Origin of the sequence: Streptomyces sp. NPDC002793, assembly GCF_040295485.1 — a bacterium.
In the GTDB taxonomy this organism is placed as follows: Bacteria; Actinomycetota; Actinomycetes; order Streptomycetales; family Streptomycetaceae; genus Streptomyces.
Map to the genome: position 1 here is coordinate 1 of NZ_JBEOVL010000031.1, position 56678 is coordinate 56678.

Genomic DNA, 56678 nt, shown 5'->3' on the forward strand with positions numbered 1-56678 from the left:
TTTTCTCCACCCCTCCCCCCGGCGGGGGGGCGGTCCCTTCGTGCCCCCCGTTCGCCCCCGCCGCGCGGCCCTTCTTACCGCTAACCCCCCCCCCGCGGCCGTCTCCGGAGCACCATCGGAGCATGCTGTGGTCCGACCCCGAGAACAAGCCGCCGAAGGAACTGCGCGACGCCCAGGACATGATGCGTCGCGCGGGGCTGCTGCTCGCGCTGGCCATGGTCGTGGCGATGTTCGTCCTGGGCACCCGCTGAGGGTTTCCGCGTCCCGACCCGCCCTACGATGGGCGGTATGACTGCTCAGCGCCGCCTCGTGCTCGCCTCCGCCTCCCCCGCCCGTCTCGGTCTGCTGCGCCAGGCGGGTTTCGCCCCCGAGGTGATCGTCAGCGGTGTGGACGAGGACGCGCTCACCGCGCCGACCCCGGGTGAGCTGGCGCTCGTCCTGGCGGAGGCGAAGGCCGCCGCGGTGGCGGCCCGCCCCGAGGCCGCGGGCGCGCTCGTCATCGGCTGCGACTCCGTGCTGGAGCTGGACGGCGAGGCGCTCGGCAAGCCCGCGGACAGCGAGGAGGCCACCGCCCGCTGGAAGTCCATGCGCGGCCGGTCGGGCATCCTGCAGACGGGGCACAGCGTCATCGACACGGCCACCGGCCGTACGGCGTCGGCGACGGCATCCACCGTCGTCAGGTTCGGCGAGCCGACGGACGCCGAGGTGGCGGCCTACGTCGCCTCGGGGGAGCCGCTGCACGTCGCGGGGGCGTTCACCCTGGACGGCCGCTCGGCGCCGTTCGTCGAGTCGATCGAGGGCAGCCACGGCAACGTCATCGGGCTCTCACTGCCGCTGCTGCGCCGGCTCCTCGGCGAACTGGGCCTCTCCGTCACCGACTTGTGGGTCCGCTGAGCACGGTCACACCGGCGTCGGCGCCTGTTCGGCGACGGCCTCCCCCGCTTCCGGTTCACGCGGGTCGTACGCCACGAGAGTCAGCACGATCAGGGCCAGGACGACCATCAGGAACGCGAAGGCCGTCCAGCCGAGCAACCCCACCGCCACCGCGCCCAGCACCCCGTGGACGACCGCGCACCCGATGAGGGCGATCCTGGCGAAACGGCCGGGGGCGCGGTCGCGTATGCCGGCCAACAGCGGGATCAGGGCGCAGAGCACCAGCAGGACCCCTGACACGGCGCCCATCACCCACGTACCGGTGACCATGGCGTCCGGATCCAGCCCGGCCAGGGACATGCTCTGGTTCCCGGCGACCGTCGCGAGGACGCCGTTCACGACGACGATGCCCACGGCTTCCACCAACAGAACGACCGCGGTCACGAAGGCCATCGGTCTGCGCACCACCACGGCGCCACCCCCTGTTACCTGTAGTACATGCGAGCAACGCGGACCCTACTAAGGGGTAACAGGGGGGACAAGGGGTTGCGCCCGGACGGAGCCGCCCTCACTGCGCGGCAAAGATTCCCTCGACCGTTCGTAGGGACTCCACAAAGAAACGCCGCGCGGCGTTGACCGTCCGAACAGAGACTTGGGCCACACTTCGTGGCTACTGTGCGGTTGAGGAACCCGACGTACCGTGGTGCGACAAGGGATTTCGCGACTCGAGCAAGCCTCGGATCACACTCCGTGTGGGCAAGTTCACTATTGGGGACGGGTCGTACGGCCGTGTCGGTAGTCCCTAAACTCAGCTTGTTCTCAAGGAGGGAGTCATCGTGCGCAAGGTGCTCATCGCCAACCGTGGCGAAATCGCTGTCCGTGTTGCTCGGGCTTGCCGGGATGCCGGAATCGGGAGCGTAGCCGTCTACGCCGATCCGGACCGGGATGCCCTGCATGTGCGCGCGGCAGACGAGGCGTTCGCTCTGGGCGGTGACACTCCGGCCGCCAGCTACCTCGACATGGCCAAGGTGCTCCAGGCCGCGAAGGACTCGGGGGCGGACGCGATCCACCCCGGCTACGGCTTCCTGTCGGAGAACGCGGAGTTCGCCCAGGCCGTGCTCGACGCCGGTCTGACGTGGATCGGGCCGCCGCCGCAGGCGATCCGCGACCTCGGTGACAAGGTCGCCGCCCGGCACATCGCGCAGCGCGCGGGTGCCCCGCTGGTGGCCGGCACGCCGGACCCGGTGTCGGGGTCGGCCGAGGTCGTGGAGTTCGCCGAGAAGAACGGTCTGCCGATCGCCATCAAGGCGGCCTTCGGCGGTGGCGGGCGCGGGCTGAAGGTGGCCCGCACGCTGGAGGAGATCCCCGAGCTGTACGACTCGGCGGTCCGTGAGGCCGTGGCGGCGTTCGGCCGTGGCGAGTGCTTCGTGGAGCGCTACCTCGACAAGCCCCGGCACGTGGAGACCCAGTGCCTGGCCGACACCCACGGCAACGTCGTGGTCGTGTCCACCCGTGACTGCTCGCTGCAGCGCCGGCACCAGAAGCTGGTCGAGGAAGCCCCCGCACCGTTCCTGTCCGAGGCCCAGAACGCGGAGCTGTACGCCGCGTCGAAGGCGATCCTGAAGGAGGCCGGCTACGTCGGCGCCGGCACGGTCGAGTTCCTCGTCGGCGTGGACGGCACGATCTCCTTCCTGGAGGTCAACACCCGTCTCCAGGTCGAGCACCCGGTCACCGAGGAGGTCACCGGACTCGACCTCGTCCGCGAGATGTTCCGCATCGCCGACGGTGAGGAGCTCGGCTACGGCGACCCGGCCGTGCGCGGGCACTCCTTCGAGTTCCGGATCAACGGCGAGGACCCGGGCCGGGGCTTCCTGCCCGCCCCCGGCACCGTCACCCTCTTCGCCCCGCCGACCGGCCCCGGTGTCCGTCTCGACGCGGGTGTCGAGTCCGGCAGTGTCATCGGCCCGGCGTGGGACTCGCTGCTCGCCAAGCTGATCGTGACCGGTGCGACCCGTGAGCAGGCCCTCCAGCGCGCCGCGCGTGCGCTCGCCGAGTTCCAGGTCGAGGGCATGGCGACCGCCATCCCGTTCCACCGCGCGGTCGTGGCCGATCCGGCGTTCACCGAGGACCCGTTCCGGATCCACACCCGGTGGATCGAGACGGAGTTCGTCAACGAGATCAAGCCGTTCGCGGCACCCGCGGACACGGAGGCCGACGAGGAGTCCGGCCGCGAGACCGTCGTCGTCGAGGTCGGCGGCAAGCGCCTGGAGGTCTCGCTGCCCTCCTCGCTCGGCATGAGCCTGGCCCGCACGGGCCTGGCGGCCGGCGCGAAGCCGAAGCGCCGCGCGGCGAAGAAGAGCGGCTCCGCCGCATCCGGCGACACCCTCGCCTCGCCCATGCAGGGCACGATCGTCAAGATCGCGGTCGAGGAGGGCCAGGAGGTCAAGGAAGGCGACCTCATCGTCGTCCTCGAAGCCATGAAGATGGAACAGCCGCTCAACGCCCACCGCTCCGGCACCGTCAAGGGCCTGGCGGCAGAGGTCGGCACCTCGGTGTCGTCCGGTGCCGCGATCTGCGAGATCAAGGACTGAGCACCCGTCCCTTCCCGCACTGGGGGCCCGGCGCCAGCCGGGCCCCCAGTGGCATCCTGGGAACCGGAACGGACATCAGGAGGACAGGGCGATGGCGATGAGCACGGCACTGACACCGGCCCGGCCGATGCGCGCCGACGCGCGCCGCAACTACGACCGGCTGGTCGGCGAGGCCCGCACGGCGTTCGCCGCACAGGGCACGGACGCCTCCCTGGAGGACATCGCCCGGCGGGCCGGCGTGGGCATCGGCACGCTCTACCGGCACTTCCCGAACCGCCAGGCCCTGATGAACGCGGTGTTCCAGGAGGCCCTCACCGCCCTGCTCGCCCGCTCCCGCGAGCTGGCCCAGGCCGAACAGCCGTGTACCGCACTGGTGGAGTGGCTGGGGGCGATCGTCACTCATGCGGGTGAGTACCGCGGGCTGGCGCAGGCGCTCATGTCGGCGTGCGGGGACGAGACTTCGGCGCTGACCTCATGTCATGTGCCGCTGCGTCAGGCGGGTGCGCGACTGCTGACACGAGCGCAGTCGAGCGGCTCGGTGCGGGCGGACGTCTCGATCGACGACCTGCTGCAGCTGACGAACGCGATCGCGCTGGCCGCGGAGCAGACCCCGGCCGATCCCGCCCTGGCCGACCGCCTGCTGCGGCTGACGCTGCGCGGCGTGCAGGCCGGGCCCGCCACCTGAGGGACCGGGGCTCCCTGACCGGCACCCCCGACCGGCTCCGCGCGGGCGCTGCGCACGCCTATCGGCGTCGCAGGTCCGCGACCCGCCCCACCGTCCCGTCAGCCAGCGCGGCGGCGCTCCTCAGCTGTGGGCCGATCCCTCCCGGCCCGCCGCCGTGGCCGCCCTGGGTGCGGCGCTGGCCCGGCAACGGCATCTCCTGCCTGGCCTGCCGTCCGGGCGGCAGGGCGTCACCGGCCCCGGCATCCGCGCCGGACCCCGTGACACTGATCTCCACCCCTTGGTCGGCCAGGGCCTGCAGTTCCGTCGCCGCCCGCTCGTCGTGGGGCGGCGGCTCGTCCGTCACCAGACGGGTGATCAGCTCCGTGGGCACCGTCTGGAACATCGTGTCCGAACCGAGCTTCGTGTGGTCCGCCAGGACCACCACCTCGGCAGCGGCCTGCACCAGCGCCCGGTCCACGCTCGCGGAGAGCATGTTGGAAGTGGACAGTCCGCGCTCCGCGGTCAGCCCGCTCCCGGAGAGGAAGGCCCGGCTCACCCGCAGCCCCTGGAGGGACTGCTCGGCACCACTGCCGACGAGTGCGTAGTTGCTCCCGCGCAGGGTGCCGCCCGTCATCACCACTTCGACCCGGTTGGCATGGGCCAACGCCTGGGCGACCAGCAGCGAGTTGGTGACCACGGTCAGACCCGGAACCCGTGCGAGCCGGCGGGCCAGCTCCTGTGTGGTCGTCCCCGCGCCGACCACGATGGCCTCGCCCTCACCGACCAGCCCGGCCGCCAGGTCGGCGATGGCCGTCTTCTCCGCGGTGGCGAGATGGGATTTCTGCGGAAAGCCGGACTCCCGCGTGAAACCGCCCGGCAAGACCGCACCGCCGTGCCGGCGGTCGAGGAGTCCTTCTGCCTCCAGAGCCCGCACGTCCCGCCGTACGGTCACTTCGGAGGTCTGGACGACGCGGGCGAGCTCACGGAGCGATACCGCCCCGTTGGCACGCACCATTTCGAGGATCAATTGACGACGTTCTGCAGCGAACACGGAACTGACAGTAACCTGGTCACCGGTTGCTTTTCAGCAGTTTGCGCCGAATAAGGGAAGTTGCGCACAGCTAGGGCCCCCTAGTGATATAGAGGGCCCTGTCGTCGTACTGAACCGTCGGTGCTACGCCTCGTCAGCCGTCTTACGGGTGTGCAACTGCCGGGCCACTTCCGCGATCGAGCCGGACAGCGACGGGTACACGGTGAACGCGTTGGCGATCTGCTCCACCGTCAGGTTGTTGTCGACGGCGAGCGAGATCGGGTGAATGAGCTCGCTGGCACGCGGCGCGACGACACAGCCGCCGACCACGATGCCGGTCCCGGGCCGGCAGAGGATCTTGACGAAGCCGTCCCGGATGCCCTGCATCTTGGCGCGCGGGTTGCGCAGCAGCGGCAGCTTCACGACACGGGCGTCGATCCTGCCGGAGTCGACGTCGCTCTGGCTGTAACCGACGGTGGCGATCTCGGGGTCGGTGAAGACGTTCGCGGAGACCGTCTTCAGATTCAGCGGGGCCACCGCGTCGCCGAGGAAGTGGTACATCGCGATCCGGCCCTGCATCGCCGCGACGGAGGCCAGGGCGAAGACCCCGGTGACGTCTCCGGCCGCGTACACACCGGGGGCGCTGGTGCGGGAGACCCGGTCGGTCCGGATGTGCCCGGACTCCTTGAGCTGCACCCCGGACTCCTCCAGGCCCATGCCCGCGGTGTTGGGGATCGCGCCGACCGCCATCAGGCAGTGCGTGCCGGAGATGACGCGGCCGTCGGCCAGCGTGACCTCGACCCGGTCCCCGACGCGCTTGGCGGACTGGGCGCGGGAGCGGGCCATGACGTTCATGCCGCGGCGCCGGAAGACGTCCTCCAGGACGGCGGCCGCGTCCGGGTCCTCACCGGGGAGCACCCGGTCACGGGAGGAGACGAGGGTCACGCGCGAGCCGAGCGCCTGGTAGGCACCGGCGAACTCGGCGCCGGTGACACCGGAGCCGACCACGATGAGCTCCTCGGGGAGCTCGTCCAGGTCGTAGACCTGGGTCCAGTTCAGGATGCGCTCACCGTCGGGCAGGGCGTCCGGGATCTCCCGGGGGTGGCCACCGGTGGCGATCAGCACGGCGTCGGCCGTGAGCCGCTCCTCGGTGCCGTCCGCGACGGTCACCACGACCTGGCGGGAGCCGTCGGCGGCCTGGAGGCCCTCCAGCCGGCCGCGGCCACGCATGACCCTGGCACCCGCGCGGGTGACGGAGGCGGTGATGTCGTGCGACTGGGCGAGCGCGAGGCGCTTGACGCGTCGGTTGACCTTGCCGAGGTCGACCCCGACGACCCGGGCGGCCTGCTCGACGTGCGGGGTGTCGTCCGCGACGATGATGCCGAGTTCCTCGTAGGAGGAGTCGAAGGTGGTCATCACCTCGGCCGTCGCGATCAGGGTCTTGGAGGGCACGCAGTCGGTGAGGACCGACGCGCCGCCGAGGCCGTCGCAGTCGACGACGGTCACCTCCGCGCCGAGCTGGGCGCCGACCAGTGCCGCTTCATAGCCGCCGGGGCCGCCGCCGATGATCACGATCCGGGTCACGAAAAGTCCGCCTCGCGTGGTGTCATCCCACGGCCGTCTGCCGCCCCGGCCGGGGGTCCGGGGGATCGCCCCGGCGTATGCAGTACGTAATTCATTGTCCCGCACCCGCCGAGCCGCTTCGCCCCGGGGCCCTCCATACGGGAACGGCCCGGGCCGGGGCCGGGCGGCCGGCCTTCCCACACCCCCACGACCGGGGACCTTCCTCGCCGGAACCGCCACGCCCGCCGCCACCTCCCGTACCCTCGACCCCATGTCGCTCTACGCCGCGTACGCCGGCAACCTCGACGCGCGGCTGATGACGCGCCGCGCACCGCACTCCCCGTTGCGCGGCACGGGCTGGCTCAACGGCTGGCGGCTGACGTTCGGCGGGGAGCAGATGGGCTGGGAGGGCGCGCTGGCCACGGTGGTGGAGGCTCCCCGGTCGCAGGTTTTCGTCGCGTTGTACGACCTGGCTCCGATGGACGAGGACTCCATGGACCGCTGGGAGGGCGTCGGCCTCGACATCTACCGGCGCATGCGGGTGCGGGTGCACACGCTGGACGGCGAGGAACCGGCCTGGATGTACGTGCTCAACGGCTACGAGGGCGGGCTGCCCTCGGCCCGCTACCTGGGCGAGGTGGCGGACGCCGCCGAGTCCGCGGGCGCACCTCACGACTACGTGATGAACCTCCGCAAGCGCCCCTGCTGAGCCGGGGTCCGGGCTGCTTCCGTAGGAAAGTACGAACACGACCGGCCACGCTCTCCGGGGTCGCATCTACGCGCGTAGGGATTCAGCGGTTACCCTCGTCCGCGTGAACGCATCTGTTATTCCGGACCACATCCAGGGCGACCCGTACGTCGCCGCCGCCGACGCCGCCGCCCGCCTGCGCGAGCTGACCGGCGCCGAGACCCACGACGTCGCTCTCGTGATGGGCTCCGGGTGGGCCCCCGCCGGCGATGCGCTCGGCGTTCCGGAGGCCGAGTTCCCGGTCACCGAACTGCCCGGCTTCCCGGCCCCGGCCGTCGAGGGCCACGGCGGCACGGTCCGCTCGTACAGGATCGGCGAGAAGCGCGTTCTGGTCTTCCTGGGCCGCACGCACCACTACGAGGGCCGCGGGGTCGCCGCTGTCGCGCACGGGGTCCGTACGGCCGCCGCGGCGGGCTGCGGGACGGTCATCCTGACGAACGGCTGCGGAGGCCTGCGCGAAGGCATGCGCCCCGGCCAGCCGGTCCTCATCAGCGATCACATCAACCTCACGGCGACGTCGCCGATCGTGGGCGCGAACTTCATCGACCTGACCGACCTGTACTCGCCGCGTCTGCGCGCCCTGTGCAAGGAGATCGACGGGACGCTCGAAGAGGGCGTGTACGTGCAGTTCCCCGGCCCGCACTACGAGACCCCGGCCGAGATCAACATGGTCCGCGTCATGGGCGGCGACCTCGTCGGCATGTCCACCGTCCTGGAGGCCATCGCGGCGCGCGAGGCGGGCGCGGAGGTGCTGGGCATCTCCCTGGTCACGAACCTCGCGGCGGGCCTGAGCGGCGAGCCGCTCAACCACGAGGAGGTCCTCCAGGCCGGCCGCGACTCGGCGACCCGGATGGGCGCACTGCTGGCCCGGGTCCTGGACCGGATCTGAGCACCACCGACCCGGCGTGCTCGGCCCGGTAGGCCGATGTTCAGCCCCACCGGCGTTCGAGGCGCGGGCGTCCGGGGGCAGAGCCCCCGGCAGCCCCGCGCGACGGCCCACCCCGGCCCCACCGACCCGCACCCGCACCCGCACCCGCAGAAAGGCGGCCACCGTGCAGCAGGACCTCATCACGCAGGCCAGGACCTGGCTCGCCGAGGACCCGGACCCCGAGACCCGCGCGGAGCTCGCCGAGCTCATCGACGCCGGGAACCTCGCCGAGCTGGAGAACCGCTTCGCGGGCACCCTCCAGTTCGGCACGGCGGGTCTGCGCGGGGAGATCGGCGCCGGGCCGATGCGGATGAACCGCTCCGTCGTCATCCGCGCGGCGGCCGGACTGGCGGCCTACCTGAAGGCGCAGGGCCGGACCGGCGGCCTCGTCGTCATCGGCTACGACGCCCGCTACAGGTCGGCCGACTTCGCCCGCGACACCGCAGCCGTGATGACCGGCGCGGGCCTGCGGGCAGCCGTGCTCCCCCGCCCGCTGCCGACCCCCGTCCTCGCGTACGCCATACGGCACCTGGGGGCCGTCGCGGGCGTGGAGGTCACGGCCAGCCACAACCCGCCGCGCGACAACGGCTACAAGGTCTACCTCGGCGACGGCTCACAGATCGTGCCCCCGGCCGACACGGAGATCGCCGCCGCGATCGCGGCGGTCGGCCCGCTCGCCGGCGTACCGCGCCCGGAGTCCGGCTGGCAGACCCTCGGCGACGAGGTCCTGGCCGCCTACCTCGCCCGTACGGACGCGGTCCTCAGCCCCGGCTCCCCCCGGACCGCGCGCACCGTGTACACCGCCATGCACGGCGTCGGCACCTCCGTCCTCACGGCCGCCTTCGCCCGGGCCGGCTTCCCCGATCCCGTACTCGTCGCCGAACAGGCGGAGCCCGACCCCGCGTTCCCCACCGTCGCCTTCCCCAACCCGGAAGAGCCCGGTGCGATGGATCTCGCGTTCGCCACCGCGCGCCGGGCCCGCCCGGACCTCGTCATCGCCAACGACCCGGACGCCGACCGCTGCGCCGTCGCCGTGCCGGACCCCTCGGCCGAGGGCGGCTGGCGGATGCTGCGCGGCGACGAGGTCGGCGCACTGCTCGCCGCCCACCTGGTGGACCGGGGCGTCAGCGGCGTGTTCGCCGCGTCGATCGTGTCGTCGTCCCTGCTGGGCCGGATCGCCGAGAAGGCGGGGCTGGGCCACGAGGAGACGCTGACGGGCTTCAAGTGGATCGCCCGCGTCGACGGCCTGCGCTACGGCTACGAGGAGGCGCTGGGGTACTGCGTGGACCCTGAGGGCGTCCGCGACAAGGACGGCATCACGGCCGCGCTGCTGATCGCCGAACTCGCCTCCGTACTCAAGGAGAAGGGCCGCACCCTCCTCGACCTGCTCGACGACCTCGCGGTCGCACACGGTCTGCACGCCACGGACCAGCTGTCGGTCCGGGTCGAGGACCTGACGGTCATCGCGAACGCCATGCGGCGCCTGCGCGAGACGCCTCCGACCACCCTGGCGGGGCTCCCCGTCACCTCGGCGGAGGACCTCTCACAGGGCACGGAGTCCCTGCCGCCCACGGACGGCCTGCGCTACCACCTGACGGGCGCCCGGGTGATCGTCCGCCCGAGCGGCACCGAGCCGAAGCTGAAGTGCTACCTGGAGGTCGTGGTCCCGGTCGCCGCGGCGGACGGACTGCCCACGGCCCGGACGAAGGCCGCGGAACTACTGGCGGGCATCAAGCGGGACCTGGCGGCGGCCGCCGGCATCTGACGCGGTCTTGGACCAGGGCTCCGACGCCGACCTGGCGAAGACGCCTGGAGACCGTCTCCGGGTGCCCGCGCCGTGTCTGATGCAGGCGGAAGCGGATGACGCCGACGCGGGCAGGGCGGCCTGACCTTCTCCTCAGTCGGCGTCGACACACTCGACACCGTCGCACCGGTGACGGTCGGCACCCTGGTACGGGACGGCTTCGGCGGCCCGGACGCCTGCCACGCGCTGTACTGCGCTTCGCCCCGAACCGGGTTCGCGGGAATGTCGATCCCGCTCACCGCGCGCACATCTCCGCCCGCCGGCGTCATGACCGTGGGTATCGACTCTCCGGGAACACCCGGCCACTACTGAGTACTCAGCGCCTGCCGGACGAGAGCTACTTCGACCTCGACGCCGTCATCCAGACCTCCGCCCCGGTCGGGATCGCGCCCTCCATCTCCCACACAAGCTCACCGCACGTCACGTCAAGGGGAGGGCCTGACCATGATCGCGTCATGAGCTCCACAGGGGCATCTTCCGGCCAATATCGCCGGCGCGGGAAACGGGGCCTCACCTGTCGCACCGCACCGAGCCTGATCCCATTCACCCGGAATGCCAAGCCTGCACACACGACCACCGGCTCACCTGCCCCACAGCCACCGCGCCCCCTCCACGGAGGCACCGCCTTCCCAACAGCGTGTGACCACTGAGCAGTTCGAGCCAAAATCTCGCGACCACGCGCACCGTGTGCAATGGATCACAGACTTGCTGACACCTCGCCCATAACTTGTGACCTTCGTTCGCAAGATTCGTGAAGGTTTCGAGGTCCCCACCCGTGCGCCAGTGGCAATGCCCCATGTCCACACACCCATAACTCATGGCACATCGCCCCTTCAACGGCCACGGAACCGACAAGCCTGCTTGCGCTGCACTTGAAGCGAAACCCTCACCACATCAGGGTTACCCGACTGCCCCAAGGGGACACAATGAAGACGATTGTGCGTTATTCGGGCATTTGCGCCCTCGTGTTGGCTGCGACAATGACTGGCCCCGCCGCGTCGGCGGCCGACCAGGCCGAGCCGAAGGGCAACACGTCGATCGCAACCGTCGACGTCAAGGGCGTCCACGTCGCCGAGCAGGCATCGGACGAAACTCGGCAGGTCATCGCGTCCGACCCGAAGGTCGCTGCGGCTGCTGCCAATGTGTGCGGATCCGGCTACACCATCTCCGTCTCGGCCGTCCGCTACAGCACTCACGGCACCACCTACGCCTGGACCAACGGCAAGACAACAGGTGACAGCTACAACGACAAGCCGATCTGTGCTGTGTTCTTCAACGACACCGGCGTCGCGCGGTCCATGGGCATCCGCCTGAAGGACAACTACACCTCCACGCCTGATGTCGAGGACTTCGGAACGTACAGCTCCTACGCGGGACCCGTCTACCAGAACAAGGGCTACTGCGGCCAGGCCTACTCCTACATGAAGGCCGGAAGCACGGTGGTAGTCGACAACTACCTCCACATAGGCGCCTGCAACTAAAGGGCTGTCCCGCAATTCCCGGCGGGCGCAACTCACTGTCGCGCCGCCCACCGGATGCTCGAACAGCGAAGGTTGTCTCGCTCGGCGAACACCGAGACACGGGCCACTCGTAGCGCGCTCGGAATCAATGTCGCCCGCAACACAGCCGACACCGCCGACTCGGATCGCAACATCAGAGCCGCAGTCGGCGTCGACAACCGGGCCGACTCGGTACAAGTCATCAATTCTGTATTGCCGAAGTAGCGCCAGGTCCTCCCACTGGCACGTGCTGAGCGGCTCACCATGTCGACCATGGTGACGAGCGATCATTATTTCACTCAACGTTAGGGAAGGCGGGTTCTCGTGGCTGATGCGAAGGTCCTCGAGGGTCAGAAGTGGGTCAATGCCACCTATGCCGGCGTGTCCGGGTACGTGAAGTGCCCAGAAAACGGTCAGACCAGCTGGGCCACCATGAACTCACTGATCATGGGCCTACAGCACGAGCTGGGAATCAGTCCTGTCGTCGCCTCTTTCGGAGCGACGACGATGAGTAAGCTCGAGGCACTCAAAGGCATCACTGACGGAGAGAACCAGCCCAACAAGAACATTCCCTACATCGTTCGCTACGGCTTGTTCTGCAAGGGCTACTGGGGCGAGGCCGGGGATACGTTCAACGCCGACGCAGTAGAGTCCATGAAGAAAAACATGGGCATATGGCAAGAGGGTCAGGAGGGATGGAACCGCATGGTGCAGGCCAAGGTTTTCAAAGCCCTTCTCACCATGGATGCCTATGTCGTGGTCGCTGGCGGTACCGACAAGATCCGCGGGATTCAGCAATGGCTGAACGGCCTGTACTGGGAAAAGTCTGCCTACTCGATCGGGCCGTGTGACGGCCTCTATTCGCGAGATGTACAGAAATCCCTGGTGATCGCCCTCCAATACGAGATGGGCATCGCGTCACCGAATGGAAACTTCGGGCCCGGTACCCAGGCAGCACTGAAAAACCACACGCTCGCCCAGGGCGCCACCGGCATCATGGTGCGACTGTTCACCGCCGCATGCGTGTTCAATGAACCAGTGCCGGTCGGGGAGTACGCAGAACGCACCAACTTCACCTCCACCTTCGACGCGGACATCACCAGGTACGTGAAGTTGTTCCAGAGCTTCTCCTACCTACCGGATTCCGGAAATGGCGACTACGACACCTGGTGTCAACTGCTCGTTTCCATGGGGAATCCCGACCGCAAGGTGTTCGGCTCCGACACTCGGTTCGTCATCAATGCCGACCGCGCCGCGTGGCTGAAGAACCACGACTACCAGATCGTCGGCCGGTATCTGTACAGTTCGGACCCCAATTACGAGAAGGAGATCAAGCCCGGCGAGCTCGAAGTCATCCTCGATGCCGGCTTGAGATTCTTCCCGATTATGCAGGTTCACGGCCGGGACGTGACCGAGTACCAGTACACCACCGGTTTCCAGCACGCCCTGATAGCTCACGAGAAGGCGACGACGTTCGGCATCCCACGTGGGTCGGTCATCTACTTCGCGGTCGACTACGATGCCACCCAGGACCAGATGGACTACATCGTAAAATATTTTAACGGCGTGGTCGCCGGCCTCGCAGATCGCGGCAAGAAGTACGTCCATGGCGTGTACGGGTCGAGAAACGTGTGTATCAACGCCACCAACAAGACCTACGCTCGGTATTCGTTCGTCTCAGGCATGTCCTGGGGCTTCTCCGGGAACCTCGGCTTCCCTCTCCCGGCGAACTGGTCGCTGAACCAGATCAAGGAGATCTCCGGCATCGAGATCGGCGGAGCCGGAGGAAAAATCGACCTGGACAACACCGTGTGGCGGCCGCGCGAAGACGGCGGAGACCCCGGCGTGTCCTCCCTGGCCGGCGTTGCCTCCCCCGCGGCGGACTTCATATCCTATATCGACCAGCTTTATGCCACCGCTCAGGACTACAAGGCCGCCCACTCCACCCACCGCAGCGCATCCCAGTTGGTGATGGAGTACGTCCGCCACGAAGATTACGGCGGTTTGAACTGGGGCATCCTGATCGGCCCTTACGACCGGGACTGGGTCGCCTACGCCAATAGCAAGGGCCACAAAGTGAAGGAGGAGTTCATCGACCCTTCCTCGGGTTACGAAATGGGCCCCGAGCACTTGCTGGCCACCGCCAACGGCCACCTACTCTTCACCCAGCCCACGAACAACAAGTCCGTGAACGCCGGGGACATCGCCGGGTGGGCCGGCGACCTCATGACCTTCTATGCCAACTGGCGCAACGACGAGCAGCAGTACGCATCGGGCAAGGCGTACTGCGACGCAAAGCTCGCCAAGCCGGGCGTATCCTCTTCATTCTCCTTCAAGGACCTACTCGAAGACGCCGACGGCTACCTGATTGCCAGGGCCTGCGCCGCCGGGACTCCGATCAACCAGATCGTGCGGGAGCACTACGGCAACGGCGGCGGCCACCTCACCCGGTTCACCCAGTATTTCAACAAGCGGTTCTTCACCGCAGCAGACTGCAGGGACCAGGCGTACAACGCCCTGACGATGGAGAACGAAACGTACAACGTGGCGCGCACCGCGCTGATCCTGGCAACGGGGGCGCAGTCGCCGACAGTACTGGCGAACCTTCCTGGCGGGTTCGACAAGCTGCAGAACTTCTGCCAGGGGTTCGCCGACACGATCGTCGCAAGGGCCGGTGCCGAGTCCTGATGTTCCTTCTCACGCCCTCGCCCCGGCCATCTCGGCAGGGCTGCTGATGCTGCGCCACGGTGTCGGACCACGATGGTACGAGCGGCTCACGGTGCTCGTCGGTGTCGCTCTGATCGCCGGCGGCTGCACGGTCGCTGTATGGGGGTTCGGCGTCTTCGCGGGAGGTCTGGACGTTCGGGAGACCTGCGAGCTCAACCATCACACCGACTACGACCAGGCGTGGCGTGACCGCACGGGATCGGACGGCACCTCCTACTTCCCGTTGGCCAACGCATGCAACGAACACGTCAGCCTGGTGCCCGCATGGGTGAACCCCACGATCGTCGTACTCGCTGTCCTCACCGTCAGCGCTCTTGTCCTTGCTCTGTTCCGAATCGTTTACGCGATTTCCCACAGAAAGGAGCTGGTCTCCTCATGAGCGGTACAACCAGCCGTAGGCGTTTGCTCGGAGCAGGCGCGGCTACCGCTGCCGGCCTCGCTCTCGCCACCACCGGAGGACCGGCGCAGGCTTCTGCCCGGCCGAAGCCGCTGCCGAAGGCCGAGCAGGCAGAGCTACCAGAAGGCAAGGAATGGATCGGGCGGAAATCCGAAAACGGCTGGGATGTTCTGACTGAGACCACCACATACCAGGTGCAGGGAGCGTCGAAGCTCACCGTCGGCCTCGCGACGGGCCCCGCTGCGACCGTGCTGCTGTACGTAGTCCGCCGCTACGTCTACGAGATCGACATGCTCCGGCCCGAGGAGCTGGCAGGGCACACCACCGACCGTACAGTGGGGGCGGCTTTCGAATCGAATTACCTGTCGGGGACAGCCGTAGCGATCCAGCCGATGCTCTACCCGCTGGGCGGTACGGCCGCCAACGGCATGAGTGAGCTTGCGGTGACTGTGGTGGAGGACATCCTTGCCGACGTGGGCGAAGTCGTAGCGTGGGGCGGAGAGCGCGACCCGCTCAAGCAGTCCCACTTCCATATAGCCACTCCCCCAGGGGATCGGCGCCTTGAAGCGATGGCTGACCGCGTCGACAACTGGAACAGCCGCCCCGGAAAGGGCGCGGGCTGCATCGACGCTTTCACGCCGTCTCGGATCTCTCGCTCTCGAGCGGCACGGAACACACGCTGAACACTGCGTGAGGTCTTGGTCTCGATCTTTCGTGACGGCCCGTCGGTTTCTTCGGCGGGCCGTTTCGGTTGCTCTGGGTGTCGTGTGATGCCCGGTTTGTCGTCGGCGTGGCTGCGTCTCGACAACCGCCGCTCGCGTGACTGCACCCTCGACGGCAGCGGCGAGATCACCACCTCCGCCGGGCAGAAGGCGGAACCGCGCGGAGTCCCTCGCTGAGGTGTGGTCGGCCCGGCCGGGAGCGGCAGCGCCTCGACGACCGCCTATGCCGTACGCGTCAGATACGTGAACCCGGTGTCCTGGCCCACGCACGACTGGAGCGTCAGGTCACCCCAGTACAGGCCGTGGGCGAGGGCGCCGCGGCCCGGGGTGAGGTACTGGGTGTAGACGCGGTAGCGCAGGGTTTCGCTCGGTGTCTCGACGGTGACGACCGTGCCGACGGGGAGCGTCGCGAACTGCTGGAAGCCGCAGTGGTCGTGGCCGACGACGACGATGGTGCGCATCGCGTAGCCGTTCTCGCCGCCGAAGGACGGGCCTGCCCACTGCACGGCGTCCTGGCAGGCGTCCACCTCCTCCTGTCCTCCTCGGACGACTCGCGCGGACCACTCACCGATGCGCAGGGTGGTCGACCTGGAGCGGGCAGCCTCCGGTGTGGCCGGGGCCCCGGGCGCCGTGGTCCGCGCCGGGTCGTCCGTGGGTGCTGTGCCGCTCGGGGTCGCGCGGCCCGGCGGGCGGGGTGAGCCGTCCGTACGGGAGAGGTCGGGGCCGGTGATCTCGGTGGCCGGGACCGGCGGCCGCGGGGCGGTGGACGCGGTCGCCGGGGACGCGGGCGGTGCGGAGGAGGGCGGGGGCGCGGTCGTGGGGGTCGGTGGGCCCGTCGGTGCGCCGGACGGGCCCGGCCGGGCGGAGGGCGGTGCGGCTGCCTGCCCCGCCTCCGCTCCCCCGGGTCCACACCCGGTGCCGCAGGCCGCGACGAGCGCGAGCAGCAGGGCCGTGGCGGCGTGCGCGGCGGACCGCCGGGGCGTCATCCGAAGCGGCCGTTGACGTAGTCGGAGGTCCGGGGGTCCTGGGGCGCGTTGAACATGTCGTCGGTCGGCCCGTGTTCGACGATGACGCCAGGGGTTCCCTGTTCCGCGAGGAAGAAGGCGCAGCCGTCGGAGACACGGGCGGCCTGCTGCATGTTGTGCGTGACGATGACGATGGTGACCTCGTCCTTGAGGTCGTGGATGGTCTCCTCGATGCGCCGGGTGGAGGTCGGGTCGAGCGCGGAGCACGGCTCGTCCATCAGCAGCACCCGGGGGCGTACGGCCAGTGAGCGGGCGATGCAGAGGCGTTGCTGCTGGCCGCCGGAGAGCGCGCCGCCTGGCTGGCGGAGCCGGTCCTTGACCTCCTTCCAGAGGCCGGCCTTGGTGAGGCACTCCTCGACGAGGTCGTCGCGGCCGTCCTTGGACGCCTTGACGCCGTTCAGCTTCAGGCCGGCCAGGACGTTGTCGTACAGGGACATCGCGGGGAAGGGGTTGGGCTTCTGGAAGACCATGCCGATCTCGCGGCGGGCGTGGGTGAGGCGGCGGCCCCGGTCGTAGATGTCCTGGCCGTCCAGGAGGACCCGGCCCGCGAGGGAGGCGGAGCCGATCAGCTCGTGCATCCGGTTGAGGATGCGCAGGAACGTCGACTTGCCGCAGCCGGACGGGCCGATGAGGGCGGTGACCTGGCGGGCGGGCATGGTGAGCGAGACCCGGTCGAGGACCTTGTGGTCGCCGAACCAGGCGGATATCGCCTCGGCTTCGAGCGAGGCGGGGGCGGACAGGGCCGTGGGCCGTACGGGCGTCCGGGGCTGCGCGACGGTGTCGGTCATGGGGTGGGGTACTCCTCGTTCAGAGCAGGTTGGGCAGGAGCCGGGTGGCGGCACCGGCGAGGGCGACGCCGAGGGCGCCGAGTACGGGGACGGCGGTGATCCAGGTCTGCCACCTCCCCCGGACCCGCAGGGCCCAGGTGGCGAGCAGGGCGGCGGCGAGCAGGGCCTGTGCCCAGAGGAAGACGGCGAGCCAGGCACCGCTCTCCCCGGCCAGGGGCTCCTCGGCGGGGCTGATCCAGCCGGGGCGCATCTCGCGGGGAGGGTTGGGCTGCACGGGCGTGGTCAGTTCGGCGTCGACGCGCAGGAGGTCGGAGGGGGTGTACGGGCCTCCGGTGGCGGTCATCAGCGTGAGGCGGCCCTGGCCTTCGGCGCGCCGCTCGGGCAGCTCGTCCCCGGGGTGGCGGACGCCGGTGACCCGGTAGACGGCCTTGGTCTGGCCGGTGGTGATCTGGATCTCCGCGCCGGCGGGGAGCTTGTGCAGGGCCTGGAAGGGGCTGCCGTACCCCCACTGACGGCCCATGATCACGGAGGTGCCGGACTGGCCGGGGAGCGGGGTGTCACGGCGGTGGCCGGGGCCCGACATCAGCACCTCGGACGTGGTGCCCTCGCCGACGACCTCGCGCAGGCCGAGCGCGGGGATGCGCAGGAGTGCGACGGGTGCGCCCATCGCCAGCTGCTCGTTGTCGAAGGTGCGCTGGCCCACCGGGGCGGTTCCCAGCGCGAACTGCTTGCGCAGCTCGTCGTAGGCGGTCTGCTGGTCGCGGGAGTGCTGGAGGTGGCCGAAGAGGGTGAGGTTCGCGGCGAAGCCGAGCAGCACCGCCGCGAGCACGCACAGCGCTGCCCCGGCCAGGGCGAGGCCGGGGCGTGCGGGTGGGGGCACGGGGACCTTCGTCGCCGGTGGTCCGGGGTCGGGGGCCTTCGCCCGCGCCTCGGGGGCGGGCTGGGGCGGGCTCAGGACGGTCACGGTCGCTGCGCTCCTGACTGCTCGTGGGTGGGGCACGGGGTGGGGCCGGGCTCCCGGGGTGGCTGCGTGGCGCCGCCCCGGAGCCCGGCGGGTCAGTGACCCGTCGGCGTACCGAACGCCAGCAGGCCCTTGCGGCGTACGTGGATCACGAGGGCCGCGCCGAGGCTGAGCAGCGCGAGGGAGCCGAGGCCGATGGCCGCGATCCGGCTGCCGGTGGAGGCGAGGGGGTCGTTGGCCGTGGCGCCGGAGCCTCCCGTGCCGCCGCCGGTGGTTCCACCGGTTCCGCCGGCCGTGTTGCCGCCGGTGGTGCCACCGCTGTCGGTGCCTGCGGTGTCGCTCGGGTCCGGGGTGGGGCTCGTCCGTTCGCCGGTGACGAAGGCGAACGCGACGCTGTGGCCGCCGGTCCTGTCCTCGGTCAGGGTGAGGGTGTGGTCGCCGTCCGCGATGTCCTCGGGGACGGTGAACGCGTAGGCCTTGACGGTGCCTTCCGCGTCGGCGGTGGCGTCGGGGAGCGCGGCCTCGCTGTCGGCGAGGACGGCCTTGACCGTGGCGTTCTCGGTGTAGCCGCGGGCGGTGACGAGGACCTTCTGCCCGGCTTCGAGGACGGGGTCGGCGCCCAGGACGTTGCCTTCTTCGTCGGTGACGTCGAGGTCGGCGGGCTCGGTGGGTTCGCCGGTGGGGTCGTCCGTGGGGTCGTCCGTCGGCTCGCCCGTGGGTGTGCCGGTCGTGGGCGTATCGGACGGGGAGGCCGTCAGGGTCGGGACCGGGGCGGTCACGGTGTACGTGGTCCAGGTGGTCGAGGGCTCGTTGGCCACACGGTCGGCCGGGTTGAACATGACCTCCACCGGGACGTCGGCGCCGGTGGCGTACCGCTCCTCCGAGACGGCCTCCGCCTTGCCCGCGGTGACCGGCACCTGGACGGCCTGGCCACCGATGTGGAAGCGGGCCGTTCCGTCCAGCGTGGCCGGTGTGACGGTGACGGTGGCCTTGATCCTCATCTCCCCGCTGTCGGGTACGGCGACGGACTCGGCGGCCACCTGGACGTCCGTCGCCGCTCCGGGGGCGGCGACGGTCCAGCCGTCGGTGCTGACGTCGATCGGTACGCGGTAGTCCTGACCGCGCAGGTTGTTGCTCGTGCTCTTCGCGCAGCGCACGACGATCGCGTATCTGCCCTGCGGGTGGGCGGGCGACAGACGTGCGCCGACGGGGAAGTTGAGACCTCCCTCCATCGAGAACCTCTGCTTCGCCCCGTCCTGCGTGAGGTCCCTGATCTTCGAACCCAGGGTGGTGGTGGATCCGTCCGGGGCCTCCAGCACCGGGTGGACGGCGAACGGCTTCCCCTCACCGGGCCGGTACGCCTCCGGGCACGATCCGGTGAACTCGCCTGCGGTGAAGGCCGGTCTCGTGACGAGGTCTCCGGCGGCGGGCGTGATCGTGAGGGCGCCCCCTTCGGCGGCGTGTGCCGGCGGGGCGAGGACGGCCACCGCGGTGGCCGACAGCGCGCAGGTCAGCGCGAAGGCGCTGAGCAGCGCCACGGGTGAGCGGAGTGGTGCGAGGCCGTTCATGTGCGTGTCCCCCTGGGGGTGGTCGGGTTACTCGGATACGCCGTGGGGCCGGGCACCCACAGGGGTGCCCGGCTGTCGTGGTTACGGGGTCGCGGTGATCAGCTCTCGCCCTTGAGCGTGGTCGAGCCGCAGTCGTCGATGAGGGTGAAGCCGAAGTCCTCGATGGTTCCGGTCTCGGAGCAGACCTTGGAGCCGGCGCCGACGAACGTCGAGGCGATCACCGGGTCGGTGAGCTCGGCGGTGGGCACGACGTTGTAGACGTCGCGGCTGATCACGTCGCCGCCGATCAGACCGAGCACCGTGTCACCGTGCCGGTCGGGGACGGCGCCGCCGACCTGGGCGTTGTACTGGGCGACGGAGTAGGGGGCGATGTCGCCCGCGGTGTTCAGCTCGACACCGTTGTGCTCCTGCATCGTGCCGACGCAGGAACCCGGTGTGGGGTTGCCGATCGAGCTGAGGAAGAAGCTGCGGGTACCGGAGCCGGCCTGGGGCAGCAGCGGGGTGAGGGCGACGCCGTTCAGGGACGTCAGGGTGCACTCGTAGATGCTCTTGAGCTGGGCCGCTGTGAAGTCCGGGTCCGCGGTCAGCGCACTGTCGTCACGGACCGCGACGGTGACCTGGTCCTCGGCGAAGGGGATGAAGGTCAGGTCCGTGCCGTCGGCGGCCGGGCCACGCGAGGAGCGGGCGAAGTCGACGCAGCCGGTGGAGTTGTCGGCGGCGTTGTTCAGCGCGGTGATACCGGCCGACGAGCCGTTCGGACGGGTGATCTGACAGCCGGTGGCACGGGTCTTGACGGTGGCGCTGCCGGTCGCGTTGTACGAGGCGATCAGCGTGCCGTTGTCGACGGCCAGGCCGAGGGCGTTGGTCACGTCCTGGGTGGTGTCCGAACCGACACCGGCGAGGACCCGGTAGTCGGTGGGGCTGACCGGGTCGGCCGAGGCGACGGGCGCCATGATGCCCAGGCCCAGGGCCACAGCACCCGCGACAGCACCGATACGAACACTGGTCTTGACGTTCATTTCTGTTCTCCTCCATCAAGGACGAAACGCAAGCAATGGACGCACACACACGATTTGAATTTCCGCACCACCGGCGGTCGACCGGCCACCGCAAACACTTCCGTAGCCGTCTCGCACTGACCACTACATCCAGTTTCTGATCAGGTTACGAAAGCATTCCCTAGGTGACACCAAGGGGATTTCCGGAACGTCGCGCGAATCCCCCGGACTTCCGGCCGGGAAGTCCGGGGGGGGATCACCGCGGTGCCGGTCAGCCGGCCGCAGCCGCCGCCTTACGGGCCGACAGGCGCAGCATCACGGGGCCGGCGAGGGCGGCTGCCGCGCCGGCGGCCAGCACGCCGAGGAGCACCCAGCGAACGGCTCCGAGGATGTCGGCGGGGGTCAGCCCGCCGGAGGAGGCGACCGTCTTCTCCTGCCCCGAGCCGCCCACCGAACCTCCCGTGGGGGCCGTGCCGGCCGGATCGGCCGACGGGTCGCCCTCCCGCACGCCCGAAGCACCTGCCGTACCCGTGCCGTCGGCTCCGGTGGACGACGATCCGCCCGCCGTTCCGGACCCGTCACCGCTGCCCGCGCCACCCGCGGCGCCGCCTGACGCTCCGGCGGCCCCGCCCGCTCCGGGCTCCGGGACGACTCCGGCCTCCAGGGCGGTCGCCGCCCGGCTCGCCTGCTCGCGCATCGACGCGGGCAGCGGGGCGTAGCCCGGCGGCAACTGTCCGGGGGTCAGCCCCTGGACCTGCCCGGCACCGGCCGCGTAGCGGATCAGCCGGGCATAGTCCTTGCGTTCCTCGGCGGAGCGGTCCACCGAAGCGGCCGCGTAGGTGACAGCCGTCAAGGGATAGGCGCCGTCGGTGGCGAGGGCGGGATCGGGGTTCTTCACGCCGGCCACGGTGGAGTCCTTCATCTTCTCCACCGCCTTGAGCAGCGCGGCGTTGGTGGGCTTGACGTATGTGCCGTCCGCGTCGGGCAGTGCGGCGATGTCCAGTCGGAAGCGGTCCGCCGACGCCATGTCCACGAGGCCGGCTATCTGGCGGTTACCCGCCCCCGGACGCTGCCCGACCAGCTTGACGCCGGACGCGCACTCCGCGCATTGGCCGATGTCGGACGTCTGGCCGCTGTACCCCCGGCGCACGCGCTGTGCCCCGTCGTGCAGGCTCTCGGAATAGGGGACGATCTCGGCTCCCGAATACGCCACTTTCCCCCCGAAGAGTTCCAGCACCGTCTCCGTGGGGTCGGCCTTGGGGAAGTTGTCCGGCGCATCGCTGTCGAGAGCCAGGTCCGCGTAGTGGGAATTCATCTTCATGCCCCACGGGTCAGGTTTTCCCTGCAGGAATTCCCGGGCGTCCCCGTCCGAATTGAGGTAGCGCCACAGCACCCGGTTCGTGTCGCTGTTCTCGCCCGGGACGACGATGCCGAAAGGGCTGTTGCGGGCCGGTCGACCCGCCATGAAGGGATTGAGTTCCAAGAATTCCGGGTCCTGCACGATCGATTCGGGATTTCCCGCCAGGTGGGCCGGGGGGCCCTCCGTGTCGACGCTCCAGAACCGCACGCCGGTGACGTAGGACTGGGTCAGCAGCTTGGCCAGCAGTCGGGGCGACAGCCTGAGGTCACGCACCCACTCCACCGGCTCTCCGACGTCCTCCCAGAGGAACCCTATGGCGAGCGCGTTCACCGCCACGGGGGCGTGCACCACGGGAGGCGCGTCCTCCGCGGTCTCGACGGGGTCGACCGTGACGGCCATGCCGGGAGAGGTCGCGGTGGGCCGGGTGATGGCCGCGCGGGCACGGTCCTCGCCCGCCTGGGTGAACGTGAAGCGGGTGTCCGCTCCGTCGCACAGGGCCGTCTGCCAGGACGACATGGCATCGGTCAGGAGCTCCGACCCGATGACGCGGCGCTCGGCCTTGTCCGGTGCGCAGGTGTCGCCCACGGCGTCGAAGCCGAGGGGGAAGACCATGCGCCGGTCCCAGTTCGTCCGGCTGAGGGGGGAGGTGTCCAGCTGTCCGTTGGGGGATCCCTCGATCTCGTACTCCCCTCGCGGCACCACGACCAGCCAGCACGAGCGCGTACCGCCTCCACCGCGCACCGCTCCGCAGCCCAGGTGCGGGGCCTGGAGTGCGGTCTGCACCTCGACGATCGCCTCGCCGGTGCCGTCGGCCTGCGTCCTGAGCATGGATTCCGCGTTGGTGTCGTTCGGGCCGAAGTAGGTCGTGTCGACGGCGGAGTCGGTCGGCTCCCCCTCGACAGGACGGAAGGGGACGAACGGGTTGAAGGACCCCGCGCCCTCCGTGTACTCGGTCTCCGCGGGGTCGGACCCCTTCACGACGGTGCGCCCGTACGTGTAGCGGGAGTCCTTCCCTGGCTGCGCGAATCCGAACGCGCACTGTTCGCGGTCCGGGCCCTGCGGCTCGTCCCCCCAGCACTGCATGATCTGGAGGAAGTTGGCGACGTCGGCGAGGGGCGTCGGCTTCCCTCCCGTCCAGGTCACCCTCAGCCCCTGGTTCCGCAGGTGTTCCGTCTGGTGGACGGTCACCTTCAGTCCGGAGAAGTTGTCGTACGGGCCCTTCGTGCCGGCCAGTGTCATCGCCGAGCTGTCCGTCTCGGCCGCCTCGGCGCGGTCCGCGCCCCGGGGCAGCGGGACCAGGGCGACGACGAGGGCGGCGAGGAGCGCGCCGATCCCCGCCACGGTGCGCCCGGCCGGGCGGGCGCCGGGGGTGCCCCGGAAGCCGCGTACGCCTCTCATGTCAGGTCTCCTCTGCGGCGGCCGGCCCGTGCGGCCAGGGCGCGGGCGGTGAGCGGGGGGCCGACGACCACGCCGACCAGGAGCAGGGCGGAGAGGATCATCAGGGCTCCTCTGAGGCCGAGTGCGTCGTCGGCGGCGAGGCTGACGGGGCTCGCGACGACCGAGGAGTCGCCGCCCGGTCCGTCGCTGATCAGTTCGCCGGTGTCCGGGTCGATCACGCCTCCGCCGGACGCGCCGCCGGCGTCGGCCGCGGCGGACTCCTGGGCGTCCGGGGTGCCGTCACCGTCGGTGTCGGCGCCCCCGCCGGACGCACCGGCACCGCCCTGACCGCCGGTTCCGCCGGTGGCCGGGCCGCCACCGGAGCCGCCGGAGCCGGAGGAGCCCCCGGAGCCGCCGCCCGTGGCGTTCCGGTTGACCGGGGTGGTCTGCTTGGCGCCCGCCGTGCCGGTCGTGCACTGCGTCGGGCCCTTCTTGTCGCAGTCCTTCGGCCGGGGCGCGTTCCTGGCGAGGGTGTTGGTGCCGTCCGAGGAGAAGGTGGGGTTGCGGCAGTCGTTGATGTCGACCTTGCCGCCGGGTGCGCCGGGGATCCGCCTCGACTGGTCGAAGCCCGCCTGGACGAGGTTCTTCGGCAGCGGGGAGTAGCCGAGTTCCTCGGCCTGTTGCTGGCCGTCGCAGAGGAAGTAGTCGGCGAACGCGGCGAGCGTCGCCCCCTTGGCCTCGGTCAGCGGGTTCTTGGCGCCCTCCAGGGAGGTCGGCACGATCATGTAGCTGTAGCTGGACAGCGGGTAGGTCCGGTCGTCCTGCGACCGGTAGACGCCGTCGAGGATCTGCGTGAGGTAGTTGCTCGATCCCTTGTCCGAGTTGATCCGGGCCCCCATCAGGCCCACGGCGACACTGGCGGCCGTCGGCTCGACGTAGTAGTCCGAGGAGTTGAGCACCTTCGCCACGGGGAAGCCGGACTTGAGGGCGTAGGAGTACTCGACGTAGGTGATGGCACCCTCGGCGTGGTTCTGACGTACGTAGCCGGAGACGCCCAGGGAGCCGGACTTGGCGATCTGTGAGGTGCCCGAGGCGCTCGGGAAGTAGGAGGTCATCCCGCACGGCGTGGACCTGCCGGCCTTGCGGCAGAAGTCGTTCCAGGTGCCGCTGTGTTCCTTGGCCAGCCAGGTGGTGAACTGCGCGGAGGTGCCCGAGCCGTCGGACCTGACCACGGGGACGATGGTGCGGCTGGGCAGGGTGAGGCCGGGGTTGTCCGCCTTGATCTCCGGGGCGTTCCACCGGGTGATCTTCGAGGTGAAGATCTTGGCCAGCACGTCGCCGGAGAGCCGCAGGTTGGTGACCCGCTTGCCGCCGATCCTCAGGTTGTACATGAAGGCGGTGCCACCGGCGACGATCGGCATGTACGCGTACTCATGGGTCGGCGGCGCGTCGGTGACGCCGCCCTCCTTGAGGCCGTAGGGGATCTCCGAGACGGCGAAGTCGGCGGTGCCGTTCTTGAACTGCTCACGGCCGTTGGACGAGCCGGTGGCCGCGAAGTTGACCGTCATCCCGAGGTTGGAGGCCACGTTGCGGCGCCACTGGTCGAGGGCGTTGGAGCTCCAGGTGGAGCCCGCGCCGGTGATCTTGCTGTAGGAGGCGGCCTGCGCGGGTGGCTGGGCCGGGGCCAGCAGCGCGCAGAGCAGCGCGGCCAGCCCCAGGGCCAGGCGGGACACGGTGACGGGTCTCACGGGGTACTCCTGGTGGTGGTTGCGGCGTGCGGTCGGACGGACGGCGTACGGGCCGCCGTGCGGCTCTCGAAGCGTTCGGCGTCCCGGCGGGAGGCCAGCACCCGGCGGTGGGTCTGGCCCTTCGTCAGCTGTCCCGGGTCACGGCCGCCGATGATCCGGGCGATCACGAAGAGGAGCAGTACGAGCGCCATGAGGGTGGCGGCCGTGCCGAAACCGCGGGCGATCATGTCGGGCTCGGGGGACTTGACGAACTCGAAGGTGGCCAGGGGCAGGGAGACCTGGGGCCCGGAGAGCGGGTCGGCGTTGAGCTCGGCCGTGAAGCCGGCGGTGAGCAGTACGGGCGAGGTCTCCCCCACCCCGCGCGCGGTGCCGAGGATGACGGACGTGGTGAGCCCGGAGCGCGCGGTGGGCAGGACGACGTGCCAGACGGTGCGCCAGCGTGAGGTGCCCAGCGCGTACGACGCCTCGCGCAGGTTGCCCGGGACCAGGCGGATCACGACGTCGGCGGCCCTGATGATGATCGGCAGCATCATCACGGCGAGCGCCAGGGCCGCCGCGAGACCCGACTTGTCGAAGCCGAGGGCCAGGATGACCGTCGCGTAGACGAAGAGGCCCGCGACGATCGACGGGAGGGCGGTCATCGCCTCGACGACGGTGCGTACGAACCGGGCGAAGCGGCCCGGCACCTCGTTGAGGAAGACCGCGCACAGCAGGCCGGTCGGCACGGTCACCACCAGGGCCAGGGTGATCTGCTGGAGCGTGCCGACGATCGCGTGCAGCACCCCGCCGACCCCGAGCCCGTCGAGCGGGCCCGCCAACTGCATGTCCTCGGTGAAGAAGTTGACGTGCGGCAGCGCCTCCCGGCCCCGCCAGAGGGTGAAGACGATCACGAAGGCCAGCGCGACGAGCAGGATCAGGCCGAGCGTGCGGACGACGACTCCCGCCAGCCGGTCGCGGATCGTGGGCCCGTCCTCGTCGAAGGAGACGAGCAGGGCGTACAGGCCGAGGAACACGGCGTACGCGACGACGACGAAGCCGACCACGCCGTCGAAGGGCAGCATGCGCCCGAAGAGCAGCGCGGTCAGGCTCAGCGCGGCTGCCGCCGCGCCCAGCAGGGCGAAGCGGTCCGATCCGCGGGTCGACGCCAGGGAGCGCCGCTCCTCGCCTGCCGGTCCGGCGGTGCGGGCGGTGCGGGCGGGCAGCACGGTGCGCGGCGCGGGCGGCGTGCCGGAGTCGTCCGGCACGGTCCGCCGCGGCTCGGGGGCTGGGGCGAGTGTCATGGCAGGTGTGGTCCCTACGCGTCGCTGGAGGCGCCGGAGCGGCTGCGGGCGACGATCGACGAGGCGGCGAAGTTGACGACGAGGGTCAGGAGGAACAGCGCGAGGCCGGCGGCCATCAGGGCCGACATGCCGAAGGGGCTGGACTCGCCGTAGCGCAGGGCGATCAGCGCGGCGACGGAACTGGCGCCGTTCTGCAGCACGTGCCACTGGATCTCGAAGACGGGCGAGATGATCAGGTAGACGGCGATGGTCTCGCCCAGCGCCCGCCCCAGGCCGAGCATGGTGCCGCCGATCATGCCGCCCTTCCCGAAGGGCAGGACGACGCTGCGGATCATGCCCCAGCGGGTGGCGCCCAGCGCGTAGGCCCCCTCACGCTCTCCTGCCGGTGCCTGCGAGAAGACCTCGCGCATGACCGAGCAGATGATGGGCGCGACCATCAGGGCGACGACGATTCCCGCGACCAGGGTGGAGGAGGTGTAGACCGTCTCCGGCGCGAGCGGGTCGGTCGGGTCCGCACCGTCGACCTGGAACAGCGGGATCCAGCCCAGGTAGGTGGCGATCCAGCGGGCGGTGGGGAGGACGGCTCCCTCGAAGAAGAACAGGCCCCACAGTCCGTAGACCACGGAGGGGACCGCCGCCATCAGGTCGACGACGCTGACCAGGGTGCGGCGCAGTCCCGGCCGGGCGTACTCGGAGATGTAGAGGGCTGCGCCCAGGGCCAGCGGCACCGCGACGACGATGGCCGTCAGGGCGATGAGCACCGTGCCGACGAGCACCGCCGCGATGCCGAAGCGGCCCGCGTCCGGTTCCCACGACTCGGTGGTGAGGAACGACCAGCCGGCCCGGTCCAGGGCCTGCCAGGCCCGGTAGAGCAGGAACCCGCCGACCAGCAGCATCACGGCCAGCACGAGCCCGCCGCCACCGCGGGCGACCGTACGGAACGCCCGGTCGGGTAACCCCGGGTCCGCGTGCAGCCGTCGGGGCGCGTCGGGCTCGTCCCCGGGCACCTCGACGCGCGACTCTCGCTCCCCTGTTCGCATCATCACCCGGATGACGCTCGGGGGGAGCGATGAACCGGTGCGCCCCCTGATGTGAACGAGGTGCGGCCTACGGACAACTTCCGGTGACGTCACGCGCCTCACCGAGCAGCGCGAGGAACCGTTCGTAGGCCGCCCGGCAGGTCGAGTGACGCTCGTACGCCCGGGCCGAGACGGCCGTCGTGCGGCCGTCCGCCCTCCTCAGCACCCACATCCAGCCATTGCCGGACGGCGTGTGCTGAACCGCCCCCGCCTGCTCCGCGTACCCGGTGCGCAGCGCCTCGAAGGCGTCCCTGCAGGCTTCGTAGTCCTTGAACGCGTGCGCGGACACGGCGACCACCCGCCCGTTCTGCGCGGTCATCCGCCAGCCGTACCGGCCCTCCGTGTCGAGGTCGATACGGCAGCGCACCCTGCCCGCGTCCGCTCTGTCGGCACCATCGGCACCCGTCATCTCGCCCCACCCCCGCCGCCCCGTCCGGACGTCGGTGCGGCAAGCGCAATCTATTGAGGCGGCCGTGAGCGGCGGGACCAGAAAAATGACACACGGTCGGTTTTCATCCCGATGTAGCCCCTTGGGCACGCGGCATACACCTGGTCACCGTGCGTCGGCCCCTCAAGGGCGTCCGGCGGGGGTCAGCCGATCGCGAGCAGCACCACGAGCAGGACGGCGCCCACGGCGGACGGCGCGATCACCTCGTAGGCCCAGCGCACCGACGCGGTGACCGTGCTCCGCTCCGCGCTGTGGCCGGCCTGCTCGGCGAGCTCCCGCAGGTCCGCCACCGCCCGGTCGGCCGCCGCCACGCGGGCCTGGGTGTCGCGGACGTCGGCGGTCGCCGAGGTCCGGCCGTACGGGTCGTCCCCGGCCTGCCGGGCGGCCTTCCTGGCCACGCGCTTGCGCTCGCGCAGCGAGACGGGGACCGCCCACAGCTGGTACTTCACGCCACCCTCGGTGACGAGCTCGCTGGAGTACGCGGCGCGCACCGTGGCGACGTCCGCCCAGGGCAGCACGATCGTGCGGAACGGGTTGCGGATCCGGATCCGCTCCTCGCCCGCGAACACCGCAGGCCGCAGCGTGAACGCCACGATCAGCGGGATCGCCGTCAACAGCGCGGCCAGCGCCACCCACGGCACCCGTCCGGCGCCCCGGAACACCGCGTCGCCACCGACCCAGCCGACCAGCAGGATCAACAGCACGCCGCTGACCAGCCCGGCGCCCGACCGGAAGGTCCGGTCGGCGTATGCGGGCTCGGCGGGAGGTGTGGGACTCGTCATGTCTTGATTCTGCCTGAAGCCCCGCAGTAGACGAGGGGCGGCCGTGCGGGGGCCGGATCAGGGAGGGGCCTGTACAGGTCGCTACGCGCGTAGATATGCTCAGGTGGTGACCATGCCCACCACTGCTCCGGCATTCTCCGACGCGACGGCGTCCGACAGTGCGCTGCGCCGCTTCCTGCACGGGCTGCCCGGCGTCGACACCGTCGGCCTCGAAGCGCGCGCCGCCGCCCTCGGCACCCGATCGATCAAGACGACCGCCAAGGCGTACGCCATCGATCTCGCCATCTCGATGATCGACCTGACGACGCTGGAAGGCGCGGACACCCCGGGCAAGGTCCGGGCCCTCGCCGCCAAGGCGGTCCACCCCGACCCCACCGACCGCACGACCCCACGCACCGCGGCCGTCTGCGTCTACCCCGACATGGCGGCGACCGCCGTCGCCGCGCTGGCCGGCTCCGGGGTGAAGGTCGCGTCCGTCGCGACGGCCTTCCCCGCCGGACGCGCAGCGCTGGACGTCAAGCTCGCGGACGTCCGCGACGCCGTGGCGGCCGGGGCCGACGAGATCGACATGGTGATCGACCGCGGCGCCTTCCTCTCCGGCCGCTACCTCAAGGTCTACGAGGAGATCACCGCCGTGAAGGCCGAGTGCGGCCCGGCGCGGCTCAAGGTGATCTTCGAGACCGGCGAGCTGTCCACGTACGACAACATCCGGCGGGCCTCCTGGCTCGGGATGCTGGCCGGCGCGGACTTCATCAAGACGTCGACCGGCAAGGTCGCCACCAACGCCACCCCGGCGAACACCCTGCTGATGCTGGAGGCCGTACGCGACTTCCGGGAGCAGACGGGCGTCCAGGTGGGCGTGAAGCCCGCGGGCGGCATCCGCACGACCAAGGACGCGGTCAAGTTCCTCGTCCTGGTGAACGAGACCGCGGGCGAGGACTGGCTGGACAGCCACTGGTTCCGCTTCGGCGCCTCCAGCCTGCTGAACGACCTGCTGATGCAGCGCCAGAAGCTCAGCACCGGCCGTTACTCCGGCCCCGATTACGTGACGGTGGACTGATACGCCATGGCATCCGCATTCGATTACGCACCGGCCCCGGAGTCCCGCTCCGTCGTCGACATCGCCCCCTCGTACGGCCTGTTCATCGACGGCGAGTTCGCCGAGGCGGCCGACGGCAAGGTCTTCAAGACCGTCAGCCCGGCCACCGAGGAGGTGCTCTCCGAGGTCGCACGGGCAGGCGCCGAGGACGTGGACCGCGCCGTGAAGGCGGCCCGCAGGGCCTTCGAGAAGTGGTCGGCGCTGCCCGGCTCCGAGCGCGCCAAGTACCTGTTCCGCATCGCCCGGATCATCCAGGAGCGCTCGCGTGAGCTGGCCGTCCTGGAGACCCTGGACAACGGCAAGCCGATCAGGGAGACCCGTGACGCGGACCTCCCGCTGGTCGCCGCGCACTTCTTCTACTACGCGGGCTGGGCCGACAAGCTCGACCACGCCGGGTACGGGGCGAATCCGCGTCCGCTGGGCGTCGCCGGCCAGATCATCCCGTGGAACTTCCCGCTGCTGATGCTGGCCTGGAAGATCGCCCCGGCGCTCGCCACCGGAAACACGGTGGTGCTGAAGCCGGCCGAGACGACTCCGCTCTCCGCCCTGTTCTTCGCGGACATCTGCCGCCAGGCCGGACTGCCCAAGGGCGTCGTCAACATCCTGACGGGGTACGGCGACGCGGGCTCCGCCCTCGTCGAGCACCCGGACGTGGACAAGGTCGCCTTCACCGGCTCCACCGCGGTCGGCAAGGCCATCGCCCGGCAGATCGCCGGTACGGACAAGAGGGCCACCCTCGAACTCGGCGGCAAGGGCGCCAACATCGTCTTCGACGACGCCCCCGTCGACCAGGCCGTCGAGGGCATCGTCACCGGCATCTTCTTCAACCAGGGCCAGGTCTGCTGCGCCGGCTCCCGGCTCCTCGTGCAGGAATCCGTGCACGACGAGGTCCTGCACGCCCTCAAGCGCCGGCTGTCCACGCTCCGGCTCGGCGATCCGCTGGACAAGAACACCGACATCGGTGCGATCAACTCCGCCGAGCAGCTCTCCCGGATCAGCGCGCTCGTCGAGACGGGCGAGGCGGAGGGCGCCGAGCGCTGGTCGGCGCCGTGCGAGCTGCCGTCCGCCGGATACTGGTTCGCACCGACGCTGTTCACCGGTGTCACCCAGGCGCACACCGTCGCCCGCGACGAGATCTTCGGCCCGGTGCTGTCGGTGCTGACCTTCCGCACGCCGGACGAGGCCGTCGCCAAGGCCAACAACAGCCAGTACGGCCTCTCGGCGGGCATCTGGACGGAGAAGGGCTCCCGCATCCTCGCGGTGGCGAACAAGCTCCGCGCCGGAGTGGTGTGGGCCAACACGTTCAACAAGTTCGACCCGACCTCGCCGTTCGGCGGATACAAGGAGTCGGGCCACGGCCGCGAGGGCGGCCGTCACGGTCTGGAGGCCTACCTCGATGTCTGACGGGCGACTGAGCGTCTTCAAGACCTACAAGCTGTACGTCGGGGGAAAGTTCCCCCGCTCCGAGAGCGGCCGGGTGTACGAAGTGACGGACTCGAAGGGCAAGTGGCTGGCGAACGCCCCGCAGTCCTCCCGTAAGGACGCGCGTGACGCGGTCGTGGCCGCGCGCAAGGCGTTCGGCGGCTGGTCGGGCGCGACCGCGTACAACCGCGGGCAGGTCCTCTACCGCGTCGCGGAGATGCTGGAGGGCCGCAGGGAGCAGTTCGTACGAGAGGTGGCGGACGCCGAGGGGCTGTCGAAGTCCAAGGCGGCCGCCGCCGTCGACGCCGCGGTCGACCGCTGGGTCTGGTACGCGGGCTGGACGGACAAGATCGGCCAGGTCGTGGGCGGGGCGAATCCGGTCGCGGGCCCGTTCCTCAACCTGTCCACCCCGGAACCGACCGGCGTCGTCACGGTGCTGGCCCCCCAGGAGTCGTCCTTCCTGGGCCTCGTCTCGGTGGTCGCCCCGGTGATCGCCACGGGGAACACCGCGATCGTCATCGCCTCGGCCGGCGCACCGCTGCCCGCGCTCTCGCTGGGGGAGGTCCTGGCCACCTCCGACCTGCCGGGCGGTGTCGTCAACATCCTGTCGGGGTGGACGGCGGAGCTCGCGGCGCCGCTGGCCTCGCACCAGGACGTCAACGCCATCGACCTCACGGGGGCCGACGCCGAGCTGGCGAAGGAACTGGAGATCGCGGCGGCGGACAACCTGAAGCGGGTCCTGCGCCCGCACGGCGCCGCCCGCCCACAGGCCGTGGACGGAGAGGACTGGTCGGCCGATCCCGGCACGCGCCGCCTGACGGCCTTCCTGGAGACCAAGACGGTCTGGCACCCCACCGGCGCCCTGGGAGCCTCCGGCTCCTCGTACTGACCGCAGCACGTGTGTGGGGCCGCCGGGCCGGCGGCCCCACACGCGTGTGTACGGCCGTCAGCCGGTGATCAGGCCGGTCACCTCTCCGACCACGGGCAGATCACTCAGCGCGGCGCCGCTGGTCAGCGGGTCGGTGACGACCGCCGTGGTCACGGGCTTGAAGTCGGCGATCTGGGTTCCCACCGCGTTGTCCAACGGGTCCACGCCCGTCCCGGCCAGCGGGTCGAGCTGGAGGTCGGTGACGGGCTTGACGGCCCCGGCGAGGCCGTAACCGAGGGCGCTGGTCAGCGCGGGCGCCGCCGTGTCGCCGACCGCCGCCAGAGTGCTGTCCGCGGTGTCCGCGCCGGCAGCCGGCGTGACGGGCAGCGGCGCGGCCTGGGCCGCCGCACCTCCCGCGCCGAGCGCCGCGCCCAGCGCGGTGAGGGTCAGACCGGCGCGCAGCAGAGCGCGTTTCGGGGGCTTGGACAGTGCATGACGTGCCATGTTTTCCCACCTGATCAGGACGTGTCGGGTAATCATCCGTGCGCGCAGAGTAGTTGAGGTGTGATGCTCGATACCAACAGGACCTCCCGGGGGTCCCCTACGCGGGTCAATGCCTCACACTTCTGTTCTGTGAGTTCCCAACCGATCCCCACACGCGTCGTGCTGCTCGCCGGTCCGTCCGGCTCCGGCAAGTCGTCCCTCGCGGCCCGCAGCGGTCTTCCGGTGCTACGCCTGGACGACTTCTACAAGGAGGCCGACGACCCGACACTGCCGCGGGTCACCGGCAGCGCGGACATCGACTGGGACTCGGCCCAGTCCTGGGACGCGGACGGCGCGGTCGCGGCGATCACGGAGCTGTGCAGGACGGGGCACACGTCCGTACCCCTGTACGACATCGCCACGAGCTCACGGACGGGGCGCGAGACGCTGGACATCGAGCGCACGCCCCTCTTCGTGGCGGAGGGCATCTTCGCGGCGGACATCGTGGAGCGCTGCCAGGAACTGGGCCTGCTCGCGGACGCCCTGTGCCTGCGCGGCCGTCCGTCGACGACGTTCCGCCGGCGCCTGGTGCGGGACCTGCGGGAGGGCCGGAAGTCCGTGCCGTTCCTGCTGCGGCGCGGGTGGCGCCTGATGCGCACCGAACGTCGCATCGTGGCCCGCCAGACGGCACTGGGCGCGTACCCCTGCGCCAGGCAGGAGGCCCTGGGCCGCCTGGCCGCCGCGGCGGCGGGACGCTGCCGCACCCCTCGGAGCCGGGTGCCGAACTGACGGCCCGCCGCACGCGGAGAACGCGGCGGGGGCGGACAGGACCCCCCGGCCTGTCCGCCCCCGCTGCGTACCACCCCCGTACCGCCGCCTCCCCCGAAGCAGCGGCCGTTCCCCCGTACCCCCGTACTTTCCCCCCCGTGCCCCCGTGCCCCCCGTAGACCTCAGGCCACCAGCTCGCCGAAGGACTCCTCCTCGTCACGGCCGAAGCTGAGGACCTCGTCCTCGCGCAGCCGGCGGAGTGACCGCCAGATGCTCGACTTCACCGTGCCGACACTGATGTCGAGGATGGACGCGATCTCCGGGTCCGTGCGGCCCTCGTAGTAGCGGAGCACCAGCATCGTGCGCTGGAGTTCCGGCAGCCGCGCGAGCGCCTGCCAGAGCACCGCCCGCAGTTCCGTGCCCCGCATCGCGTCCGTGTCGCCCACCGTCTCCGGCAGCTCCTCGGTCGGGTATTCGTTGAGCTTGCGCCTGCGCCACGCGCTGATGTGCAGGTTGGTCATGGTGCGGCGGAGGTACCCGCCGACCGCCGCCTTGTCACTGATCCTGTCCCACGCCCGGTAGGTCGAGAAAAGGGCGCTCTGCAGCAGGTCCTCGGCCTCGAACCGGTCGCCGGTCAGGTGATAGGCGGTTGCGTACAGGGAGGCACGGCGCTCCCGGACGTAGGCGGTGAACGCCGCGTCGGCGTCCTCCGCCACGTCCAGGGGCTTCCGCTCCCCCGGGACCTCCCCGTACGCGCTGCCCCCGTTGTCCCCCGTGGGCACGTCAACCATCGTCAGGTACGACGTGTGTTGACGCCCGGTGCCACGAACGCACCCCCGTACTCCGGCACCGGACTTCTCCTGGCTCCGCCCGACGTCGTGAAGGCGCGTGACAACTGCGCTTGGAGTGGTGCTGTGCAGTGCGTTCATCTGGCGCCCCCCATCGGTGGAGTCCGTTCGTTCCGTGTGACAACGAGCTTGCCGGGGCAGTTTCATGGGCCTGTCCCTCGAGTGTCACAGAGCTGTCACAGGGCATGTCGGGGAGCGGTCCGGGAGAGTCCGGGGAGTGGTCCGAAGCGTCCGGGGAGCAGGCCGGCGGATCACGTCGGGGGATCAAGTCGGGGGCTTTGTCGAAAGATGGCAGCACCATGGGCCAGAATGGCCCCTGTGCCTTTCCTGTTGCTGATCGAGGACGATGACGCCATCCGCACGGCCCTCGAACTCTCCCTGTCACGCCAGGGCCACCGTGTGGCCACCGCGGCGACGGGAGAGGACGGCCTGGAGCTGCTGAGGGAGCAGCGGCCGGACCTGGTCGTGCTGGATGTGATGCTGCCCGGGATCGACGGTTTCGAGGTCTGTCGGCGGATCCGCCGCACCGACCAGCTGCCGATCATTCTGCTGACCGCGCGCAGCGACGACATCGACGTCGTGGTGGGACTGGAGTCCGGCGCGGACGACTATGTGGTGAAACCCGTGCAGGGCCGGGTGCTCGATGCCCGTATCCGCGCGGTACTGCGCCGCGGTGAGAGGGAGTCCACCGACTCCGCGACGTTCGGGAGTGTCGTCATCGACCGCTCGGCGATGACCGTCACGAAGAACGGGGAGGACCTGCAGCTCACGCCGACCGAACTGCGGCTCCTTCTCGAACTGAGCCGAAGGCCCGGACAGGCCCTGTCCCGGCAGCAGTTGCTGCGTCTCGTCTGGGAGCACGACTACCTCGGTGACTCACGACTGGTGGACGCCTGTGTGCAGCGGCTGCGGGCGAAGGTGGAGGACGTGCCGTCCTCGCCGACCCTGATCCGCACCGTGCGGGGTGTCGGCTACCGGCTGGACACGCCTCAGTGAGTGATTCCGCGAAGCGTTCCATACTCGCGGGTCTTCGCTGGACCAGCCTGCGGCTGCGCCTGTTGATCGTGTTCGCGCTGGTGGCCCTGACGGCGGCGGTGTCCGCGTCGGGCATCGCGTACTGGCTGAACCGTGAGGCCGTCCTGACGCGCACGCAGGACACGGCGCTCGGCGACTTCCGCCGCCAGATGCAGAACCGGGCGGCCTCGCTGCCGATGCAGCCGACGGCGGGCGAACTGCGGGAGGCCGCCGAGCAGATGGCGAGCAGCGGCCCGGGTTACCACGTGCTGCTGATAGGGACCAACGACGGCAAGCCGGTCACCGGGTCATCCGACCTCGACTCCTTCACCAAGGCCGACGTGCCCTCCTCACTGCAGAAGCAGGTGACCAAGAGGCAGCCCCTGACGTCGACCAACACCTTTGAGTACCACCTGTTCTGGCAACGCACCACCCTGGGCAACACCCCTTATCTGGTGGCCGGCACGAAGATCATCGGTGGGGGTCCGGCCGGTTACATGCTGAAGTCCCTCGACCAGGAGCGCCAGGACCTCAATTCGCTGGCGTGGTCCCTGGGGATCGCCACCACGCTGGCCCTCATCGGCTCGGCGCTGCTCGCCCAGGCCGCGGCGACCACCGTGCTGCGCCCGGTGCAGCGTCTCGGCGACGCGGCCCGCAAACTCGGCGAGGGCAAGCTCGACACCCGCCTCGTGGTCTCCGGCACCGATGAACTCGCTGATCTCTCCCATACGTTCAACAAGGCCGCGGGCTCCCTGGAGAAGAAGGTCGCGGACATGAGCGCGCGGGAGGAGTCGAGCCGCCGGTTCGTCGCCGACATGTCGCACGAGCTGCGCACCCCGCTTACCGCGATCACGGCGGTCGCCGAGGTGCTGGAGGACGAGGCGGACAGCCTGGACCCGATGATCGCGCCGGCCGTGCACCTGGTGGTGAGCGAGACCCGGCGGCTGAACGACCTGGTCGAGAACCTCATGGAGGTCACCCGCTTCGACGCCGGTACGGCCCGCCTCGTGCTGGACACGGTCGATGTGGCCGACCAGGTGACCGCGTGCATCGACGCCCGCGCCTGGCTGGACGCGGTCGATCTGGACGCGGAGCGCGGCATCATGGTGCGGCTGGATCCGCGCCGGCTCGACGTGATCCTGGCGAATCTGATCGGCAACGCCCTCAAGCACGGCGGTTCACCGGTGCGGGTGTCCGTACGGACCGACGAGGACGACCTGGTCATCGAGGTGCGCGACCACGGCCCGGGCATTCCCGAAGAGGTCCTGCCCCACGTGTTCGACCGCTTCTACAAGGCGAGTGCCTCCCGTCCGCGCTCCGAAGGCAGCGGGCTCGGTCTGTCCATCGCGGTGGAGAACGCGCACATCCACGGCGGCGACATCACGGCCTCCAATCTCCCGGACGGCGAGGGCGCGGTGTTCGTGCTGCGGCTCCCGCGCGACGCGGAGGCGCTGACCGGCGCCCCGGAGAACGACGACCCGGACGACGACGCTTCGGCCGACGGTGTTTCGGACGACGGCGTCTCGGGCCGGAACGAGAAGGGCGACGCCAAGTGATGCGCAGCGAGCGGGCGCACGGCGCCCCGAGCCGGGGCGCCGCCGTGCTGGCAGCGGTGGCGGCCTGTGCGGCGCTGGCCTCGGGCTGCGGCATCCGCAGCACCTCGGTGCCGGTCGACGCCGGGGCCGCGCCGTCGCGGATGCCGTGCCGGACTGCGTCGGCGGAGGCGACCCCGCCGCCGGGCGGTGTCCCGGTGCGGATCTACCTGGTCTGCGCCTCGCAGCTGGTGACGGTGGAGCGCACGGTCGAGGTCGACGACGCACGGCTCGGCCCTCTCCGGACCGCGACGGCACTCCTGAACGAACTGCAGCGGGAGCCGGACGCCGCCGAGCGGCGCGCCGGCATCTCCACCGACGTACCGGTGGGGCTGAAGGTCACCGGCGCCCACAAGGGCGACCCGGAGGGCACGCTGCGCCTCAGTGAGCAGCCGGACGACCTGCCGGCGGAGGCGCTCGCGCAGGTCGTGTGCTCGTACGCGGAGAGCGAGTCACTCAGCTCCGAGGGATCGGTGCTGCTCGGCGGGCCGGGGGACTACTCCCCGCGGGGTTATCTCTGCACGACGGAGACGAAGAGCCGGCCCGGTGACGTACCCACGCTGGGCGCGCTCGAACTGCCCTGAGGTCCGACTCCCCGTGGTCGTGCCGCTCGTCACAGGGCCTTCCCCGCACCTGACGGAACCGATCCCGCCGGTCGTGGCGTCTACGTGCACGTGCGTCACAGTTCGGACGGTCCGGCCGTCATCCGCTTCCGCGCAGCGGGGGTAATCCTCCTGCTCGCGCATCTCGTGTTCGTCGGCTGGCTGACGCTGCGCCCGCTGGACGTGCCCTGGATGACTGCCGCGAACTTCCGGCCGTTCGCCGGGATCAGGGCCGATCTGGCCCAGGGCCCGGCCGAGGCGGTGCGCAGCATCGGTGCGGGCCTTCTGCTCCTGGCGCCGCTCGGCATACTGCTGCCGATGGCAGGCGGCAGGCTGCTGGTCTCCCCGTGGGCCTCGTTGGCCCGCACGGTCACGGCCGGGGCGCTGATCTCGATGGCGATCGAGCTGGGGCAGACGGGGGTGCCGGGCCAGGTCGTCGACGTCGACTCGCTGCTGCTGAACACGTCGGGCGTGGCGCTGGCCCATCTGCTGGTCGTCCCGCTGTCGCGCTCACGGCTGCGCCGGGGCAACCGGGCGGGGGCCGGTGACCTGTCCCGGATCAGGAGCGGGGTCCTCTCGGCCCGGAACGACGCCTCCCCGTCCTCTCAGGGGCCGACCCCGACGATTACCAGGGTCGGTATCGCACCGTAGAGCGATGCTTTGTACACCTTCGTGGAGTCACTATGGAGGTACCGGGAGCACGACGGAGCTGCTCCCCGCAACGCTTCGCGAAGGAGCTCACCATGGCCGCACTTGTCCGCCCCCGTGAGGGACGCATGATCGGTGGGGTGTGCGCAGCGCTGGCACGGCGCTTCGGCACCTCCACGGGAACGATGCGCGTCATCTTCCTGGTGTCGTGCCTGCTCCCCGGCCCCCAGTTCCTGCTCTACCTGGCGCTGTGGATGCTGCTGCCTTCGGAGGAGAAGAACCCGGCCGCGACGGCCTGGTGACCGTCGGGACCACGGGGAGAAGGCGGTGGGGCGCACACCCGGTCCGGGTGTGCGCCCCACAGGCGTGTGCGGTGGCTCAGCGGCCGAGCGGCAGGACGCCGGTCAGGCCACCGGCGGGCAGGCCGCCGAGGAGGTTGGTGCCGGGCGTCGAGAGGTCGCCGCTGCCGCGCTGCTGCTGCTCGAGCAGTCCAGCGGCCGCCTTCTGCACGACGGGCAGCGCTTCGGTGACGGAGCCGAGCGCGACACCGTTGGGCAGGGCGCCGGCCAGGGAGTCGACGGGCACGGCCACGGCGGAGGCACTGCCCGCACCGGCGGCGGCGAAAGCGGCGCCGAGAGCGGCGACACCGAGGATCCTGACAGCAGACTGCTTCATGTGAAATTCATCCTTGGGGAAGGGGATGTGAGCGGCTCTGCAACGTAGTCAGCCCCACGCCTCTCCCGCAAACATGTCGGGACACGGAAAACGGCCGGGAAACAGCGTTCCCGGCCGTTCCAGTTTACGTACGATCAGCCCGCTACGGAAGAAGAAGCACTGGTCACAGCCGTCTGACGGAAGAGCCATTCGGACTTCAGCTCGGCATACCCGGGCTTCACGACGTCATTGATCATCGCCAGACGTTCATCGAAAGGAATGAACGCTGATTTCATCGCATTGACTGTGAACCACTGCATGTCATCGAGTGTGTATCCGAATGTCTCGGTCAGTCGCTCGAATTCCTGGCTCATGCTCGTACCGCTCATCAGCCGGTTGTCCGTATTCACGGTGGCGCGGAAATGAAGCTTCCGCAGCAGGCCGATGGGGTGCTCGGCGTACGAGGCCGCGGCGCCGGTCTGGAGGTTGGAGGTCGGGCAGAGCTCCAGCGGGATCCGCTTGTCACGCACGTAGGAGGCGAGGCGCCCCAGCGTCACCGTGCCGTCGTCGGCGATCTCGATGTCGTCGATGATCCGGACGCCGTGGCCGAGCCGGTCCGCTCCGCACCACTGCAGGGCCTGCCAGATCGAGGGCAGCCCGAAGGCCTCGCCCGCGTGGATGGTGAAGTGGTTGTTCTCGCGCTTGAGGTACTCGAACGCGTCCAGGTGACGGGTGGGCGGGTAGCCCGCCTCGGCGCCCGCGATGTCGAAGCCCACCACACCCAGATCGCGGTAACGGTTGGCGAGTTCGGCGATCTCCAGCGCCCGGGCGGCGTGCCGCATCGCGGTGAGGAGGGCACCGACACGGATGCGGTGGCCGTTCGCACGGGCCCGGCGCTCACCCTCCCGGAAACCCTCGTTGACCGCCTCGACGACCTCTTCGAGGGACAGACCGGCGGTGAGGTGCTGCTCGGGCGCGTACCGCACCTCGGCGTAGACGACACCGTCCTCGGCCAGGTCCTCGGCGCACTCCGCGGCCACCCGGACCAGGGCGTCACGGGTCTGCATGACGGCGCAGGTGTGGGCGAACGTCTCCAGGTAGCGCTCCAGCGAACCGGAGTCCGCCGCCTCGCGGAACCAGACACCCAGCTTGTCGGGCTCCGTCTCCGGCAGGGCGTCATACCCCTGCGCGAGCGCCAGCTCGACGATCGTGCCGGGGCGCAGGCCGCCGTCGAGGTGATCGTGGAGCAGCACCTTGGGCGCGCGGCGGATCTGGTCGGGACCGGGGACGTTCAGGGTCTGGCTCGTCATTCGGGCACTCTAACGCCTACGCGCGTAGAGCGCTGGCGCCGATGCGTAACAGTGACCGCGAAGCCAGGTGGAATACACCTGGCCTTCTGACACTGTTCTGTCATGGCACAGCGCGCATTTCCCCTGCCTGCCGCCAGGCTGGGACGGGCCGTCCTCACGGCCGGAGCAGCACCCGAGGTCAGCGGCGTGGTCCTGCTGCTCCCGGACGGCGAGACCGATTCCCGACGCCGTCCTTCCGCTTTCTCGTACGCGACGCAACTGCCGTTCGCCCGGACCCTGGCCCGCGCCGGGGAGGGTGAGGGGCTCGCGGTGCACGTCGTGCGCTACCGGACCCGGGGCTGGAACGACGGCGCGGATCCGGCGGACGACGCCCACTGGGCGGCCGACGAGGTCCAACGCCGCTACGGCGACATCCCGGTCTGCCTCGTCGGGCACGGGATGGGGGGCCGGGCCGCCCTGCGGGGCGCCGGCCACACCGCCGTCAACTCCGTCCTGGCGATGGCACCCTGGCTCCCGGAAGCCGGGGAGCCGGAACCCGAGCCGGTGAAGCACCTCGCGGGGCGCCGGGTCCTGATCGTGCACGGCACCAACGACGCGCGGACGAATCCGGAGCTCTCCTACCGGCTGGCCGAGCGGGCCAAGAAGGCCAACCGGGACACCTGTCGCTTCGAGGTCCACTCGGACGGGCACGCACTGCGCCAGCACCGGTCCGAGGTGCTGGCGCTGGCCTCGGACTTCATACGGGGTTCGCTGTTCGCCCGGTCGTACGCCCGCCCGGTCGCCGACGCGTTCGCCGCGCCCCCGCCGCTGGGGCTGCGGATGCCGCTCGCGGCGGGGTTCGGACGGTCACTGAGGCACTGAGGGGCCCAGTCCCTCAGTCCGGCAGCAGACTCCCCCGGCGCGACAGCAGGAAGCGTTTGAACGCGGCCACCGGCGGCGTGTCGGGGTGGCCGTCCAGCCAGGCCACCCCGATCTCGCGGGCCGCGCGCGGCGCCGTCACCGAGAGCTCGACCACACCGGGCCGGGCGACGGCGGGCGGCGGCAGCAGCGCCACCCCGAGCCCGGCCGCGACCAGGCCGCGCAGCGTCTCCGCCTCCTCGCCCTCGAACGCGACCCGGGGGGTGAATCCCGCCTCGGCGCAGAGGTCGTCGGTGATCCGCCGCAGCCCGTAACCGGGTTCGAGCGTGACGAACGTTTCGTCGGCGGCCTCGGCGAGCCGGATGCGCCGGCGCCCGGCCAGCCGGTGGTCGTCGGGGACGACCAGCCGCAGCCGCTGCTCGTCCAGACGCATGGCGACGAGATCCGGGGCGTCGGGGACGGGTGAGGTGAGGCAGAGGTCGAGGCCGCCCGCCCGCAGCCGCTCGATCATCGCCTCGCCGTAGTTCTGGACGAGTTGGAAGCGGACCCGGGGGTGGTCGGCGCGGAAGGCGCGGATCAGGGCGGGTACGGTCTCCGACCCCATGGTGTGCAGGAAGCCGAAGGCGACCTTGCCCGCCGTGGGATCGGCGTCGGCGCGCACCGAGTCGGCGGCCTTCTCCACCTCCGCGAGCGCGCGTTCGGCGGAGCCGAGGAAGGTGCGACCCGCGGGGGTGAGCGAGACGGTCCGGCCCCGACGGGCGAACAGCGCGACACCCAGGTCCTGTTCCAGCCGCACCATGGCCCGAGACAGCGTCGACTGCGGGACACCGAGCTCGTGCGCGGCGCGGGTGACGTGCTCGTGGCGGGCCACCGCCTCGAAGTACGCGAGGCGTGGTGCGAGTACGGCTCGGATGTCTTCTTCGTAACTGCTCGGTGACAGCCGAGGCTGTGAGCTGTATTGATGCACCATGGGAACGATTATCGCGGTTTCATGCATTGGACGCATGAAACCGCGCGGTCTACGTTCGCCGTATGCCTCCTGCCAGTACCGGGGCGTCCACCATCGTGCTGGACGCCGCCGCTCCGTCTGCCGCCGCCGTCGCCTCCCCGCCCGTCCCGGACCGCCTCACCCCTGGCGGCCCCGGCTACCGCCGGATGAGCTTCGCGCTCTTCGCGGCGGGGATCGCGACCTTCGCCCTCCTCTACTCCACCCAGGCCCTGCTGCCCGCCGTCTCCGCGTCCTTCGGCGCGACGGCCGGACAGGCGAGCTGGACGGTCTCCGCGGCGACCGGCGCACTGGCGCTGTGCGTCCTGCCGCTGAGCGCGCTCTCCGAGCGCTTCGGGCGGCGCCGGATGATGACGGCCTCCCTGGCCGTCGCCGTGGTGCTCGGGCTGCTCATCCCCTTCGCCCCGTCGCTCGGCTGGCTGATCGCGCTGCGCGCGGTCCAGGGCGCGGCACTGGCAGGACTGCCCGCCTCCGCGATGGCCTACCTGGCCGAGGAGGTACGGCCCAAGGCCCTGGTGGCCGCCATCGGACTCTTCGTGGCGGGCAACAGCATCGGCGGCATGAGCGGCCGCATCCTGGCCGGCTGGGTCGCCCAGGCCTGGGGCTGGCGGATGGCCCTCGGCGCGATCGGGCTGCTCGCCCTGGCCTGCGCGGTGGTCTTCCACTTCATGATCCCCAAGGCCCGGCACTTCACCCCGGCCTCGCTCAACCCGAAGGCCCTGGCGAAGACCGTCACCGGCCATCTCTCCGACCCGCTGCTGCGCAGGCTGTACGCGATCGGCGCCCTGTTCATGACGGTGTTCGGCGCGGTCTACACCGTGATCGGCTACCGGCTCGTCGAAGAGCCCTTCAGCCTCCCCCAGGGCATCATCGGCTCGGTCTTCCTCGTCTACCTCGTCGGCACGCTCTCCTCGGCCGCCGCGGGCCGGCTGGTCGGCCGGCTGGGCCGCCGGGGCGCGCTCTACCTCGCCGTGTCCACGACGGCCGCCGGTCTGCTGCTCTCCCTGGCGGACCAGCTGGCAGCCGTCCTGGGCGGCCTCGTCCTCATCACGGCCGGTTTCTTCGCCGGACACGCGGTCGCCTCGTCCTCGGTGAGCCGCACGGCCACCACGGGCCGCGCCCAGGCGTCGGCGCTCTACCAGACGGCGTACTACCTGGGCTCCAGCGTCGGCGGCACGCTCGGCGCCGTCGCCTTCCACGCCGGCGGCTGGTCAGGCACGGTCGTGCTGGGCGTCCTGGCGGTCCTCGGCGTCCTGTCGATCACCCTGTTCGGGACCCGGGCGGCCCGGACCGAGCGGCTCCGCGCCGCGTCCCCGGCAGCCGTGCACAACTGAGACCCACAACCGCACAACCGCCGCTCCCCGACGCGTGTCCAACAAGCGGAGTCATACCGCGGGCGAACGCGAAGGGGAGCAGGCGTACATGAGAACCATGGGGAAGATACGCGGCGCGGGAGTGCGGCGCGGAGCCGTCCTGTCCGTCGCCGGTCTGTTGGCCGCTCCGGCCCTCGTCCTGGGCACCGGGACGGCGGCCGAGGCGGCGTCCTGCACGGCCTCGAAGGGGCCGTACCAGAAGCAGGTCGAGAAGTGGCTGAAGCGGACGGCCGACGGGAAGCAGTCGGCGGCCGACTGCAAGGCGATCCGCTCCTTCCAGACCGCGAAGGGCATCACGCCGAACATCGGATACGCGGGGCCGGTCACCTGGCGCACGATGAAGACGATCACCGCCCAGAAGGCGGCCGGGAAGACCCCGAACAAGGCGAAGAAGTGCCCGACGAACAAGGGCCGCATCGCCTGCGTGGACCTGACCAGGCAGCTGAGCTGGATCCAGGACGGCACCAAGCTGAAGTTCGGCCCGGTGCCCGTGCGTACGGGCCGCAACGGCGACGAGACGCGGACCGGCGCCAGGAAGATCTACTGGCGCAACATCGACCACTGGTCGACGCTGTACGACGTGCGCATGCCGTACGCCCAGTTCTTCGACGGCGGGCAGGCGTTCCACTCGGTCACCAAGTCCATGTACAACAACCCGGGATCGGCGGGCTGCGTCAACATGCGCCCGGCGGACGCGAAGTCATACTGGAAGCTGTTGAAGAACGGCGACGACGTCTTCGTGTACGGACGCAAGCCCGGCACCTGAGCAGCGGTTTCCGCGCTTCCGGCCCCTGTTGTCAGTGCCCTGAGGTAGCTTCCACAGTGCCGAGTGAGCGGTGTCACAGCGCAACAGGGGTGGAGCGATGAGTGATCAGACAGCGACAGCCGAGATCGACAGCCGTCTGGAGGGGCACCGGGTCGAACTGACCGGTTACTGCTACCGGATGCTCGGCTCGGCCTTCGAGGCGGAGGACGCGGTCCAGGACACGCTGGTGCGCGCCTGGCGCAACTTCGACAAGTTCGAGGGCCGTTCCTCCCTGCGTTCCTGGCTGTACCGCATCGCGACGAACGTCTGCCTCGACATGCTGAACGCGGGCAACAAGCGCGCCAGGCCGGTGGACCTCACCGGCCCGACCCCGCTGGCCCAGGCCGCGCTGAACCCCCTCCCGGAGAACACCTGGCTGGAGCCGATGCCCGACGGACGCATCCTGCCCTCGGTGGCCGACCCCGCGGAGGCCGCCGTGGCCCGTGAGTCGGTGCGCCTCGCGTTCGTCGCAGCGCTCCAGCACCTGCCGCCGAAGCAGCGTGCGGTGCTGATCCTGCGCGAGGTCCTGGCGTGGAAGGCGAGCGAGGTCGCCGAGCTGCTCGACACCTCGGTCGCCTCGGTCAACAGCGCCCTGCAGCGGGCCAGGGCCACGCTGTCGGACACGGAGACCACGGCGTCGGACACCGCGAATCCGCTCGACGAGGAGCAGCGCAAGCTGCTGGACCGCTATGTGGCGGCGTTCGAGGGATACGACATGGCGGCGCTGACCGCGCTGCTCCATGAGGACGCCGTGATGACCATGCCGCCGTTCGATCTCTGGCTGCAGGGACACGACGACATCACGGGCTTCATGCTCAGCATCGGGGCGAGCTGCGCCGGTTCCCGGCTGTTGGCGACACAGGCCAACGGCACCCCGGCCTTCGCTCACTACAAGCCGAATCCGGACGGGCCGGGCTTCGTGCCGTGGGCGGTTCAGGTCATCGACATCTCGGACGGAGCCATCACGGGGATGCACTGCTTCCTGGACACCCCGCGCTGGTTCCCGCTGTTCGGGTTCCCCGACCATCTGGACGACGCCACGTCATGAGTGCGGGACGACCCGTGGTGATCGGCTGGGCCCTGCTGGTGGCGGGTGGCTGGGCGGCGACGCTGTGGCTGGGCGAGCCGTCCGCCACGGCGGGACCCGGGGCGGGCCCCGCCCCCGCGTCGCCCGGCGTCTCCGCCGGCAACCCCGAACCGGGACCGCAGCCGGAAGGCGGCGGGTGCGAGACGCCGAGAGCGGCACCGAGACCGTCGCCAGACGTCACGTCGGGGCCGTACGACTCCCGGGGGGTGCAGGGGAAGATTCAGGGGACGCTGGTCGTCTGTTCCTACTCCGTGGCCCGCGACGGCGCCACGGCCCGCTGAGCGAGGCTCACTCCGGCTCCCACCGGACGTGGGCCAGCACATCGGTCAGCCCCACCAGATCGAGCAGCGCGCCCAGTTCGGCCGGGACGTTGCGCAGCCGCAGCTCGACGCCTCCGGCCCGGCGTGCGACGAGCCCCAGCCGGGCGACCGCCTCGACCAGGGCCAGGTCCGGGTGCACGACACCGCCCACGTCGCAGTCCACCACGGCGACCGGCGAGGGGCCGCTGAGCAGCGCCTCCAGCTCGGCGCAGAGCGCCGGCACCTCGGCGCGGGTGATCCGGCCGGTGACGACGAGGGCGTTCGGTGTCATGGCATCCACACCAGGGAGACCGGCGGGATGCCCGAAACTCATCGCTGCCCGGCGATGCGGGCTCAGCTGACCGGGAAGATCCCCGTGTCCAGATCCAGCCCGAAGGGCTTCGGCAGCGTCAGTGTCCCGCCGTACTCGACCGCTTCCAGGACGCGGTAGGTGCCGTCGCTCGGCTCTCCGTACAGGGTCGCGGTCGGGCGACCGGTGTGCCAGGGATCGAGCAGCAGGAACAGCTCGACGCCGGCCTTCGCGTAGCCGTGCGCCTTGCCGATGCGGTCGTGGTTGGCGTTGGCCGGTGAGGTGATCTCGACGACGAGGCGGACGTCTTCCGCCGGTACGCGATTGCCGGGCCCGGATGCCACCGCGCGCGGCAGGACGACGAGATCGGGGATGTACAGCCCGGCCCGCCCTGGCACGGAGACGCCGAGGGTCTGGTAGATCCCCCACTCCTCCGGGATGACGGTGTAGAGCCTGCGCTGGAGCAGCTCCGCAGTGGTGTTGTGGTCCTTGGACGGCGGTGGCGACACGGTGACGATCCCCTCGATGATCTCCACCTTGCAGCCCTCGGGTGCGTCCGTCTCCTCCCAGATCCGGACGAGGTCGTCCCAGTCCTGGCCGTGGCCCGGCCCGGGATCGACAGTGAGTGCGCTCATGGCGGTCTCCTCTTATCGGTGCGTCACCGATAACAGCATGCCGAACGGGACCGGCACAGGTCCACCGGTCCCGTTCACCCGAAAGGGAAAGCCGCAGGTCAGGCGATACGTTCCCGCACCACCGGCGTGGCGGTGAAGGGCGTCCCGGCCGGGGCGATGTCGTACGAGCCCGGCAGCGCCTTCAGCGCGTACTCGAACTTCTCGGGGGTGTCCGTGTGCAGGGTCAGCAGCGGCTGCCCCTCGGTCACCGTGTCACCCGGCTTGGCGTGCAGCTCGACGCCCGCCCCGGCCTGCACCGGGTCCTCCTTGCGCGCGCGGCCCGCGCCGAGCCGCCAGGCGGCGACGCCGACGTCGTAGGCGTCGAGACGGGTCAGCACGCCCGAGGACGGGGCGGTGATCACGTGCTGCTCGCGGGCGACGGGGAGTCCGGCGTCCGGGTCGCCGCCCTGGGCGGAGATCATGCGGCGCCAGACGTCCATGGCGGAGCCGTCGGCCAGAGCCTTCTCCGGGTCGGCGTCCTTGAGTCCGGCGGCGTCGAGCATCTCGCGGGCGAGTGCGAGGGTCAGGTCGACCACGTCGCGGGGGCCGCCGCCGGCGAGGACCTCTACGGACTCGCGCACCTCCAGGGCGTTCCCGGCGGTGAGGCCGAGCGGGGTCGCCATGTCGGTGAGCAGCGCCACCGTCCGCACGCCGCTGTCGGTGCCCAACGCGACCATGGTGGAGGCCAGTTCGCGGGCGTCCTCGATCGTCTTCATGAAGGCGCCGGTGCCGACCTTGACGTCCAGGACGAGCGCCCCGGTGCCCTCGGCGATCTTCTTGGACATGATCGAGCTGGCGATCAACGGGATCGCCTCGACGGTCCCGGTGACATCGCGCAGCGCGTACAGCTTCTTGTCGGCGGGGGCGAGGCCGTCGCCGGCCGCGCAGATCACCGCGCCGGTGGTGTCCAGGACGTCCAGCATCTCCGCGTTGGAGAGGTGGGCGCGCCAGCCGGGGATGGACTCCAGCTTGTCCAGGGTCCCGCCGGTGTGCCCGAGGCCCCGGCCGCTGAGCTGCGGGACGGCCGCGCCGCAGGCGGCGACCAGCGGGGCGAGCGGCAGGGTGATCTTGTCGCCGACGCCACCGGTGGAGTGCTTGTCGGTGGTGGGGCGGGAGAGCGCGCCGAAGTCCATCCGTTCGCCGGACGCGATCATCGCGGCGGTCCAGCGGGCGATCTCGGTGCGGTTCATGCCGTTCAGCAGGATCGCCATGGCCAGCGCGGACATCTGCTCGTCGGCGACCTCGCCGCGGGTGTACGCGTCGATGACCCAGTCGATCTGCTCGGGGCTGAGCTCGCCCCTGTCCCGCTTGGTGCGGATGACGGAGATGGCGTCCATGGGATGGGAGTCCTTCCGGCCGGATGGGTAGGCGAGAGTCCCGTTGACTCTACGCGCATAGAGAGTGGACGTTCCGTCGCGCCGTCCCCCCGGGAGGGGACGGCGCGGCGGAAGGGCTACCCCAGGTGCTGCGGCCCGAAGGCCTGCGGCAGCATCTCGTCGAGCGTACGGAGACCGTCCGGTGTTTCCAGGACGAGGCCGGGCCCGCCGAACTCGTACAGCAGCTGGCGGCAGCGCCCGCACGGCACGAGCACCGCGCCCGTGCCGTCCACGCAGGTGAAGTGGGTCAGCCGGCCGCCGCCCGTGGCGGCCAGCTGGGAGACCAGCCCGCACTCGGCGCACAGGCCGATGCCGTAGGAGGCGTTCTCGACGTTGCAGCCGGTGATCATGCGGCCGTCGTCGACGAGGGCCGCCACGCCGACCGGGTAGCCCGAGTAGGGGGCGTACGCCCGGGACATCGCGTCCCGGGCGGCCTCGCGCAGCGCGTCCCAGTCGACGGGCCGTGGGGTCGTCACTTGCCCTCGCCCTTGCGGTACGGCACGCCGCCCGCCTTGGGCATGCGCAACCGCTGGGCGGACAGGGCGAGGACCAGCAGCGTCGTGACGTACGGCGCGGCGTCCACGAACTGGCTCGGCACCTGGTCCGTGAGGCCGTACCAGGTGAACAGCACCCCGGAGATGACCGCCGAGATCACGGCGCTCACGTACTTCTTCCGGTACAGCTGCCAGAACACGACGATCACCAGGAGGATCGCCAGGAGCAGCAGCATGGCGTGGACGTTCTCGGCACCGCCGCGGAGCTTGAGGCTGTCGGTGAAGCCGAAGAGCCCGGCGCCGAGCGCCATGCCGCCCGGCATCCAGTTACCGAAGATCATCGCGGCGAGGCCGATGTACCCGCGACCGCCGGTCTGGCCCTCCTGGTAGATGCTGGTGGCGACGATGGCGAGGAAGGCACCGCCGAGTCCCGCCAGACCGCCCGAGATCGTCACGGCGATGTACTTGTACTTGTAGACGTTCACGCCGAGGGTCTCGGCCGCCACCGGGCTCTCACCGCAGGAGCGGAGCCGCAGACCGAAGGCCGTGCGCCACAGCACGAACCAGGTGACGGGGATGAGCAGCAGGGCGACGACCGTGAGCAGCGACAGCCCGGTGACCAGACCTCCGACGATGCCGGCGAGGTCGGAGACGAAGAACCAGTGGTGTTGTTGCAGGTCCTGCATCCAGTCCGAAAGACCCGGCACGGTGATCTTGTCGATCTCGTCGAGGCGCGGGGACTGCTTGGAGGAGCCGCCGGGCTCGTCGGCGAAGGTGAAGTTGGAGAGGTAGCGGGTGACGCCGACCGCGAGGATGTTGATGGCCACACCGGAGACGATGTGGTTCACGCCGAAGGTGACGGTGATGACGGCGTGGAGCAGCCCGCCGAGCGCGCCGCCGATGATGCCGAAGAGGACGCCCACCCACGGGCCCCACTGGAAACCGGCCCAGGCACCGAACCACGTGCCGAGGATCATCATGCCTTCGAGGCCGATGTTGACGACACCGGCCCGCTCGGCCCAGAGTCCGCCGAGTCCCGCCAGACCGATCGGGACGGCGAGTTCGAGGGCGCCGCTCACCTGGCCCACGGAGGTCACGTCGTCCGCGCCGCTGATGAGGCGCACCAGCGAGACGAGGGCGAGCGCACCGGCGATGATCAGGAGGGCGACGGGCAGGGACAGCTTGCGCCGTCCGCCGCCCTTCGGGGCGGCTACGCGTGCGGCGGAGACTTTGCTGGTGCTCACAGGGCCGCCTCCTTCTCGGTGGTGAGGGCGTGGCCGGCGGCGAGTTCCTCGCCGACCTTCTGCTGCTGGCGGCGGGTCCCGTAGCGCCGGACGAGTTCGTAGCTGACGACGACCGAGATCACGATCAGGCCCTGCATGATCGTGGCGATCTCCTTCTCGAAGCCGAACTGGTCGAGGGGGGACGACGCCTTGTCCAGGAACGCGATCAGCAGGGCGCTGAGCGCGATGCCCACCGGGTGGTTGCGGCCGAGCAGGGCGATGGTGATGCCGGTGAAGCCGAGGCCGACGGGGAAGTCGAGGCTGTAGGTGTGGGTGTCTCCCAGCAGCGTCGGCATCCCGACGAGACCGGCGACCGCGCCGGAGATCAGCATCGACGTCAGGATCATCTTCTTGGCGTCCACGCCGGACGCCTGGGCGGCGCTCTCGCTGGCGCCGGTGGCGCGCAGGTCGAAACCGAACCGGGTGCGGTTCAGCACGAGCCAGTAGACGAGGCCGCAGCCGACGGCGACGAAGGTGAAGCCGTAGATCTCACCGGCTTCGGGGCTCAGGGGCAGCCCGGGGAACCAGCCTGCCTCCGGGATGTCGCCCGTCGTCAGGTTGTTGGAACCCGTCGCCTGCTCCCCGAAGTTCTTCGGCAGGATCAGCCAGGCGATCAGCGAGGTCGAGATGGAGTTGAGCATGATCGTCGAGACGACCTCGCTCACGCCGCGCGTGGTCTTGAGGATGCCGGCGATGCCCGCCCAGAAGGCGCCGACGAGCATGGCCACGATGACGATCAGTGCGATCTGGAGCGGCCCGGGGAGGCTGACGCTGGCGCCGACGAGGGCGGCCATCATCGCCGCGAGGCGGTACTGCCCGTCGACGCCGATGTTGAAGAGGTTCATGCGGAAGCCGACCGCGACCGCGAGGGCGGCGAGGTAGTACGTCCCGGCCTGGTTGATGATCAGGACCTGTACGTCGCTGTACGACACCTGCTCGAACAGCAGGCGGTACAGCTCGAAGGGGTCGCGGTCGGAGACGAGCAGCACCAGGGTGCTGAGCACGAAGGCCACGACCAGGGCGAGCACCGGGCCGGCGAAGCCCAGGATCAGCCGGTCCTTGTCGAATTTCCTCATCAGGCCTCGTCCTCCGGGGCTGCTTCGAGGTGACCGGCGGCGGCACCGGTCATGGCCGAGCCCAGTTCCTCGGGTGTGATGGTGGCGGGGTCGGCGTCGGCGACCAGCTGCCCGCGGAACATGACGCGCAGGGTGTCGGAGAGCCCGATGAGCTCGTCCAGGTCCGCGGAGATCAGCAGGACGGCCAGCCCTTCGCGGCGCGCCTCCCGGATCTGGTCCCAGATCTGCGCCTGCGCGCCGACGTCCACACCGCGGGTGGGGTGGGCGGCGATCAGGAGCTTCGGGTGGTGGCTCATCTCGCGGCCGACGATCAGCTTCTGCTGGTTGCCGCCGGAGAGGGACGCCGCGGTGACCTCGATGCCCGGGGTGCGCACGTCGTACTCGCGCACGATCCGCTCGGTGTCGGCGCGCGCCGCCTTCGGGTCCAGCAGCCAGCCCTTGCTGTTGGGCTTCTCCGTGACGTGGCCGAGGATGCGGTTCTCCCAGAGCGGGGAGTCCAGCAGCACCCCGTGGCGGTGGCGGTCCTCGGGGATGTAGCCGATGCCGCCCTCACGCCTCTTGCGCGTGGGGGTGCGCGAGATGTCGTCGGCGTCCAGCGTGATGACTCCGCCGTCCGGGTTCCGCATACCGACGAGCGTCTCGATCAGCTCGGTCTGCCCGTTCCCCTCGACACCCGCGATGCCAAGGACCTCGCCCTTGTGGATCGTGAAGTCCACGTCGGACAGGACGTCGCGCACGGCCCCGTCCGGGTCCGTCACGCTGAGGGTGAGCCCCTCCACACGCAGCATGGGCACGTCGGTCACCGTGGACTCGCGGGTCTCCGGCGAGGGGAGCTCGCTGCCGACCATCAGTTCGGCGAGCTGCTTGGTGGTGGTGTTCGCGGGGTCGGCGGTGCCCACCGTGGTCCCGCGCCGGATCACCGTGATCTCGTCGGCGACGGAGAGGACTTCGCCGAGCTTGTGCGAGATGAAGATGACGGTGAGGCCCTCGGCCTTGAGCTCGCGGAGGTTCGCGAAGAGCGCGTCGACCTCCTGCGGGACCAGTACGGCGGTCGGCTCGTCCAGGATGAGGATGCGGGCGCCGCGGTAGAGGACCTTGAGGATCTCCACGCGCTGACGGTCGGCGACGCCGAGGTCCTCGACGAGTGCGTCGGGCCTGACCCCCAGACCGTAGGCGTCGGAGATCTCCTTGATCTTCTTGCGCGCCGCGGAGCCGATGCCGTGCAGCTTCTCGCCGCCGAGGACGACGTTCTCCAGGACGGTGAAGTTGTCGGCGAGCATGAAGTGCTGGTGGACCATGCCGATTCCGCGCGCGATGGCGTCACCGGGGTTGCCGAACGAGACCTGCTCACCGTCCACGGCGATGGTGCCCTCGTCCGGCTTCTGCATGCCGTAGAGGATCTTCATCAGGGTGGACTTCCCGGCGCCGTTCTCACCGACGAGGGCGTGGACCGTTCCCTTGCGTACGGTGATGCCGATGTCGTGGTTGGCCACGACTCCGGGGAAGCGCTTGGTGATGCCGTGCAGTTCTACGGCAGGGGGACTGCTGGACGCGTTGATGACGCACTCTCCTTGGCCGGACAGGAGCGGGGGCACAGGGGCAGGGGGCGGGGGTGAAGTTATCGCGCCTGAGGGCTGTCTACACGCGTAGTGCTGCCGAATCGTGAAGCGTAGGCGCACGGCACGGTCCGGACGCGGGGTTCCGGGCCTGTGCGAGCAGGGCACTGCGAAGGGCACAACTTCCTCGACGGGCACCCCACGGGCCCGGAGCGGCGACTGCGCGCGCTCCGGGCCCACGGGAAACCAGCGTGACGACCGGGATCGTTACGGGGCGGACTTGACGGTGATCTTGCCGTCGATGATTTCCTTCTTCGCCTTGTCCACGGCGGCGATGACCTCGGTCATCTCGGTGAAGGCCGGGTTGGACGAGGACAGGCCGACGCCGTCCTTGTCGAGGCCGTAGCGCACCTCGCCGGACTGCGGCTTGCCGTCCTGGACGGACTTGATCAGGTTGAAGACGGAGTCCTCGACGTCCTTGGTGACCGAGGTCAGGATCGACGCCTTGTAGGCGGCGAGGCCCTCCTGCTTGTACTGGTCGGAGTCGACGCCGATGTTCCACTTGCCGGCCTTGGAGACGGCCTCGATCGCACCCGAACCGGCGAGACCGGCCGCCGAGTAGACCACGTCGGCACCCTTGTCGAGCTGCCCCTGGGCGGCGGCCTTGCCGAGGTCGGGCTTGGAGAAGCCGTCGAAGTTCGGCGGCTGCGTCAGGTACTGGGGCACGACCTTGACCGAGGGGTCGGTCTCCTTGACGCCCTGCTCGAAGCCCGCCTGGAACTTCTTGATCAGCGGGGTCTCGACACCACCGATGAAGCCGACCGTCTTGGTCTTGGTGACCTTGGCCGCGGCGACGCCCGCGAGGTAGGAGCCCTGCTCCTCGTTGAAGACGATGTTGGCGATGTTCTCGCCGGTCACCGAGGCGTCGTCGATGATGCCGAAGGTGACCTTCGGGAACTTCGGCGCGACCTTCTCGATGGCGGGGGCGTAGGCGAAGCCGACGCCGATCACCGGGTTGTTGCCGGCGCGGGCCAGCGCGGTGAGGCGCTGCACCTTGTCGGCGTCCGCCTCGCCGTCCGACGGCTCGGCCTCGGTGCCCTTGACGCCGAGGTCCTTCTCGGCCCGGGCCAGACCCGCGTAGGCGGCGTCGTTGAACGACTGGTCGCCGCGGCCACCGATGTCGTAGGCGATGGCCGATTTCTCGGCCTTGGAGTCGGAACTGCTGCTCGACGAGGAGGACGACTCGCCACACGCCGTGACGCTCAGCGCGAGTGCCGCGGACATGACGCCCACGGTGGCAATCCTGGTGATCCGGCGCAAGGGAAGGCTCCTTCAAACCTGACCGAAGCGCCTCTTCCGGCGCTGGTTTCGCCGCGATCGTAACGCGCGTAGATGTCAGATAAGGACCTGTACGGAAGCCGTTATCGGATCGTCGCGAACAGGAGGTGTCCTGTCCGGTTACAAGCCGTTACCAGCAGGGAACACGATGCCATCCGGAGGCGTCCGCCGTCCCGACATCGCACGTCAGGCGTCCAGCAACGCGGCGGCGGTGAACAGCTCCACCCCCACGGTGATCGCCTCCTCGTCCACGTCGAAGTTGCCCCGGTGCAGGTCGAGGTCACGCGTGTCGCCAGGGGTCCGCACCCCCAGTCTCGCCATGGCGCCAGGGATCTTCTCCAGGTACCAGGAGAAGTCCTCGCCGCCCAGGCTCTGCTCGGTGTCCTCGATCGCGTACGACCCGCGCCGGACGGTCATCGCGGCGTCGAGGAGGCCGATCGTCTCCGCGTCGTTCACCACGGGCGGCACCCCTCGGATGTAGTCGATCACCGTCTTGGCCCGGTACATTCCGGCCACCTCGTCGATCGCCGCGTGCACCAGGTCCGGTGCCTGCCGCCAGCTCTCCAGATCGAGGCAGCGGACCGTCCCGGAGAGCTCGGCGTGCTGCGGGATGACGTTCGGCGCGTGACCGGTCTGCAGCCGCCCCCAGGTGAGCGCGAGACCGGCCCGCGCGTCGACGCGCCGGGCGAGCAGCGCGGGCACGTCGGTGGCCACCCTGGCCGCCGCGGTCACCAGGTCGGTGGTCAGGTGCGGCCGGGCGGTGTGTCCGCCGGGACCGTCGAGGGAGACCTCCAGGCGGTCACAGGCCGAGGTGATCGGCCCGATCCGGAGCCCGATCCTGCCCACGTCCACCTTGGGGTCGCAGTGCACCCCGAGGATCCGCCCCACCCCTGCCAGCACACCGGCCGCGACCACGTCGGTGGCGCCGCCGGGCAGCACCTCCTCCGCGGGCTGGAACAGCAGCCTCACCGGGCGGGGCAGCAGACCCTGCCGGTCCAGCTCGCTCAGCACCAGGCCCGCACCCAGGACGCAGCTGGTGTGGACGTCGTGCCCGCAGGCGTGCGCGCGGTCGGGCACCGTGGACCTGTAGGAGACGCCCTCCTTGGTGTCCGGGATCGGCAGCGCGTCGATGTCGGCCCGCAACGCCAGGATCGGCGTCACACCGTCCCACTCCCCCACGTCACACACGAGCCCCGTGCCACCGGGCAGCACCTGCGGCTCCAGACCGGCCTTCTCCAGCCTGGCCTTGATCGCCGCGGTGGTACGGAACTCCTGGTTGCCTAGCTCGGGGTGCATATGCAGATCACGGCGGAACGCGACGAGTTCGGCACGCAGATCGCCGGGCAGAGCGCCGGGCAGGACGACCTCGGTGTGGGGTGCACGGGACTTCAACTGGTTCACCCAGTCAAGGGTAGGCCCCCGATACCCACAACTGACCACTGATCCACAAAAGTTCAGCCGCTCAGGGGAACAAAAACCGGTCTTGCGGCGTGTGACGGGCGGTTGTGATGGGTATGCTCCGGCGCTCACCGAACCAGCATGAATGAGCCCGCCCGCCTTATTCCTCCCCCAGACGCGGAGGGCGTGCACATCCTTGAAGTACGCGTAGTCCTTGAGATTCAGGGTCGCCGGCGGTAGGTCATAGGTGAGGCTGCAAGCCGCGATCCACATGTCGTTGACCGGCTGCGGCCGGCCGGCTTTCCGACGTACGCCGCCCGCCTCCTGCGGCTCCGGCGCGGGAGGAGGCGCGGGTGCCGCCCGATCCCGGCGCCCGGAGGCCGAGGCTCGGGCGTCGAGCTTCGGGCCCTCCGCTTGCAGCCGCCCTCTCAGGGCGGGGTTGTTCGGCGAGCATCACGGCGTACACCGGGGAGTCCGGCTGCCGCCCCCGTCATGACCGTTGCCGCGCCGGGTCGGCGGTTCGGCGCTGTCCGAGCTCGGGGACTTCGCCGAGGATTCGCGGCCAGGTTCGCTCCACGCACCGAGGCCGGGGAAGCGGAGACAGAGCCCGGTCCAGCGGTTCGGTCAACGTGGCTCCGTCGGGCGGGCGCCTCGCAGGAACTGTGTCACCGCGGTGTCCACGAGCCCTTCGAGCCGCCCCGGCTCGATCATGCCGCTGTTGAGCATGGACGTGATCCCCAGGACGGTGGCGTAGATGATGAGCCCGATGTCCTCCGGGTCGCCCTCCTCCAACTCGCCGCGCGCCTGGCCCTCTTCGATCAGATCACCGATCTGCCCGAATGCGGCTGCGGCGGCCTCGGCGACTGCGGTCGCCCCTGGGCGGTGCTTGCTGGAGTTCATCAGCCCGGTCAGCGCGGCGTTCTCGGTCGCGAACCGGACGTAGGCCGACGCGAACGCGTGCAGGCGAGCGGACAGGTCGCCCCCGTCGTCGATCTCGTCCACCGCGGCCCGCAGCTTCGCGCCGAGGCGGACGAAGCCCGACTCGGCGAGGGCGTCCAGCAGCGCGCGGCGGTCCGCGAAGTGCCGACGGGGCGCCGCGTGACTCACGCCGACATCCCGCGCCAAGTCCCGTAGGGAGAGGTGCTCGACCCCGTGCGCCCTCAGGCCGCGCTCCGCCGCGTCAAGTAGCTCCGTGCGGAGATTCCCGTGGTGGTAGGGCCGCTGCTCGGTGGTGTCAGGCATGGGATCAGCCTACCCAGCGCAATGTTTCCATTGACAACAATGTTGCCAATGCCTACTCTTTCGACATGTCCAGATTCGCCGTACGGGCGTTCGCCCACGACACGGCACGGCGGCTGTGGGAGGTGTCGGAGCAACTGACCGGCACGCGCTTCCCCCTGGGTGCACCCGCACCCCCTGCCTCGTGAAAGGACCCGCCACAGTGATTCGTCCACGGAAAGACCCGCGGAAAGACCCG

The 56678-nt window shown here is 70.3% G+C and carries 57 protein-coding genes (1 of these 57 running past the window's edge); 28 read left to right on the forward strand and 29 right to left on the reverse strand.

The annotated features are described in order from the left end of the window. Positions 1–122 precede the first annotated feature (122 nt). Both mmpB and ABT001_RS25835 read left to right on the forward strand, forming a co-directional pair. On the forward strand, positions 123–251 hold the full coding sequence (gene mmpB, locus ABT001_RS25830) for a morphogenic membrane protein MmpB (protein ID WP_099174806.1): 129 nt from the start codon (positions 123–125) through the stop codon (positions 249–251). A gap of 28 nt (positions 252–279) precedes the next feature. Next, positions 280–894: a nucleoside triphosphate pyrophosphatase gene (locus tag ABT001_RS25835; protein ID WP_351281897.1), complete on the forward strand. Its 615-nt coding sequence runs from the start codon at positions 280–282 to the stop codon at positions 892–894. A gap of 6 nt (positions 895–900) precedes the next feature. Here ABT001_RS25835 and ABT001_RS25840 read toward each other — a convergent pair whose 3' ends face one another. Then, entirely contained in the window at positions 901–1326 is a 426-nt protein-coding gene (locus tag ABT001_RS25840) for a hypothetical protein (protein ID WP_351281899.1), read from the reverse strand. Between the two features lie 383 nt (positions 1327–1709). Here ABT001_RS25840 and ABT001_RS25845 point away from each other — a divergent pair, with 383 nt between their 5' ends. Both ABT001_RS25845 and ABT001_RS25850 read left to right on the forward strand, forming a co-directional pair. Further along, positions 1710–3464 carry an acetyl/propionyl/methylcrotonyl-CoA carboxylase subunit alpha gene (locus tag ABT001_RS25845; protein WP_351281902.1) on the forward strand — a complete coding sequence of 585 codons (1755 nt, stop codon included), beginning with the start codon at positions 1710–1712 and terminating at the stop codon, positions 3462–3464. Positions 3465–3555: 91 nt separating this feature from the next. Further along, positions 3556–4149, forward strand: coding sequence for a TetR/AcrR family transcriptional regulator (locus ABT001_RS25850; protein ID WP_502967521.1), 594 nt, complete (start codon positions 3556–3558; stop codon positions 4147–4149). Positions 4150–4207: 58 nt separating this feature from the next. On the opposite strand, the gene ABT001_RS25855 is transcribed toward ABT001_RS25850, so the two are convergent. Further along, positions 4208–5179: a DeoR/GlpR family DNA-binding transcription regulator gene (locus tag ABT001_RS25855; RefSeq protein WP_351281905.1), complete on the reverse strand. Its 972-nt coding sequence runs from the start codon at positions 5177–5179 to the stop codon at positions 4208–4210. Positions 5180–5302: 123 nt separating this feature from the next. After that, complete coding sequence (locus ABT001_RS25860) at positions 5303–6742, reverse strand: NAD(P)H-quinone dehydrogenase (protein WP_351281908.1); 1440 nt, start codon at positions 6740–6742, stop codon at positions 5303–5305. 250 nt (positions 6743–6992) lie between these two features. On the opposite strand from ABT001_RS25860, the gene ABT001_RS25865 reads away from it, so the two are divergent. The 9 genes from ABT001_RS25865 to ABT001_RS25905 all read left to right on the forward strand — a co-directional run bounded on the left by ABT001_RS25865 (position 6993) and on the right by ABT001_RS25905 (position 15723). Continuing rightward, positions 6993–7430, forward strand: coding sequence for a gamma-glutamylcyclotransferase family protein (locus ABT001_RS25865; protein ID WP_033297850.1), 438 nt, complete (start codon positions 6993–6995; stop codon positions 7428–7430). A 103-nt stretch (positions 7431–7533) separates the two neighbouring features. Beyond that, positions 7534–8358, forward strand: a complete 825-nt coding sequence (locus ABT001_RS25870) for a purine-nucleoside phosphorylase (protein WP_351281913.1) — start codon at positions 7534–7536, stop codon at positions 8356–8358. A gap of 163 nt (positions 8359–8521) precedes the next feature. Continuing rightward, positions 8522–10162 carry a phospho-sugar mutase gene (locus tag ABT001_RS25875; RefSeq protein ID WP_351281914.1) on the forward strand — a complete coding sequence of 547 codons (1641 nt, stop codon included), beginning with the start codon at positions 8522–8524 and terminating at the stop codon, positions 10160–10162. Positions 10163–10330: 168 nt separating this feature from the next. Continuing rightward, positions 10331–10513, forward strand: coding sequence for a hypothetical protein (locus ABT001_RS25880; RefSeq protein ID WP_351281917.1), 183 nt, complete (start codon positions 10331–10333; stop codon positions 10511–10513). Positions 10514–11181: 668 nt separating this feature from the next. Next, positions 11182–11682 carry a hypothetical protein gene (locus ABT001_RS25885; protein WP_351281919.1) on the forward strand — a complete coding sequence of 167 codons (501 nt, stop codon included), beginning with the start codon at positions 11182–11184 and terminating at the stop codon, positions 11680–11682. 342 nt (positions 11683–12024) lie between these two features. Beyond that, the gene (locus ABT001_RS25890) at positions 12025–14388 is read left to right on the forward strand and encodes a glycoside hydrolase domain-containing protein (RefSeq protein ID WP_351281922.1); all 2364 of its coding nucleotides are present in this window, start codon (positions 12025–12027) and stop codon (positions 14386–14388) included. Continuing rightward, positions 14375–14806 carry a hypothetical protein gene (locus ABT001_RS25895; RefSeq protein ID WP_351281925.1) on the forward strand — a complete coding sequence of 144 codons (432 nt, stop codon included), beginning with the start codon at positions 14375–14377 and terminating at the stop codon, positions 14804–14806. The genes ABT001_RS25890 and ABT001_RS25895 overlap by 14 nt, the downstream gene beginning before the upstream one ends. Further along, positions 14803–15507, forward strand: a complete 705-nt coding sequence (locus ABT001_RS25900) for a hypothetical protein (protein ID WP_351281928.1) — start codon at positions 14803–14805, stop codon at positions 15505–15507. Before ABT001_RS25895 ends, ABT001_RS25900 begins: the two co-directional genes overlap by 4 nt. An 87-nt stretch (positions 15508–15594) precedes the next feature. After that, a complete protein-coding gene (locus ABT001_RS25905) occupies positions 15595–15723 on the forward strand; it encodes a hypothetical protein (protein ID WP_351281930.1) in 129 nt (42 codons plus the stop codon). 44 nt (positions 15724–15767) lie between these two features. On the opposite strand, the gene ABT001_RS25910 is transcribed toward ABT001_RS25905, so the two are convergent. The 11 genes from ABT001_RS25910 to ABT001_RS25960 all read right to left on the reverse strand — a co-directional run bounded on the left by ABT001_RS25910 (position 15768) and on the right by ABT001_RS25960 (position 28960). Beyond that, complete coding sequence (locus ABT001_RS25910; RefSeq protein ID WP_351281933.1) at positions 15768–16532, reverse strand: sortase family protein; 765 nt, start codon at positions 16530–16532, stop codon at positions 15768–15770. After that, positions 16529–17359 carry a phosphate ABC transporter ATP-binding protein PstB gene (pstB, locus tag ABT001_RS25915; protein WP_351281935.1) on the reverse strand — a complete coding sequence of 277 codons (831 nt, stop codon included), beginning with the start codon at positions 17357–17359 and terminating at the stop codon, positions 16529–16531. The genes ABT001_RS25910 and pstB overlap by 4 nt, the downstream gene beginning before the upstream one ends. A 19-nt stretch (positions 17360–17378) precedes the next feature. Beyond that, complete coding sequence (locus ABT001_RS25920; protein ID WP_351281938.1) at positions 17379–18323, reverse strand: sortase; 945 nt, start codon at positions 18321–18323, stop codon at positions 17379–17381. Positions 18324–18415: 92 nt separating this feature from the next. Further along, positions 18416–19888 (reverse strand): hypothetical protein, encoded by a 1473-nt coding sequence (locus ABT001_RS25925; RefSeq protein ID WP_351281940.1) that lies wholly within the window; start codon positions 19886–19888, stop codon positions 18416–18418. A 98-nt stretch (positions 19889–19986) separates the two neighbouring features. Next, positions 19987–20907, reverse strand: coding sequence for a hypothetical protein (locus tag ABT001_RS25930; RefSeq protein ID WP_351281942.1), 921 nt, complete (start codon positions 20905–20907; stop codon positions 19987–19989). Between the two features lie 250 nt (positions 20908–21157). Then, positions 21158–23644, reverse strand: coding sequence for a hypothetical protein (locus ABT001_RS25935; protein ID WP_351281944.1), 2487 nt, complete (start codon positions 23642–23644; stop codon positions 21158–21160). Continuing rightward, the gene (gene pstS / locus ABT001_RS25940) at positions 23641–25371 is read right to left on the reverse strand and encodes a phosphate ABC transporter substrate-binding protein PstS (protein WP_351281947.1); all 1731 of its coding nucleotides are present in this window, start codon (positions 25369–25371) and stop codon (positions 23641–23643) included. Before pstS ends, ABT001_RS25935 begins: the two co-directional genes overlap by 4 nt. Next, complete coding sequence (gene pstA / locus ABT001_RS25945; RefSeq protein ID WP_351281949.1) at positions 25368–26651, reverse strand: phosphate ABC transporter permease PstA; 1284 nt, start codon at positions 26649–26651, stop codon at positions 25368–25370. Before pstA ends, pstS begins: the two co-directional genes overlap by 4 nt. 14 nt (positions 26652–26665) lie before the next feature. Then, positions 26666–27694, reverse strand: a complete 1029-nt coding sequence (gene pstC / locus ABT001_RS25950; RefSeq protein WP_351282099.1) for a phosphate ABC transporter permease subunit PstC — start codon at positions 27692–27694, stop codon at positions 26666–26668. A 64-nt stretch (positions 27695–27758) separates the two neighbouring features. Next, positions 27759–28139: a YegP family protein gene (locus ABT001_RS25955; RefSeq protein WP_351281952.1), complete on the reverse strand. Its 381-nt coding sequence runs from the start codon at positions 28137–28139 to the stop codon at positions 27759–27761. 182 nt (positions 28140–28321) lie between these two features. Beyond that, on the reverse strand, positions 28322–28960 hold the full coding sequence (locus ABT001_RS25960; RefSeq protein ID WP_351281954.1) for a PH domain-containing protein: 639 nt from the start codon (positions 28958–28960) through the stop codon (positions 28322–28324). Positions 28961–29072: 112 nt separating this feature from the next. Here ABT001_RS25960 and deoC point away from each other — a divergent pair, with 112 nt between their 5' ends. The 3 genes from deoC to ABT001_RS25975 are packed head-to-tail and all read left to right on the forward strand — an operon-like array spanning position 29073 to position 32370. Further along, positions 29073–30020, forward strand: a complete 948-nt coding sequence (gene deoC / locus ABT001_RS25965; protein WP_351281956.1) for a deoxyribose-phosphate aldolase — start codon at positions 29073–29075, stop codon at positions 30018–30020. A 6-nt stretch (positions 30021–30026) separates the two neighbouring features. Then, positions 30027–31463 carry an aldehyde dehydrogenase family protein gene (locus tag ABT001_RS25970; RefSeq protein ID WP_351281958.1) on the forward strand — a complete coding sequence of 479 codons (1437 nt, stop codon included), beginning with the start codon at positions 30027–30029 and terminating at the stop codon, positions 31461–31463. Beyond that, the gene (locus tag ABT001_RS25975) at positions 31456–32370 is read left to right on the forward strand and encodes an aldehyde dehydrogenase family protein (RefSeq protein ID WP_351281960.1); all 915 of its coding nucleotides are present in this window, start codon (positions 31456–31458) and stop codon (positions 32368–32370) included. Before ABT001_RS25970 ends, ABT001_RS25975 begins: the two co-directional genes overlap by 8 nt. A gap of 57 nt (positions 32371–32427) precedes the next feature. Here the strand turns inward: ABT001_RS25975 and ABT001_RS25980 are convergent, their stop codons facing one another. Then, a complete protein-coding gene (locus tag ABT001_RS25980; RefSeq protein WP_351281963.1) occupies positions 32428–32853 on the reverse strand; it encodes a hypothetical protein in 426 nt (141 codons plus the stop codon). A gap of 63 nt (positions 32854–32916) precedes the next feature. Between ABT001_RS25980 and ABT001_RS25985 the strand changes: the two genes are divergently transcribed. Beyond that, entirely contained in the window at positions 32917–33621 is a 705-nt protein-coding gene (locus tag ABT001_RS25985) for a uridine kinase family protein (protein WP_351281966.1), read from the forward strand. Positions 33622–33782: 161 nt separating this feature from the next. Here the strand turns inward: ABT001_RS25985 and ABT001_RS25990 are convergent, their stop codons facing one another. Continuing rightward, the gene (locus ABT001_RS25990; RefSeq protein WP_351281968.1) at positions 33783–34529 is read right to left on the reverse strand and encodes a SigE family RNA polymerase sigma factor; all 747 of its coding nucleotides are present in this window, start codon (positions 34527–34529) and stop codon (positions 33783–33785) included. 237 nt (positions 34530–34766) lie between these two features. On the opposite strand from ABT001_RS25990, the gene afsQ1 reads away from it, so the two are divergent. The 5 genes from afsQ1 to ABT001_RS26015 all read left to right on the forward strand — a co-directional run bounded on the left by afsQ1 (position 34767) and on the right by ABT001_RS26015 (position 38606). After that, on the forward strand, positions 34767–35444 hold the full coding sequence (gene afsQ1 / locus ABT001_RS25995) for a two-component system response regulator AfsQ1 (RefSeq protein WP_176724363.1): 678 nt from the start codon (positions 34767–34769) through the stop codon (positions 35442–35444). Next, complete coding sequence (locus ABT001_RS26000; RefSeq protein ID WP_351281971.1) at positions 35441–37018, forward strand: ATP-binding protein; 1578 nt, start codon at positions 35441–35443, stop codon at positions 37016–37018. The genes afsQ1 and ABT001_RS26000 overlap by 4 nt, the downstream gene beginning before the upstream one ends. After that, positions 37018–37638, forward strand: a complete 621-nt coding sequence (locus tag ABT001_RS26005) for a hypothetical protein (RefSeq protein WP_351282102.1) — start codon at positions 37018–37020, stop codon at positions 37636–37638. Before ABT001_RS26000 ends, ABT001_RS26005 begins: the two co-directional genes overlap by 1 nt. Before the next feature lie 84 nt (positions 37639–37722). After that, positions 37723–38307 (forward strand): VanZ family protein, encoded by a 585-nt coding sequence (locus ABT001_RS26010; protein ID WP_351281973.1) that lies wholly within the window; start codon positions 37723–37725, stop codon positions 38305–38307. Between the two features lie 92 nt (positions 38308–38399). After that, positions 38400–38606 carry a PspC domain-containing protein gene (locus tag ABT001_RS26015; protein WP_351281976.1) on the forward strand — a complete coding sequence of 69 codons (207 nt, stop codon included), beginning with the start codon at positions 38400–38402 and terminating at the stop codon, positions 38604–38606. Positions 38607–38682: 76 nt separating this feature from the next. On the opposite strand, the gene ABT001_RS26020 is transcribed toward ABT001_RS26015, so the two are convergent. Both ABT001_RS26020 and ABT001_RS26025 read right to left on the reverse strand, forming a co-directional pair. Further along, positions 38683–38979: a hypothetical protein gene (locus ABT001_RS26020; RefSeq protein ID WP_351281978.1), complete on the reverse strand. Its 297-nt coding sequence runs from the start codon at positions 38977–38979 to the stop codon at positions 38683–38685. A 134-nt stretch (positions 38980–39113) separates the two neighbouring features. Next, positions 39114–40268 (reverse strand): adenosine deaminase, encoded by a 1155-nt coding sequence (locus ABT001_RS26025; protein ID WP_351281981.1) that lies wholly within the window; start codon positions 40266–40268, stop codon positions 39114–39116. A 102-nt stretch (positions 40269–40370) separates the two neighbouring features. Between ABT001_RS26025 and ABT001_RS26030 the strand changes: the two genes are divergently transcribed. Then, on the forward strand, positions 40371–41129 hold the full coding sequence (locus ABT001_RS26030) for an alpha/beta hydrolase (RefSeq protein ID WP_351281983.1): 759 nt from the start codon (positions 40371–40373) through the stop codon (positions 41127–41129). A gap of 13 nt (positions 41130–41142) precedes the next feature. Here ABT001_RS26030 and ABT001_RS26035 read toward each other — a convergent pair whose 3' ends face one another. After that, complete coding sequence (locus ABT001_RS26035) at positions 41143–42096, reverse strand: LysR family transcriptional regulator (RefSeq protein WP_351281986.1); 954 nt, start codon at positions 42094–42096, stop codon at positions 41143–41145. Between the two features lie 62 nt (positions 42097–42158). On the opposite strand from ABT001_RS26035, the gene ABT001_RS26040 reads away from it, so the two are divergent. From ABT001_RS26040 to ABT001_RS26055, 4 genes are all read left to right on the forward strand, one after another. Beyond that, entirely contained in the window at positions 42159–43466 is a 1308-nt protein-coding gene (locus ABT001_RS26040; RefSeq protein ID WP_351281989.1) for an MFS transporter, read from the forward strand. Between the two features lie 88 nt (positions 43467–43554). After that, positions 43555–44271, forward strand: a complete 717-nt coding sequence (locus tag ABT001_RS26045; RefSeq protein ID WP_351281991.1) for a L,D-transpeptidase family protein — start codon at positions 43555–43557, stop codon at positions 44269–44271. Positions 44272–44368: 97 nt separating this feature from the next. Then, positions 44369–45358, forward strand: a complete 990-nt coding sequence (locus tag ABT001_RS26050) for a sigma-70 family RNA polymerase sigma factor (protein WP_351281993.1) — start codon at positions 44369–44371, stop codon at positions 45356–45358. Beyond that, a complete protein-coding gene (locus ABT001_RS26055) occupies positions 45355–45678 on the forward strand; it encodes a hypothetical protein (protein ID WP_351281995.1) in 324 nt (107 codons plus the stop codon). Before ABT001_RS26050 ends, ABT001_RS26055 begins: the two co-directional genes overlap by 4 nt. 7 nt (positions 45679–45685) lie before the next feature. Here the strand turns inward: ABT001_RS26055 and ABT001_RS26060 are convergent, their stop codons facing one another. From ABT001_RS26060 to ABT001_RS26105, 10 genes are all read right to left on the reverse strand, one after another. Next, positions 45686–46030, reverse strand: a complete 345-nt coding sequence (locus ABT001_RS26060; protein ID WP_351281998.1) for an STAS domain-containing protein — start codon at positions 46028–46030, stop codon at positions 45686–45688. A gap of 20 nt (positions 46031–46050) precedes the next feature. Beyond that, a complete protein-coding gene (locus ABT001_RS26065; protein ID WP_351282000.1) occupies positions 46051–46641 on the reverse strand; it encodes a Uma2 family endonuclease in 591 nt (196 codons plus the stop codon). A 98-nt stretch (positions 46642–46739) separates the two neighbouring features. After that, on the reverse strand, positions 46740–48017 hold the full coding sequence (locus tag ABT001_RS26070) for a thymidine phosphorylase (RefSeq protein ID WP_351282002.1): 1278 nt from the start codon (positions 48015–48017) through the stop codon (positions 46740–46742). 116 nt (positions 48018–48133) lie between these two features. Continuing rightward, positions 48134–48532, reverse strand: coding sequence for a cytidine deaminase (locus ABT001_RS26075; RefSeq protein WP_351282004.1), 399 nt, complete (start codon positions 48530–48532; stop codon positions 48134–48136). After that, positions 48529–49794, reverse strand: coding sequence for an ABC transporter permease (locus ABT001_RS26080; RefSeq protein WP_351282006.1), 1266 nt, complete (start codon positions 49792–49794; stop codon positions 48529–48531). Before ABT001_RS26080 ends, ABT001_RS26075 begins: the two co-directional genes overlap by 4 nt. Next, positions 49791–50909, reverse strand: coding sequence for an ABC transporter permease (locus ABT001_RS26085; RefSeq protein ID WP_351282008.1), 1119 nt, complete (start codon positions 50907–50909; stop codon positions 49791–49793). The genes ABT001_RS26080 and ABT001_RS26085 overlap by 4 nt, the downstream gene beginning before the upstream one ends. Further along, positions 50909–52492, reverse strand: a complete 1584-nt coding sequence (locus tag ABT001_RS26090) for an ABC transporter ATP-binding protein (RefSeq protein WP_351282105.1) — start codon at positions 52490–52492, stop codon at positions 50909–50911. Before ABT001_RS26090 ends, ABT001_RS26085 begins: the two co-directional genes overlap by 1 nt. Positions 52493–52732: 240 nt before the next feature. Continuing rightward, complete coding sequence (locus ABT001_RS26095) at positions 52733–53785, reverse strand: BMP family lipoprotein (protein WP_351282010.1); 1053 nt, start codon at positions 53783–53785, stop codon at positions 52733–52735. 204 nt (positions 53786–53989) lie between these two features. After that, positions 53990–55204 carry an amidohydrolase gene (locus ABT001_RS26100; RefSeq protein WP_502967522.1) on the reverse strand — a complete coding sequence of 405 codons (1215 nt, stop codon included), beginning with the start codon at positions 55202–55204 and terminating at the stop codon, positions 53990–53992. 621 nt (positions 55205–55825) lie between these two features. Next, the gene (locus ABT001_RS26105) at positions 55826–56443 is read right to left on the reverse strand and encodes a TetR/AcrR family transcriptional regulator (RefSeq protein WP_351282013.1); all 618 of its coding nucleotides are present in this window, start codon (positions 56441–56443) and stop codon (positions 55826–55828) included. A 199-nt stretch (positions 56444–56642) separates the two neighbouring features. Here ABT001_RS26105 and ABT001_RS26110 point away from each other — a divergent pair, with 199 nt between their 5' ends. After that, positions 56643–56678: the start of an SDR family NAD(P)-dependent oxidoreductase gene (locus tag ABT001_RS26110; RefSeq protein ID WP_351282015.1), read on the forward strand. 909 nt of this gene lie beyond the right edge of the window; the window shows 36 of its 945 coding nt (coding positions 1–36); the start codon lies at positions 56643–56645; its stop codon lies beyond the right edge, outside the window.

Bases quoted from the DNA above. Each gene is read 5' to 3' on its own strand.
- mmpB (WP_099174806.1), top strand. From the start codon at position 123: ATGCTGTGGTCCGACCCCGAGAACAAGCCGCCGAAGGAACTGCGCGAC.
- ABT001_RS25835 (WP_351281897.1), top strand. From the start codon at position 280: ATGGGCGGTATGACTGCTCAGCGCCGCCTCGTGCTCGCCTCCGCCTCC.
- ABT001_RS25840 (WP_351281899.1), bottom strand. From the start codon at position 1,326: ATGGCCTTCGTGACCGCGGTCGTTCTGTTGGTGGAAGCCGTGGGCATC.
- ABT001_RS25850 (WP_502967521.1), top strand. From the start codon at position 3,556: ATGGCGATGAGCACGGCACTGACACCGGCCCGGCCGATGCGCGCCGAC.
- ABT001_RS25865 (WP_033297850.1), top strand. From the start codon at position 6,993: ATGTCGCTCTACGCCGCGTACGCCGGCAACCTCGACGCGCGGCTGATG.
- ABT001_RS25885 (WP_351281919.1), top strand. From the start codon at position 11,182: ATGACTGGCCCCGCCGCGTCGGCGGCCGACCAGGCCGAGCCGAAGGGC.
- ABT001_RS25900 (WP_351281928.1), top strand. From the start codon at position 14,803: ATGAGCGGTACAACCAGCCGTAGGCGTTTGCTCGGAGCAGGCGCGGCT.
- ABT001_RS25905 (WP_351281930.1), top strand. From the start codon at position 15,595: ATGCCCGGTTTGTCGTCGGCGTGGCTGCGTCTCGACAACCGCCGCTCG.
- ABT001_RS25910 (WP_351281933.1), bottom strand. From the start codon at position 16,532: ATGACGCCCCGGCGGTCCGCCGCGCACGCCGCCACGGCCCTGCTGCTC.
- pstB (WP_351281935.1), bottom strand. From the start codon at position 17,359: ATGACCGACACCGTCGCGCAGCCCCGGACGCCCGTACGGCCCACGGCC.
- ABT001_RS25925 (WP_351281940.1), bottom strand. From the start codon at position 19,888: ATGAACGGCCTCGCACCACTCCGCTCACCCGTGGCGCTGCTCAGCGCC.
- ABT001_RS25930 (WP_351281942.1), bottom strand. From the start codon at position 20,907: ATGAACGTCAAGACCAGTGTTCGTATCGGTGCTGTCGCGGGTGCTGTG.
- ABT001_RS25935 (WP_351281944.1), bottom strand. From the start codon at position 23,644: ATGAGAGGCGTACGCGGCTTCCGGGGCACCCCCGGCGCCCGCCCGGCC.
- pstA (WP_351281949.1), bottom strand. From the start codon at position 26,651: ATGACACTCGCCCCAGCCCCCGAGCCGCGGCGGACCGTGCCGGACGAC.
- pstC (WP_351282099.1), bottom strand. From the start codon at position 27,694: ATGATGCGAACAGGGGAGCGAGAGTCGCGCGTCGAGGTGCCCGGGGAC.
- ABT001_RS25955 (WP_351281952.1), bottom strand. From the start codon at position 28,139: ATGACGGGTGCCGATGGTGCCGACAGAGCGGACGCGGGCAGGGTGCGC.
- ABT001_RS25960 (WP_351281954.1), bottom strand. From the start codon at position 28,960: ATGACGAGTCCCACACCTCCCGCCGAGCCCGCATACGCCGACCGGACC.
- deoC (WP_351281956.1), top strand. From the start codon at position 29,073: ATGCCCACCACTGCTCCGGCATTCTCCGACGCGACGGCGTCCGACAGT.
- ABT001_RS25970 (WP_351281958.1), top strand. From the start codon at position 30,027: ATGGCATCCGCATTCGATTACGCACCGGCCCCGGAGTCCCGCTCCGTC.
- ABT001_RS25975 (WP_351281960.1), top strand. From the start codon at position 31,456: ATGTCTGACGGGCGACTGAGCGTCTTCAAGACCTACAAGCTGTACGTC.
- ABT001_RS25980 (WP_351281963.1), bottom strand. From the start codon at position 32,853: ATGGCACGTCATGCACTGTCCAAGCCCCCGAAACGCGCTCTGCTGCGC.
- ABT001_RS25985 (WP_351281966.1), top strand. From the start codon at position 32,917: ATGCTCGATACCAACAGGACCTCCCGGGGGTCCCCTACGCGGGTCAAT.
- ABT001_RS25990 (WP_351281968.1), bottom strand. From the start codon at position 34,529: ATGAACGCACTGCACAGCACCACTCCAAGCGCAGTTGTCACGCGCCTT.
- ABT001_RS26005 (WP_351282102.1), top strand. From the start codon at position 37,018: ATGCGCAGCGAGCGGGCGCACGGCGCCCCGAGCCGGGGCGCCGCCGTG.
- ABT001_RS26015 (WP_351281976.1), top strand. From the start codon at position 38,400: ATGGCCGCACTTGTCCGCCCCCGTGAGGGACGCATGATCGGTGGGGTG.
- ABT001_RS26020 (WP_351281978.1), bottom strand. From the start codon at position 38,979: ATGAAGCAGTCTGCTGTCAGGATCCTCGGTGTCGCCGCTCTCGGCGCC.
- ABT001_RS26025 (WP_351281981.1), bottom strand. From the start codon at position 40,268: ATGACGAGCCAGACCCTGAACGTCCCCGGTCCCGACCAGATCCGCCGC.
- ABT001_RS26030 (WP_351281983.1), top strand. From the start codon at position 40,371: ATGGCACAGCGCGCATTTCCCCTGCCTGCCGCCAGGCTGGGACGGGCC.
- ABT001_RS26035 (WP_351281986.1), bottom strand. From the start codon at position 42,096: ATGGTGCATCAATACAGCTCACAGCCTCGGCTGTCACCGAGCAGTTAC.
- ABT001_RS26040 (WP_351281989.1), top strand. From the start codon at position 42,159: ATGCCTCCTGCCAGTACCGGGGCGTCCACCATCGTGCTGGACGCCGCC.
- ABT001_RS26045 (WP_351281991.1), top strand. From the start codon at position 43,555: ATGAGAACCATGGGGAAGATACGCGGCGCGGGAGTGCGGCGCGGAGCC.
- ABT001_RS26050 (WP_351281993.1), top strand. From the start codon at position 44,369: ATGAGTGATCAGACAGCGACAGCCGAGATCGACAGCCGTCTGGAGGGG.
- ABT001_RS26055 (WP_351281995.1), top strand. From the start codon at position 45,355: ATGAGTGCGGGACGACCCGTGGTGATCGGCTGGGCCCTGCTGGTGGCG.
- ABT001_RS26060 (WP_351281998.1), bottom strand. From the start codon at position 46,030: ATGAGTTTCGGGCATCCCGCCGGTCTCCCTGGTGTGGATGCCATGACA.
- ABT001_RS26065 (WP_351282000.1), bottom strand. From the start codon at position 46,641: ATGAGCGCACTCACTGTCGATCCCGGGCCGGGCCACGGCCAGGACTGG.
- ABT001_RS26070 (WP_351282002.1), bottom strand. From the start codon at position 48,017: ATGGACGCCATCTCCGTCATCCGCACCAAGCGGGACAGGGGCGAGCTC.
- ABT001_RS26085 (WP_351282008.1), bottom strand. From the start codon at position 50,909: ATGAGGAAATTCGACAAGGACCGGCTGATCCTGGGCTTCGCCGGCCCG.
- ABT001_RS26105 (WP_351282013.1), bottom strand. From the start codon at position 56,443: ATGCCTGACACCACCGAGCAGCGGCCCTACCACCACGGGAATCTCCGC.